The organism is Erysipelatoclostridium sp. DFI.2.3, assembly GCF_019132535.1.
In the GTDB taxonomy this organism is placed as follows: Bacteria; Bacillota_I; Bacilli_A; order Erysipelotrichales; family Erysipelotrichaceae; genus Clostridium_AQ; species Clostridium_AQ innocuum.
This window is the reverse complement of sequence record NZ_JAHOOJ010000008.1, coordinates 1-57,312: the sequence shown is the minus strand read 5'-3', so window position 1 is coordinate 57,312 and position 57,312 is coordinate 1. Positions and strand designations below refer to the sequence as shown.

The 57,312-nt window shown below is 46.4% G+C and carries 61 protein-coding genes and 1 other annotated feature (1 of these 62 only partly in view); of the genes, 5 read left to right on the top strand and 56 right to left on the bottom strand.

The genetic code is table 11. The annotated features are described in order from the left end of the window. Window positions 1–17 (bottom strand) — a binding site (T-box leader); it reaches 179 nt to the left of the window's first position. A gap of 36 nt (window positions 18–53) precedes the next feature. The 15 genes from KSZ58_RS09625 to KSZ58_RS09555 all read right to left on the bottom strand — a co-directional run bounded on the left by KSZ58_RS09625 (window position 54) and on the right by KSZ58_RS09555 (window position 14,707). Next, window positions 54–1,049 (bottom strand): LacI family DNA-binding transcriptional regulator, encoded by a 996-nt coding sequence (locus KSZ58_RS09625; protein ID WP_217752690.1) that lies wholly within the window; start codon window positions 1,047–1,049, stop codon window positions 54–56. A gap of 6 nt (window positions 1,050–1,055) precedes the next feature. Next, window positions 1,056–1,607 (bottom strand): hypothetical protein, encoded by a 552-nt coding sequence (locus KSZ58_RS09620; RefSeq protein ID WP_009269155.1) that lies wholly within the window; start codon window positions 1,605–1,607, stop codon window positions 1,056–1,058. Between the two features lie 2 nt (window positions 1,608–1,609). Continuing rightward, on the bottom strand, window positions 1,610–1,987 hold the full coding sequence (locus tag KSZ58_RS09615) for a hypothetical protein (RefSeq protein WP_008817300.1): 378 nt from the start codon (window positions 1,985–1,987) through the stop codon (window positions 1,610–1,612). 50 nt (window positions 1,988–2,037) lie between these two features. Beyond that, window positions 2,038–3,342: a UDP-N-acetylmuramate--L-alanine ligase gene (murC, locus tag KSZ58_RS09610; protein WP_009269156.1), complete on the bottom strand. Its 1,305-nt coding sequence runs from the start codon at window positions 3,340–3,342 to the stop codon at window positions 2,038–2,040. A 14-nt stretch (window positions 3,343–3,356) separates the two neighbouring features. Then, window positions 3,357–4,070 carry a hypothetical protein gene (locus KSZ58_RS09605; RefSeq protein WP_008817301.1) on the bottom strand — a complete coding sequence of 238 codons (714 nt, stop codon included), beginning with the start codon at window positions 4,068–4,070 and terminating at the stop codon, window positions 3,357–3,359. Window positions 4,071–4,087: 17 nt separating this feature from the next. Next, on the bottom strand, window positions 4,088–4,417 hold the full coding sequence (locus KSZ58_RS09600; RefSeq protein ID WP_002608955.1) for a thioredoxin family protein: 330 nt from the start codon (window positions 4,415–4,417) through the stop codon (window positions 4,088–4,090). Between the two features lie 28 nt (window positions 4,418–4,445). Further along, window positions 4,446–5,117, bottom strand: a complete 672-nt coding sequence (trmB, locus tag KSZ58_RS09595; protein WP_002608954.1) for a tRNA (guanosine(46)-N7)-methyltransferase TrmB — start codon at window positions 5,115–5,117, stop codon at window positions 4,446–4,448. Window positions 5,118–5,135: 18 nt separating this feature from the next. Beyond that, window positions 5,136–6,527: a dipeptidase PepV gene (pepV, locus tag KSZ58_RS09590; RefSeq protein WP_009269157.1), complete on the bottom strand. Its 1,392-nt coding sequence runs from the start codon at window positions 6,525–6,527 to the stop codon at window positions 5,136–5,138. A gap of 194 nt (window positions 6,528–6,721) precedes the next feature. Further along, window positions 6,722–8,899, bottom strand: a complete 2,178-nt coding sequence (gene pnp / locus KSZ58_RS09585) for a polyribonucleotide nucleotidyltransferase (protein ID WP_008817303.1) — start codon at window positions 8,897–8,899, stop codon at window positions 6,722–6,724. 88 nt (window positions 8,900–8,987) lie between these two features. Continuing rightward, the gene (gene rpsO, locus KSZ58_RS09580) at window positions 8,988–9,254 is read right to left on the bottom strand and encodes a 30S ribosomal protein S15 (RefSeq protein ID WP_002608951.1); all 267 of its coding nucleotides are present in this window, start codon (window positions 9,252–9,254) and stop codon (window positions 8,988–8,990) included. A gap of 122 nt (window positions 9,255–9,376) precedes the next feature. After that, entirely contained in the window at window positions 9,377–10,405 is a 1,029-nt protein-coding gene (locus tag KSZ58_RS09575) for a DNA glycosylase AlkZ-like family protein (protein ID WP_008817304.1), read from the bottom strand. Next, window positions 10,402–11,505, bottom strand: coding sequence for a radical SAM family heme chaperone HemW (hemW, locus tag KSZ58_RS09570; protein WP_009269158.1), 1,104 nt, complete (start codon window positions 11,503–11,505; stop codon window positions 10,402–10,404). Before hemW ends, KSZ58_RS09575 begins: the two co-directional genes overlap by 4 nt. Before the next feature lie 9 nt (window positions 11,506–11,514). Further along, entirely contained in the window at window positions 11,515–12,357 is an 843-nt protein-coding gene (locus KSZ58_RS09565) for a hypothetical protein (protein WP_009269159.1), read from the bottom strand. 90 nt (window positions 12,358–12,447) lie between these two features. Next, window positions 12,448–14,256, bottom strand: coding sequence for a translation elongation factor 4 (gene lepA, locus KSZ58_RS09560; protein ID WP_009269160.1), 1,809 nt, complete (start codon window positions 14,254–14,256; stop codon window positions 12,448–12,450). 304 nt (window positions 14,257–14,560) lie between these two features. After that, a complete protein-coding gene (locus KSZ58_RS09555; RefSeq protein WP_201259561.1) occupies window positions 14,561–14,707 on the bottom strand; it encodes a hypothetical protein in 147 nt (48 codons plus the stop codon). A gap of 153 nt (window positions 14,708–14,860) precedes the next feature. Between KSZ58_RS09555 and KSZ58_RS09550 the strand changes: the two genes are divergently transcribed. After that, on the top strand, window positions 14,861–15,073 hold the full coding sequence (locus KSZ58_RS09550; RefSeq protein WP_008817309.1) for a helix-turn-helix transcriptional regulator: 213 nt from the start codon (window positions 14,861–14,863) through the stop codon (window positions 15,071–15,073). A gap of 57 nt (window positions 15,074–15,130) precedes the next feature. On the opposite strand, the gene fmt is transcribed toward KSZ58_RS09550, so the two are convergent. The 4 genes from fmt to gpr form a co-directional block, all read right to left on the bottom strand. Beyond that, window positions 15,131–16,072: a methionyl-tRNA formyltransferase gene (gene fmt / locus KSZ58_RS09545; RefSeq protein ID WP_021420804.1), complete on the bottom strand. Its 942-nt coding sequence runs from the start codon at window positions 16,070–16,072 to the stop codon at window positions 15,131–15,133. Between the two features lie 85 nt (window positions 16,073–16,157). Beyond that, window positions 16,158–16,454, bottom strand: coding sequence for a hypothetical protein (locus KSZ58_RS09540; protein ID WP_002608944.1), 297 nt, complete (start codon window positions 16,452–16,454; stop codon window positions 16,158–16,160). A 6-nt stretch (window positions 16,455–16,460) separates the two neighbouring features. Further along, window positions 16,461–17,417, bottom strand: a complete 957-nt coding sequence (gene spoIIP, locus KSZ58_RS09535) for a stage II sporulation protein P (RefSeq protein ID WP_008817311.1) — start codon at window positions 17,415–17,417, stop codon at window positions 16,461–16,463. Window positions 17,418–17,497: 80 nt separating this feature from the next. Further along, window positions 17,498–18,373: a GPR endopeptidase gene (gene gpr, locus KSZ58_RS09530; protein ID WP_002608942.1), complete on the bottom strand. Its 876-nt coding sequence runs from the start codon at window positions 18,371–18,373 to the stop codon at window positions 17,498–17,500. 104 nt (window positions 18,374–18,477) lie between these two features. On the opposite strand from gpr, the gene rpsT reads away from it, so the two are divergent. Both rpsT and KSZ58_RS09520 read left to right on the top strand, forming a co-directional pair. Then, window positions 18,478–18,744, top strand: a complete 267-nt coding sequence (gene rpsT / locus KSZ58_RS09525) for a 30S ribosomal protein S20 (RefSeq protein ID WP_008817313.1) — start codon at window positions 18,478–18,480, stop codon at window positions 18,742–18,744. A gap of 70 nt (window positions 18,745–18,814) precedes the next feature. Then, on the top strand, window positions 18,815–19,942 hold the full coding sequence (locus KSZ58_RS09520) for a transglutaminase domain-containing protein (protein ID WP_009269161.1): 1,128 nt from the start codon (window positions 18,815–18,817) through the stop codon (window positions 19,940–19,942). Window positions 19,943–20,047: 105 nt separating this feature from the next. On the opposite strand, the gene KSZ58_RS09515 is transcribed toward KSZ58_RS09520, so the two are convergent. The 34 genes from KSZ58_RS09515 to KSZ58_RS09350 all read right to left on the bottom strand — a co-directional run bounded on the left by KSZ58_RS09515 (window position 20,048) and on the right by KSZ58_RS09350 (window position 51,808). Then, the gene (locus KSZ58_RS09515) at window positions 20,048–20,536 is read right to left on the bottom strand and encodes a hypothetical protein (RefSeq protein ID WP_008817315.1); all 489 of its coding nucleotides are present in this window, start codon (window positions 20,534–20,536) and stop codon (window positions 20,048–20,050) included. Between the two features lie 239 nt (window positions 20,537–20,775). Further along, the gene (rseP, locus tag KSZ58_RS09510) at window positions 20,776–21,834 is read right to left on the bottom strand and encodes an RIP metalloprotease RseP (RefSeq protein ID WP_008817316.1); all 1,059 of its coding nucleotides are present in this window, start codon (window positions 21,832–21,834) and stop codon (window positions 20,776–20,778) included. After that, window positions 21,831–22,997 carry a 1-deoxy-D-xylulose-5-phosphate reductoisomerase gene (gene dxr / locus KSZ58_RS09505; RefSeq protein WP_009269162.1) on the bottom strand — a complete coding sequence of 389 codons (1,167 nt, stop codon included), beginning with the start codon at window positions 22,995–22,997 and terminating at the stop codon, window positions 21,831–21,833. The genes rseP and dxr overlap by 4 nt, the downstream gene beginning before the upstream one ends. Then, the gene (locus KSZ58_RS09500; RefSeq protein ID WP_008817318.1) at window positions 22,994–23,767 is read right to left on the bottom strand and encodes a phosphatidate cytidylyltransferase; all 774 of its coding nucleotides are present in this window, start codon (window positions 23,765–23,767) and stop codon (window positions 22,994–22,996) included. The genes dxr and KSZ58_RS09500 overlap by 4 nt, the downstream gene beginning before the upstream one ends. A gap of 1 nt (window position 23,768) precedes the next feature. After that, window positions 23,769–24,473 (bottom strand): isoprenyl transferase, encoded by a 705-nt coding sequence (locus tag KSZ58_RS09495; protein ID WP_008817319.1) that lies wholly within the window; start codon window positions 24,471–24,473, stop codon window positions 23,769–23,771. Window positions 24,474–24,644: 171 nt separating this feature from the next. Beyond that, a complete protein-coding gene (gene frr / locus KSZ58_RS09490; protein WP_002608934.1) occupies window positions 24,645–25,187 on the bottom strand; it encodes a ribosome recycling factor in 543 nt (180 codons plus the stop codon). 4 nt (window positions 25,188–25,191) lie between these two features. Next, window positions 25,192–25,905 carry a UMP kinase gene (pyrH, locus tag KSZ58_RS09485; protein WP_008817320.1) on the bottom strand — a complete coding sequence of 238 codons (714 nt, stop codon included), beginning with the start codon at window positions 25,903–25,905 and terminating at the stop codon, window positions 25,192–25,194. A gap of 198 nt (window positions 25,906–26,103) precedes the next feature. After that, the gene (gene tsf, locus KSZ58_RS09480) at window positions 26,104–26,991 is read right to left on the bottom strand and encodes a translation elongation factor Ts (RefSeq protein WP_009269163.1); all 888 of its coding nucleotides are present in this window, start codon (window positions 26,989–26,991) and stop codon (window positions 26,104–26,106) included. Window positions 26,992–27,027: 36 nt separating this feature from the next. Then, window positions 27,028–27,981 carry a 30S ribosomal protein S2 gene (rpsB, locus tag KSZ58_RS09475; protein ID WP_002608931.1) on the bottom strand — a complete coding sequence of 318 codons (954 nt, stop codon included), beginning with the start codon at window positions 27,979–27,981 and terminating at the stop codon, window positions 27,028–27,030. Between the two features lie 171 nt (window positions 27,982–28,152). Continuing rightward, window positions 28,153–29,061: a tyrosine recombinase XerC gene (xerC, locus tag KSZ58_RS09470; RefSeq protein ID WP_002608929.1), complete on the bottom strand. Its 909-nt coding sequence runs from the start codon at window positions 29,059–29,061 to the stop codon at window positions 28,153–28,155. Then, window positions 29,061–30,359, bottom strand: coding sequence for a methylenetetrahydrofolate--tRNA-(uracil(54)-C(5))-methyltransferase (FADH(2)-oxidizing) TrmFO (trmFO, locus tag KSZ58_RS09465; protein ID WP_009269164.1), 1,299 nt, complete (start codon window positions 30,357–30,359; stop codon window positions 29,061–29,063). The genes xerC and trmFO overlap by 1 nt, the downstream gene beginning before the upstream one ends. Next, a complete protein-coding gene (gene topA, locus KSZ58_RS09460; protein ID WP_008817324.1) occupies window positions 30,356–32,602 on the bottom strand; it encodes a type I DNA topoisomerase in 2,247 nt (748 codons plus the stop codon). Before topA ends, trmFO begins: the two co-directional genes overlap by 4 nt. 70 nt (window positions 32,603–32,672) lie before the next feature. Continuing rightward, window positions 32,673–33,404, bottom strand: a complete 732-nt coding sequence (dprA, locus tag KSZ58_RS09455) for a DNA-processing protein DprA (protein ID WP_009269165.1) — start codon at window positions 33,402–33,404, stop codon at window positions 32,673–32,675. A gap of 114 nt (window positions 33,405–33,518) precedes the next feature. Beyond that, window positions 33,519–34,463 (bottom strand): SPFH domain-containing protein, encoded by a 945-nt coding sequence (locus tag KSZ58_RS09450; RefSeq protein ID WP_002608925.1) that lies wholly within the window; start codon window positions 34,461–34,463, stop codon window positions 33,519–33,521. A 22-nt stretch (window positions 34,464–34,485) separates the two neighbouring features. Beyond that, complete coding sequence (locus KSZ58_RS09445; RefSeq protein WP_040014012.1) at window positions 34,486–34,917, bottom strand: NfeD family protein; 432 nt, start codon at window positions 34,915–34,917, stop codon at window positions 34,486–34,488. A gap of 7 nt (window positions 34,918–34,924) precedes the next feature. After that, a complete protein-coding gene (locus KSZ58_RS09440) occupies window positions 34,925–35,302 on the bottom strand; it encodes a hypothetical protein (protein WP_002608923.1) in 378 nt (125 codons plus the stop codon). 129 nt (window positions 35,303–35,431) lie between these two features. Further along, window positions 35,432–36,055, bottom strand: a complete 624-nt coding sequence (locus KSZ58_RS09435; RefSeq protein ID WP_008817327.1) for a ribonuclease HII — start codon at window positions 36,053–36,055, stop codon at window positions 35,432–35,434. Beyond that, window positions 36,039–36,905, bottom strand: coding sequence for a ribosome biogenesis GTPase YlqF (gene ylqF / locus KSZ58_RS09430; protein WP_009269168.1), 867 nt, complete (start codon window positions 36,903–36,905; stop codon window positions 36,039–36,041). Before ylqF ends, KSZ58_RS09435 begins: the two co-directional genes overlap by 17 nt. Then, entirely contained in the window at window positions 36,895–37,488 is a 594-nt protein-coding gene (gene lepB / locus KSZ58_RS09425; RefSeq protein ID WP_008817329.1) for a signal peptidase I, read from the bottom strand. Before lepB (KSZ58_RS09425) ends, ylqF begins: the two co-directional genes overlap by 11 nt. A 3-nt stretch (window positions 37,489–37,491) precedes the next feature. Further along, window positions 37,492–38,094 carry a signal peptidase I gene (gene lepB, locus KSZ58_RS09420; protein ID WP_002608919.1) on the bottom strand — a complete coding sequence of 201 codons (603 nt, stop codon included), beginning with the start codon at window positions 38,092–38,094 and terminating at the stop codon, window positions 37,492–37,494. Between the two features lie 55 nt (window positions 38,095–38,149). Beyond that, window positions 38,150–38,497, bottom strand: a complete 348-nt coding sequence (gene rplS, locus KSZ58_RS09415) for a 50S ribosomal protein L19 (RefSeq protein WP_002608918.1) — start codon at window positions 38,495–38,497, stop codon at window positions 38,150–38,152. Between the two features lie 269 nt (window positions 38,498–38,766). Beyond that, the gene (locus KSZ58_RS09410; protein WP_008817330.1) at window positions 38,767–39,354 is read right to left on the bottom strand and encodes a hypothetical protein; all 588 of its coding nucleotides are present in this window, start codon (window positions 39,352–39,354) and stop codon (window positions 38,767–38,769) included. 352 nt (window positions 39,355–39,706) lie between these two features. After that, the gene (gene trmD / locus KSZ58_RS09405; protein ID WP_008817331.1) at window positions 39,707–40,444 is read right to left on the bottom strand and encodes a tRNA (guanosine(37)-N1)-methyltransferase TrmD; all 738 of its coding nucleotides are present in this window, start codon (window positions 40,442–40,444) and stop codon (window positions 39,707–39,709) included. After that, complete coding sequence (gene rimM / locus KSZ58_RS09400) at window positions 40,441–40,944, bottom strand: ribosome maturation factor RimM (RefSeq protein ID WP_008817332.1); 504 nt, start codon at window positions 40,942–40,944, stop codon at window positions 40,441–40,443. The genes trmD and rimM overlap by 4 nt, the downstream gene beginning before the upstream one ends. A gap of 36 nt (window positions 40,945–40,980) precedes the next feature. Beyond that, window positions 40,981–41,229, bottom strand: coding sequence for a KH domain-containing protein (locus KSZ58_RS09395; RefSeq protein ID WP_002608914.1), 249 nt, complete (start codon window positions 41,227–41,229; stop codon window positions 40,981–40,983). Between the two features lie 6 nt (window positions 41,230–41,235). Next, window positions 41,236–41,508, bottom strand: a complete 273-nt coding sequence (gene rpsP, locus KSZ58_RS09390; RefSeq protein ID WP_002608913.1) for a 30S ribosomal protein S16 — start codon at window positions 41,506–41,508, stop codon at window positions 41,236–41,238. Between the two features lie 359 nt (window positions 41,509–41,867). Beyond that, a complete protein-coding gene (locus KSZ58_RS09385) occupies window positions 41,868–44,546 on the bottom strand; it encodes an Ig-like domain-containing protein (protein ID WP_021420808.1) in 2,679 nt (892 codons plus the stop codon). A 614-nt stretch (window positions 44,547–45,160) separates the two neighbouring features. Then, complete coding sequence (locus KSZ58_RS09380) at window positions 45,161–46,030, bottom strand: GNAT family N-acetyltransferase (RefSeq protein ID WP_008817334.1); 870 nt, start codon at window positions 46,028–46,030, stop codon at window positions 45,161–45,163. A 217-nt stretch (window positions 46,031–46,247) separates the two neighbouring features. After that, entirely contained in the window at window positions 46,248–47,411 is a 1,164-nt protein-coding gene (locus KSZ58_RS09375) for a hypothetical protein (protein ID WP_008817335.1), read from the bottom strand. 132 nt (window positions 47,412–47,543) lie between these two features. After that, window positions 47,544–47,753, bottom strand: a complete 210-nt coding sequence (locus tag KSZ58_RS09370) for an RNA polymerase sigma factor (protein WP_009589038.1) — start codon at window positions 47,751–47,753, stop codon at window positions 47,544–47,546. Then, window positions 47,714–47,941, bottom strand: coding sequence for an RNA polymerase sigma factor (locus KSZ58_RS09365; RefSeq protein ID WP_008817337.1), 228 nt, complete (start codon window positions 47,939–47,941; stop codon window positions 47,714–47,716). The genes KSZ58_RS09370 and KSZ58_RS09365 overlap by 40 nt, the downstream gene beginning before the upstream one ends. Before the next feature lie 462 nt (window positions 47,942–48,403). Then, a complete protein-coding gene (locus KSZ58_RS09360) occupies window positions 48,404–49,384 on the bottom strand; it encodes a D-isomer specific 2-hydroxyacid dehydrogenase family protein (protein ID WP_008817338.1) in 981 nt (326 codons plus the stop codon). Window positions 49,385–49,539: 155 nt separating this feature from the next. Further along, window positions 49,540–50,952, bottom strand: a complete 1,413-nt coding sequence (ffh, locus tag KSZ58_RS09355; protein ID WP_008817339.1) for a signal recognition particle protein — start codon at window positions 50,950–50,952, stop codon at window positions 49,540–49,542. 37 nt (window positions 50,953–50,989) lie between these two features. Further along, the gene (locus KSZ58_RS09350; protein WP_008817340.1) at window positions 50,990–51,808 is read right to left on the bottom strand and encodes a putative RNA methyltransferase; all 819 of its coding nucleotides are present in this window, start codon (window positions 51,806–51,808) and stop codon (window positions 50,990–50,992) included. A 112-nt stretch (window positions 51,809–51,920) separates the two neighbouring features. Here KSZ58_RS09350 and KSZ58_RS09345 point away from each other — a divergent pair, with 112 nt between their 5' ends. Both KSZ58_RS09345 and KSZ58_RS09340 read left to right on the top strand, forming a co-directional pair. Beyond that, window positions 51,921–52,463 carry a nitroreductase family protein gene (locus tag KSZ58_RS09345; protein WP_009269174.1) on the top strand — a complete coding sequence of 181 codons (543 nt, stop codon included), beginning with the start codon at window positions 51,921–51,923 and terminating at the stop codon, window positions 52,461–52,463. A 45-nt stretch (window positions 52,464–52,508) separates the two neighbouring features. Beyond that, window positions 52,509–52,679 carry a hypothetical protein gene (locus KSZ58_RS09340; RefSeq protein ID WP_009589076.1) on the top strand — a complete coding sequence of 57 codons (171 nt, stop codon included), beginning with the start codon at window positions 52,509–52,511 and terminating at the stop codon, window positions 52,677–52,679. Between the two features lie 119 nt (window positions 52,680–52,798). Here the strand turns inward: KSZ58_RS09340 and thiI are convergent, their stop codons facing one another. From thiI to KSZ58_RS09325, 3 genes are read right to left on the bottom strand one after another with little or no spacing between them, the layout of a single operon-like run. Further along, window positions 52,799–54,007 carry a tRNA uracil 4-sulfurtransferase ThiI gene (gene thiI / locus KSZ58_RS09335; RefSeq protein WP_002608903.1) on the bottom strand — a complete coding sequence of 403 codons (1,209 nt, stop codon included), beginning with the start codon at window positions 54,005–54,007 and terminating at the stop codon, window positions 52,799–52,801. Next, window positions 53,988–55,118 carry a cysteine desulfurase family protein gene (locus tag KSZ58_RS09330; protein ID WP_009269175.1) on the bottom strand — a complete coding sequence of 377 codons (1,131 nt, stop codon included), beginning with the start codon at window positions 55,116–55,118 and terminating at the stop codon, window positions 53,988–53,990. The genes thiI and KSZ58_RS09330 overlap by 20 nt, the downstream gene beginning before the upstream one ends. Before the next feature lies 1 nt (window position 55,119). Then, the gene (locus KSZ58_RS09325) at window positions 55,120–56,874 is read right to left on the bottom strand and encodes a septation ring formation regulator EzrA (protein WP_008817344.1); all 1,755 of its coding nucleotides are present in this window, start codon (window positions 56,872–56,874) and stop codon (window positions 55,120–55,122) included. Between the last annotated feature and the right edge of the window lie 438 nt (window positions 56,875–57,312).

The window sequence follows — 57,312 nt, the reverse complement described above, 5'->3', positions numbered from 1 at the left end:
CTTATCAACGCTTTCCTTATTCAGGATATCTGTTATTGTAAAAATTGTCAATCCTATTTTGTAGATTTTCTCGGTGTGTAGATGTAGCTCAGCTCGATTTCCTTATCGGTAACTTCGTTTTCATCGTGCAGCATCTTTGTCAACAGACGCATTGCCACAGCTCCTAAATCATAATCCGGAATCTTAAATCCGGAAATCTGCGGACGTGCCATTGCATTGCATTTGCTGTCCAGAATACAGATCAATTCCATTTCATCCGGAATACTGATACCTGCTTCCTTTGCGGTATTCATCACGGCCATCGCCTGGGAATCACGATAGGTAATCACGACATCATGGCGGATTCCCTGCTTCATGTATTCCTTCAGGAACAGATAGGAGGAACGGTATTCCTTTGGAATCTGAATAAAGCTTTCAAATTTCATCCCCTGCTCTTCAAATGCTCTGTTTAAGCCGTCCAGCAGCTGCTTGATCATCTGCGGATTCTTGCGATCCTCCACCAGTGCGATATTTTTCTTGCCCTGCTTAATGCAGCCGCTTGCATATTCATATACAAGGTTCGCATAATCCACGTAGACGCTTCCCACGGTATCATCACTCATCTTATTACCGATGACAACGATCGGTACCTGATATCTGGTCAGCTGGTTCAATTCTTCCTTATTCAGCTTGTCATTGAAAATCACAACACCGTCCACACGGGATTTGATGATATTTTCAATGATATCGTTCATTTCCGTGATACCCTCGGTTGTGGTATGCAGCATGATGTTGTATTTATATATTTTTGCCACATCGATCAGACCATTGATGATCTGTCCGGTATAGAAATAGCTTGCCTCCGGAACAATCAGCGCAATCGTTGTGGTTTTCTGCAATGCCAGTCCCTGTGCGATTGCATTCGGCTTGTAGCCCAGCTTTTCAATGGCTTCCTGTACCTTGATACGGGTATCCTCACGCACGACCTCTGAACCGTTGATTACACGGGATACTGTTGCCAGAGATACATCGGCTTCCTTTGCTACATCATAAATCGTAATTCTTTTCATAACCTGTTATCCCTTCCGACTGTCGTCTTCATCTGTGTCCAAGACACGCTTCAATCCCTGAAATGCAGCCTCCGCCGCTTTCAGTGTTCCTTTTTTCAGCTTTCTTACGCCTTTTTTCACCTGCTCGTCATTGCGAATGGTATCCACCGTATCCGCTACAGCATGAACGGATCGGCGTACATATTCGTTCTGACGAACCTCCTGTATGCCTTCCTGTACATAGCCTGCAAGCTTATCTGCAGCCGCGGCAACCTTTTTACTGCCTGCCTGTACACCCTCCCGCTGTGAAAAGCGCTGCAGACGATCATGTGTTGACGCAAGCAGCTTCTGTGTCTCTAGTTTCAAACGTTCCATTCGCTCGTTCACTTCCATGGAATCCGCATGCTCACGCAGCCAGTCACGCATTTCCTGAAAAAGGCGCTGTAGCTGTATGGCAGCATCATCCAGAATTTTCTTTGAACGACCGTTTTCATCATCATCGTCACATTCCATGGTGATAATGGTGAACTTCGCCTTCTGTTCCAGATCTTCGACTTCTTTTTCTCGTTCGTTATCCATGATTATTCACTCACTCCATCCTCTTCATCACGATCGTCTTCCTTCTTCATACCGGCAAACACCCAGTCCTTGATGGAAGAAAAATTCTCTATGACAGCTACCAGAGTGGAACGTACCGCATGCTTGCTCGCCTCATGAACACAATCTACCGTTTCACTCAGCTCATTCAGCGTATTCAGCGGCTTGTCCAGTGTTTCTAATTGCCGGTTTGTCGTTTCCAGCGTCTTTGACATTTTCACAACGGCATCATTCGCATTTTTCAGCAGTACAATCAGATGCTTTACAAAAACAGCGAGGAAAATAAGCACAACAACACCACAGATCGGCAATGCCTTGCTGGCGACACTGCTTGTTAATTCCAATAATTGATCTAAACCCATAGAAACACCTCTTTATTTATTCTAAAACAATTTGTAAGTTTTTTCAACTTCTATTGAAAAGTTTTTACAATATTTTTTAATTTGTATATATCCTTGCTGCTCATAAACAGATATACGGCCGGACCGCGCTGTGCAAGCATTCTTGCCGCTTCCTCATCCTCATTGATGACAGTCGCCTTCTCACATTTATCCGCAAGGTCCGAAATCGTGATATCAATACCGTCTTCTCTTGCGGCATTCTCCGGAAAATGACACAGATACACTTCATCCGCCTGATTCAGCTCTTCCGCAAAGCGATCCATGAAATAATAGATACGGGAATAGCGATCCGGCTTGAACAGGGCAATTACCTTCTTCCCCGGATACTTGATGCGTGCCGCCTCGATCATATATTTCACTGCAGTGGGGTGATGTGCATAATCATCGATATATACATTATCCCCGTTTTCTTCAATTGTAAACCTGCGTTTTACACCGGGAAAGCTTTGCAGACCCTCCTGCAGCAATTCCCCGCCCAGTCCCTCCATGATACCGATAGCGATAACGCCCAGACTGTTCCACAGCAGTGGCTTACCGACAAAGGGCAGATCAAAATGCGCAAACAGCTTCTTGCGATACAGCACATCAAACTGCATGCCGTCCTCATGTTGCTTCACATGCACCGCCTGCACATCGTTGTGATCCTTTAAGCCGTAATATAAATGTTCTGTTTTCACATGCAGGGAGCGCACAGCCGCATCGTCTCCGAAGAGCACGACACCCTTTTGAATCTGATTCGCAAAGGCTTCAAATGCGTCGCAGTAGTCCTCCATGTCCTTATAATAATCGACATGATCCAGCTCGATATTGGTAATGATGGCATATTCCGGCTTATATGCCAGAAAATGACGCTGATACTCACAGGATTCCAGCACAAAATAACGGCTGTCCTTCGGCATTTCGCCGGTTCCATCACCAATCAGATAACCGGTTGGCGCCGCCAGACTCATTACGTGGGAAAGCATGCCGGTCGTTGTCGTTTTGCCATGTGTACCCGCTACGGATATCGATGTGTATTCCTTCGCAAGACTGCCGAGGAACTCATGATACCAGTAGGTTTTCACAGTATCCATAGCCAGGGCTTTTTTCACCTCCGGATTGGATTCATTAAAAGCATTTCCGATAATCACGGTATCTCCCTCATGAATATTATCAGCGGAAAATGACGTAATCGGAATATGACGCTCCTCCAGTGGCTGCTGGGTAAATATATATTTTTCAATATCGGAACCGCTGACCTCATCTCCGCGATCTGCAACGATCGTCGCAAGAGATGCCATCCCGCTCCCTTTGATTCCAATGAAATGATAATGCATAAGAAACACCTCTTTTACTCTTTATCGCTTGCATCATCAACGCTGCTGATCGGTGTAGATTCTCCAAACAGAGAAATCTGCATCAGATCATCGCCGTCCTCACCTGGTGTTTTCTCGATCATATCCTCAAGCGGAACGCTGTTGATTTCTTCCTCCAGGTCGTATTTTTCAACCTCCTGCTGTGGAAGCTCTTCCTTTTTCAGCTTTTCTTTTTCTTCGATTTTTTCCTGTGCCTTTGCCTCAAATTCCTCCAGCTCGCCGACACCGTAGTATGGTGAGATAATGGTTCCTAAAGGATTTTTTTTCTTTGAGCGCTGCGGCAGTGGGGCTGCACTTTTCTTTTTCGGCTTGCTTTCCTCTTCACTGGAACCGAAAATCGGAGATATGACTGGAGAAAACTCAAACTCCTTTTTCTCCTCGCGCTTCACAGGCTTCTTCACACGCAGCGGCTCCTCACTCAAAACGATTGCTTCCTTTTCCTTCGGCTTTTCCTCCAGATCAATGGTCACAAACTTCTTTTCTTCCTTTTTCGGCTCCTTCGCTGCGGCTGCATGCGGATTGAAATAAGACTCCATCTGCACATGCGTTTTTTCTTCCTCTACGACAGGAGAAGCCGTTGCTTTCTTTGGCTTTTCCTTGATTTCAATCGGTTCCAGTTCATCCTCTGCCAGAACCTCGGCATCCGCTTCTTCAAACAGAAGGCCTGCAAGTTTTTTAAATACTGACATACATCATCGTCCTTTCGCTATTTCTGGGCAGCCAGAAAGTCGTTGATCTCTTTTTCAGTTTTTCTCAGCTTGGAAACAAAGCGGCCGCTTTCCTTACCGTCCTTGTAGGCAACAAAGCTTGGAATCCCCATTACCATCAGTGCCTGACAGATATCGATATTTTCATCGCGGTCCACATAATAAAACGTGTAGTCGCTGAATGCCTCTACCAGCTTCGGCATAAACGGCTCAATAAAGCGGCAGTCCGGACACCAGTTCGCAGAAAATGTAAAAACGCTGACACCGCCTTTAGCGGCAGCCTCCTGAAATTCCTCCATGGAATGTATTGCAGTCATATATTCTTTCATCGTATCGCTCCTTTTTTAGTATTCTATCCTATTTCTCAGGGAAAGGTGCATCCTTTTCCTTACCGTTCTTCACAAAAACCGCCCGATAGATCGGTTGTCCCTTTTCCAGAAAACGCCGTTCGTATTCCGTTATGACATCCTCTGCATGCTCCTCGCGGCGATAGTCAACGCTGACTTCCTTCAGCCGCCAGCCCTCCTCCTGAAATTCCATGAGCGAATATTCAAACAGAGCACTGTTGTCCGTTTTCATCTGAATTTCGCCATCCGGCTTCAGAATGTGTGCATAGCGCGCAATGAAGGCATGATTGGACAAGCGCTTTTTATGGGCGCGCTTTTTCGGCCAGGGATCGGAAAAATTCAAATGGATCACATCGACCTCTCCCTGTGCAAACCAGGTGTCGATCACCTCGGCATCTCCCTGAATATACAGCATGTTGTCCGGCTGCTGTTCCAGCTGGGTATACTTGCGTACAGCCAGGGCAGCCACATTGATGTTTTTTTCAACGCCGACCCATGCAATATCCGGATACTTCTGTGCCATCTGCACCCAGTAATCCCCTTTGCCGGTCCCGATTTCCACATGCAGCTCTGCTCGCTTCAGGGTCTGCTTCCAGGCTCCGGCAAGTGCCGACGCATCGGGAACCACAACCTCCTGCTCTTTCAGAAAATCCTGGGCCCAGGGCAGTTTTCGCATTCTCATATTCGTTTACTCCTCATATTATTTCGCAAGCTGCTCTACGGCAGCGGTATAGATGGCAACCGCTCTTAACAAATCTTCCACCCGTATTGCCTCATCCTTCTGGTGGCAGCCGCCGATAAACATATCCTTTGGCTGCTCCCTATTTGGTAATTCTGGACCAAATGCTACAAAATTATCAAATTTCTTTGCATATGTTCCACCGCCGATTGTCATATTCGGCGTAAAGGTATCATGGGTGTAATCCCGATAGACACTGCTCAAGGTCTGGACCAGCTTTGAATCCGGATCCACAAACAGCGGCTTCGTGTTTTTCTTCAGCGTTACATCCAGTGCGTAATCAAGCTTCTTCGCCGTATCGGTAAAGCCCTTCATGATGCGCTTTGGATCTGCATCGTTTGGATAGCGGATGTCAATGACAATGCTTGCCTCGTTATGTTCAATGTTTACAATACCGGTATTCATGGTCAAAAAGCCCATGTAGGCACCATCTATATCGATGCCCAGCGGTTTTCCCTGCCAGTCCTTCAGCATGGTATAGGTATCGTGTGCAAATTTATCACCATAGGTACAGCCAATGAAGTTTAACAGATGCAGTGCCGCATTTACGCCGTTGTATGGCATAGCCGCATGTGCAAAGACCCCTTCCATATGCAGAACAGCACTCTCATTGTCCAGAGTTTCCACGCTTCCTTTTAAATCAAAGGCCCGTAAATAGTACAGAAAGGCATCCAGATATTCTTCCTTCCAGTCCCTAACCTGGGCACTTGCCTGTCCGATTACGATATTGCTGCGCTCTCCCGCATGCATACTTGTAATTACGGTATCACACGTTCCGCTCAGTTCCACATGCAAGCCGCCCTTTTCTCCATAGATAACCGGGAAATCCGCATCCGGTGTAAAGCCCAGGGTAGGAAGCTCACCATGCTTTGTATAGTAATTCATGCACTCCATGCCGCTTTCTTCATCACAGCCCAGAATCAGCATGACCTTGCGGTTCAGCTTGATTCCCTTATCCTTCAGCATTTTAAGCGCATAAAAGCCAGCCATGGCAGGGCCTTTATCATCCAGTGTTCCGCGTCCGAACATGTAGCCGTTCACGATGTCACCGCCAAAGGGATCTCTGCTCCAGCCTTCACCGATCGGCACAATGTCCAAATGCACCAGCACACCGACGCTTTCTTCCCCTTCCCCATATGCAATCATACCGGCATAGCCGTCGTAATCCTTTATCTGAAAGCCTTCTCTTTTCCCAAGTTCCAGCATATAATCCAGTGCTTTTCTACAGCCTGCCCCAAACGGTGCATTGGCTGTCTTTGTTTTGTCATCCCGCACAGAAGGAATGGCAATCAGACCTCTCAGGTCTTGGATAAACGCATCCTTGTACGTTTCCAATTCCGTTAACCAGTTCATTCGATTCACCTCATGCATATATTCTACCACAAAGGAATGTGAATACCTATGATTATTTTCATAAATTTTCATAAAAGTTTCGAGCGCCGCAATCCAGAAAAATTCCAACAGTTTAAAAAGGTCAAGGTATGAAAAAACCGTTCGTGATTTTAAAAGAAAAGAGGCAGTCCGTCTGGATTGCCTCCGTAATGATTTTATGCTTCTTTGTTATCCTCCGCAGCAGCTGCAGGCTTCGCATCCTCTTCCTTCTTTTCCGTTCTTGGTCTAGGAAGCAGTGCCTTGGCGCTGACATTCACACGGCCGCGGTCATCGATTTCCGTAACCTTGACACGAACGGTATCCCCGATGTTTAATACATCCTCCACCTTGTTGACACGCTCATGATTGATTTTGGAAATGTGCAGCAGTCCATCCGTCCCCGGGAACAGATTAACAAAGGCACCGAATTTTTCAATACGGACAACCTTGCCCTCATAAATATCGCCGACCTTGGCTTCCCGTACGATGTCACGGATCATATCCGCTGCATGATTGATTGCCGCACGATCCATATGGTAAATGACCACATGTCCGTCGTCCTCAATATCGATTTTAACATCATCGCTCGCCTCAATGATCTTGTTGATCATCTTGCCGTTTGGCCCGATAACCTCACGAATCTTTTCCGGGTCGATATAGAACTGCTCGATCTTCGGAGCATAGGTTCCGACATCTTCTCTCGGTTCGCTGATGGCTGCCATCATATTTTCCAGAATCTGCGCACGGGCAACCTTCGCCTGCGCCAGAGCTTCTTCAAATACTTCTCTGGTGATTCCTGTCACCTTGATATCCATCTGCAGTGCCGTGATACCCTTGCTTGTACCGGCAACCTTAAAGTCCATATCACCGAAGTGATCCTCCATACCCTGAATATCCGTCAGTACGGTATACTTTCCATTTTCCTCATCCATGATCAGACCCATGGCAATACCAGCCACCGGCGCCTTGATTGGAACACCGGCTGCCATCAAAGACATGGTTCCGGCACAGATGGATGCCTGAGAGGAGGAACCGTTGGATTCGGTTACCTCGGCAACCGTACGGATTGTGTAAGGGAAATCCTCAACACTCGGCAGTACCTGGGACAGTGCACGCTCACCCAGTGCACCATGACCGATCTCACGACGGCCGGGGCTTCCCATACGTCCTGTTTCCCCTACGGAATACGGCGGGAAGTTATAGTGATGCATGAAGCGTTTTGTTTCCACTTCCGTTAAATCATCAATGATCTGATTGTCATTCATCGGTCCCAGCGTCGTAACGCTTAACACCTGTGTTTCCCCACGGGTAAACAGCGCACTGCCGTGTGCTCTTGGCAGGATGTCAACCTGGGAATCCAGCGGACGGATTTCATCAACCTTACGACCGTCCGGACGCACTTTATCTTCAATGATCAAGCGGCGCACCTCGTCTGCCTCAATACTGTGGCAGATCTGTTTTACCTGCTTGAGCACCTTTGCCTTTGCGGCTTCGTTTTCATATTCCTTAGCATCAAAAACAGCGACAGCTTCCTCTGTCAGCTCGTCAATTTTGCCATAGCGTTCCAGCTTCTTTTCGATGGATACCGCATCACGGATTGCCTGTTCAAACTGTGCACGTACCTCGCGGTCGATGTCCTCGTCCACGGTATACAGCTTAACCTCCATCTTTTCTTTTCCAACGGCTGCTGCGATTTCCTCCTGGAAGGCAACCAGCTGCTTAATGTGCTCATGACCGAACATGATAGCACCCAGCATTGCTTCCTCGCTAACTTCCTTCGCACCGGACTCTACCATATTTACGGCATACTTTGTACCGGCAACCGTCAGGTTGATATCACTCTTCTCCAGCTGCTCCGGAGTCGGGTTGATGATGTATTCGCCATCCACGCGTCCTACCATTACACCGGCAATCGGACCGTTGAACGGGATGTCGGAAACGCACAGTGCCAGGGATGCCCCAAACATTGCGGTCATTTCCGGTGTACAGTCCTGATCTACGGATAATACCGTATTCACAACCTGTACCTCATTGCGGAAGCCGTCCGCAAACAACGGACGGATCGGACGGTCAATCATACGGGCCGTCAGCGTCGCATGCTCGCTCGGTCTTCCCTCTCTGCGTAAAAATCCACCGGGAATCTTACCAACTGAATACAGCTTTTCTTCAAATAAAACGGTCAGCGGAAAGAAATCAATGCCTTCCTTCGCCTGCTTGCTGGCTGTAGCTGTTGATAATACAACGGTGTCATCATATCTGACCAGGACAGCTCCACCTGCCTGTTTTGCCACTTCACCAGTTTCCACTGTGAGCCCACGCCCACAGAAATCTAAACGAAATACCTGTTTCGCCACGTTCTTCACCTCTATTTTTCTTATCTTTACCATGATATCATATTTTAAAAGCCAATAAAAGAAAAAAAGCTCTTTTCGAGCTTTTTTACTACTTCCGCAGTCCTAAACGAGAAATCAGTTCCTTGTAACGGTTCAGATCTTTATTCTTCAGGTATGCCAGCAGGTTTCTACGACGACCAACCATCTTCATCAGACCACGCTGAGAGTGGTAATCGTGCTTGTGCTCCTTGAAGTGCTCCGTCAGCTGGTTGATTCTGTAAGTCAATACAGCTACCTGTACCTCCGGAGAGCCTGTGTCTCCTTCGAAACGTGCATACTCTTTCATAATCGCCTGTTTTTCGCTTTTTAATAACATGTTCTTTCCTCCTGTTTTCTTATTCGTTCCATACTGAGTGAACCGCTGAGGAATATTGCGCGTAGACCAAGTATAAAACCTTTGCTATCATAGCACAGTTACTGCTTGGATGCAAGCATTTTTTAGAAATCCGCCCATATGATTCGTGCAGGCTGAAGCAGTCGTTTTGCTGCTTTTTCAACCTGCTGCCTCTGCAGAGCATCAAAGTCCTCAAACGACTGTAGCTGCAGGGTTTCCTTTTCCAGCTTCCAGCGTCCTGCAACATTTCCCTTATACAGGAAGCAGGGATATACGATTCCCTGCAGATTGAACACCCTGCGCAGATGGCGCTGCGGCAAAAACGGGTTTTCATGCTTTTCATAGCCCAGCATCAGCGGATCAAAGCCACTGAGAAACACGGCGGTGGGGATACGGGGATAGGCGTCGATTTCCTCAGGAAGCTCATACACGGCAGATCCACTGCAATCACTCATCTGTACATTATGGATCTTTTGCAATACAGCCTCCAGCTCTTTCTTTTTCCAGCCGAAGAAATAACAGGCATCCCGCAGCGTTACCGGACCATAGCCCTTCAGATACCGGTATACAAGCTCTTTGCGGCAGGCATCCAGATCGCTTCGCAGTGATATCGGAGCATAGGCAAATTCCCGTGATGCCGCATGCTGAAACATCACCTTTCCCTGAATATTCAGGACAGCAAACAGGCCGTCCCAGCTGGAGCAGGCCAGCTCACACAGCTTTTCATCCAGCCCCATCGCAACCAGCCTTGTATAAATTTCACGGCGTCCGCAGATGCCCTGCTGCAGCAGATCAAGGATCGCATTGCAGAAAAGCTGTTCCTCCTGCGGTGTATAATAGCGGGCCATATAGTACTTGCGATGCTCATAATCCTTCCACAGAGCCGAGGTGATCAGCAGGCGGTCTTCCGCATCCAGCAGATGCAGCGTTCCGCGAAAGGCGCGTGTTTTCACACTCTGCTTGACCCATTGCTTCCATGAATCATCCCTTGTTCTGAGGCGCAGTGACATTTGTGCATGCCGCAGAAACTGCGCCTGCAGCGCCAATACATCCCGTGCAGCTGTTTGTGCATCACAGCGTGAGGTCAGATGCTGATGATAGAGTATTTTTCGTTTGCGTTCCGCTTCCTTCATAACGTTTCCTCCGATAAAAAATCAACAAGTACATCATGGAGCAGCAGCATGCCCTCTTCCGTTGTACGAACATGATCGTCCTTCACTTGCAGCATGCCATTTGCGATATTCTTTTGAAGCGGTGCAGAATAGATTGTTTCAAAATCAGCCGCAAAGCGTTCCCGAAACAGAGAGAGGCTCATCCCCTTCTTCATCCTTAGCGCCATCATCAGCATCTCAAACATTTCATCCTGTCTGCTCAGCTCAATGATATCCGGACAGCTGCCCTTTTGCAGATAGGTATGCAGATTGCGGGTGTTATCATAGCGGATATGTCCGCTCTTTCCGCTGGCACCGCATCCGATTCCACAGAAATCCTCATAGTTCCAGTACATCTGATTGTGCAGGGATGCTGCGTTCGGCTTTGCGAAATTGCTGATTTCATATTGTATAAAGCCATGCTTTTTCAGATAGGACACTGCATACAGATACATATCCGTTTCCACATCCGCATCGATATTCTCTACACCGTCACGCCCGAACTGAGAATGCTCCTCGATGGTAAGGGCATACAGCGAAATATGAGATATCTGAAAATGCTGTACGATGTCCTGCAAATCGTCCTGCCACATCTCCATCGTCTGCTGTGGAAGACCATATATGAGATCAATGGATATATTATGAATACCATACTGGTGCAGCTGCCGAATCCGCTCCACCACCTCTTCTCTTGTATGCCTTCGCCCGATGATGGACAGAAGGACGGGCTGCAGAGATTGCACGCCCAGTGAAATACGGTTGACCCCATACCGCTTCAGCAGCTTCATTTTATCTTCATCCAGTGATTCCACATTCGCTTCCACCGTATATTCCTGTACCTGTGTCGTATATGGGGCGAGCAGCTTCAGCAGCTGCTCCAGCTGTCTGCTGTTTAATGCACTCGGGGTTCCACCTCCGATATACACTGTTTCTACCGAAACCTGCGCAAGCTTTTCCTGCAGCTCCCGCTCCACAGCAATCAGCCACTGGTCCGCAAGGCCCGCATGATAGCGGCACCGGGTAAAATCACAATAGGCGCAGATATCTCTGCAAAAGGGCACATGGACATAAACAGCTTTCATACAAACCTCCTAAACCGTATAATATACGTATTTTTTACCGATTTTCCGCCGCTGATAGCAGTGCTGCTTCACCAGAAGCTCCATGGCACAGCGCGCTGTTTCATTACACACGCCGGCATATTCCATAAACTGCCGTATGGTGTAATAGCGGTATGGCTGTCGATGATCGACATAGAACATCAGCTGCTGTACACTGAGCATCGGATACTGCTCCAGCAGCTCCTGTAGCTGCATCGTCTGACAGGCGGTGACATCCATTTCCGTTAATGATAGCATGGATCGTGAGATTTGCAAGCGGATATCATCCAGAAAAGCCAGAAAGCGTACACTCAGATCTCCTGCAGCTTTTCTGTTTGGCTGTTCCTCCATCGCTAAAGCAAACGGTGCATGACAGCGCTCATGTACCAGCAGGCAGTCCAGATAGGCGCTCTCTCCTGTAAACATGGATAGAAAAAAGATACGCAGCAACAGCGGCTCCTCCTCCTGCTCCAGAAATGTCACAAGTCCATGCGGCAGCGGTGTAAGCGCCAACAGCTCGCCTGCCTTATACAGCCAATGCGGATAATTTCCTGCAAGCAGGATGCTTTTTTGAACAGTCGCAGAAAAGGGGCGCTGCAATGGACAGCGATACAGCAGCTCTGTTGTCTGCTGCAGCTTCGCACACAGGGCTCTTGTCATAACGATATCCGCATGCAGATCATCAAAGCAGAAGCTGCGGCGAAGCAGTGCACGGTAATCCTCCACCTGCTTCCATACCGCATCCAGCACAACTCCTGTTAAATCAAGCCTTTGTGCCAGCTCCTCTTTGCTGACATAGACCTCCTCGGTATACTTCCTGGTTTCTTCAAACATATGTTCACCTCGCCACCAGTGTAGCATGGATTTTCAACCAGCTGGTAGCAATCGACAAAAGAAGAAAAAAACAGATCATTTCCGACCTGTTTATTTGTCATCATCATCCATGGAAAGCACGGCCATGAAGGCTTCCTGCGGCACCTCTACACTACCGACAGACTTCATGCGCTTCTTTCCCTCCTTCTGCTTCTCTAAAAGCTTTTTCTTACGGGAGATATCCCCGCCATAGCATTTCGCCAACACATTTTTACGCAGGGATTTAATATCTGCACGTGCAACGATCTTTCCATTGATCGCAGCCTGAATCGGAATTTCAAACTGCTGCTTTGGGATCAGCTTCTTCAGCTTTTCACAGATAGCACGTCCTCTTGGATAAGCAAACTCCCGATGTACAATACTGCTTAAGGCATCTACGATTTCCCCGTTTAACAGAATGTCCATCTTGGCAAGCTTATTCGTCTGATAACCGATCAGCTCATAATCCAAAGACGCATATCCCTTCGTGCAGGATTTCAGCTTATCGAAGAAATCAAACACAATTTCTCCCAGCGGCAGTTCATAGATCACATTCATACGGCCCTCATCAATATAGACCATATCCTTATAATTCCCACGCTTGCGCTGACACAGCTCCATGATCGGCCCGACATAATCATTCGGTGTCATAATGCTGGCACGTACAAACGGTTCCTCAATATGATCGATTTTCTGCACATCCGGAAGCAGGGATGGATTATCGATGGACAGTACGGAGCCGTCCGTCAGATATGCATGATAGACAACGGAAGGTGCAGTCGCAATTAGATCAATGCGGTATTCCCGCTCAATGCGTTCCTGAATAACATCCATATGCAGCAGCCCCAGAAAGCCGCAGCGAAATCCAAAGCCCAGTGCCTGTGAGGTCTCTGCTTCAAACTGCAAAGAGGCATCATTCAGCTGCAGCTTTTCCAAAGCATCCCGCAAATCGTTGTATTTACTGGAATCAATCGGATATAAACCGCAGTACACCATCGGATTCATTTCCCGATATCCATACAGCGCTTCTTTTGCGGCATGATCCGCATGGGTGATGGTATCTCCGACACGCACATCCTTAATGGATTTAATAGAGCCGCAAACCCAGCCTACCTCGCCGCATTCCAGCACATCCTTCTTGACTTCCTTCGGATTGCGAATACCTACCTCCAGCACTTCGTATTCCGCCCCGCTGGCCATAAACCGGATATGATCACCAACCCGCAGGGTTCCTTCCTTAACACGAACATAAGCAATAACACCACGGTAAGCATCATACAATGAGTCAAACACCAGTGCCTGCAGCGGTGCATGCGGATCTCCGGACGGTGCCGGCACATTGCGTACGACCGCTTCCAGCACATCCTTGATGTTCAAGCCGTTTTTCGCCGATATGAGCGGTGCATCGCTGGCATCCAGTCCGATTACATCTTCGATTTCCTTGCGCACAACATCCGGCTGTGCACTGGGAAGATCAATTTTATTGATCACCGGAATGATTTCCAAATCATTATCCAAAGCCAGATATACATTGGCCAGTGTCTGTGCCTCGATGCCCTGTGCCGCATCCACGACCAGAACGGCTCCCTCACAGGCCGCAAGCGAACGGGATACCTCATATGTAAAATCGACATGTCCCGGTGTATCTATCAGATGGAAAATATAATCCTGTCCATCCTCCGCTTTATATTTCAGCTGAACGGCATTCAGCTTGATCGTAATGCCACGCTCCCGTTCCAAATCCATGGTATCCAGCAGTTGTTCCTTCATTTCCCGCTGTTCAACAGTATCTGTAATTTCAAGAATACGATCGGCCAGAGTTGATTTCCCATGATCAATATGGGCGATGATTGAAAAGTTTCTTATGTATTTCTGATCCATATTCTCACTCCTAACGCAAGGACTATTATAACAGGAAAGTTGTGGGATGGAAAGCAAATTTAGTGTGTAGAAAGCAATTCCTCTTGACCTTTTCAGCGAGTAGTGCTAAAGTTTAGTGGAAAAGGATGAGAGAGCCTTTTTACGTTAGAATTTATCTAACAAAGAAGGACCCGCTGTAGGAGGCGGGTCCTTTCTATGTTCAGCAACCATGTAGAAAGCATAACCGTTATATGAAACATAGCCCATCCCTTCGTTTTATAGCTTTTCTAACAACAGAATACGCAATGGCGTCAATACAGTTATGTTACAACATATTTTCACGAACCGAGATATCGTCTTCTCTGCTTCGCTTTTCACAAAGTACTCCCAGAGTATCCATCAGCATCATAAAGCTCTGTTTCTGGTCGTTTGTCAATTCATCATAGAAATTCAATACTTCTATTTTATTCATATAATCTCGATTCATTTCTCTGATATTGCCTCTACACTTATCTGTCATCATTACCATCACTTTCTGCTATCACATTTATTTTATCGTGTTAACAAAGAATATACAACTGTTATTAGTGAATCATATTATCATATCTCTATCGGAGAATTGCATATGATTACTTATTATAAGCTTTGGGACTATTGTAACAGGAAAGACATAAACAAAACTGAATTGAAGGAGGGCGCAGGAATTTCCAATGCCACCATCAGTAAATTGAGCAACAATCAAATTGTCACGACGGAGACACTAGATAAGGTTTGCACCTTTTTGAAGGTTCAGCCCTTTCAGATTATGGAATGGGAAGAAAATAAAACAGCTAAATAATAGTGTGATTACCCACAAAAGAAGGCATCCCATCGGACACCTTCTTTTTCTATTTCATTAGTCCACGATATAGCCAATCAGATTTTTCCCGCTGCCGTTAAAGAAGACCTTTGCCTCCATCTTCGCTTTTCCTTCCAGCTGCAGCTCATCTGCCAGAATCAGTCCGTCGGCACAGGCAATCGCATAACCGCCGTCCACCATACCGATGATTTCTCCGCAGGCGGCACTTCCCTTTTTGCTCAGTCTGCGCACCTTATGGAATTTCAGCTTTTTGCCATTTACAAGCGCATAGGCACAGGGTGCAGGAATCAGACCACGGATATGATTATAGACGCTTTCTACATCTCTGCTGAAATCAACATGCTCCTCTTCCTTTTGAATGGTGTAGGCAAACGTTGCTTCCGCTTCGTTTTGTTCCACGAAGACAGCACTTCCGTCAATGATTTTCGGAATGCTTTCACTCAGCAGCTGTGCACCGGAAACGGCCAGCTTATCATACAAGGACCCCATCGTATCCTCATCTTCAATCGTCACATGACTTTGCGCCATGACAGCACCGGCATCCATTTTCTTCACCATGCGCATGATGGATACACCGCTTTCCGCATGCCCTTCGATGACCGCCTTATGAATCGGTGCTCCGCCTCTCAGCTTTGGCAGCAGCGATGCATGCACATTGACTGAGCCATAGGTCGGATGCTCCAGCAGCTTCGAAGGGATGAACTGCCCGTATGCACAGGTTACAATCAAATCGATATCCAGCTGCATCAGTTCCTCATAATCATCCCGTATTCGGATTGGCTGATACACAGGGATATCATGTGCCAAAGCTGCCTGCTTTACCGGCGGCATCTGCAGCACCTGCTTTCTTCCTACCTTTTTATCCGGCTGACTGACAACACCGATGATCCGATAGCCGTCACTCCACAGCCGTTCCAGCATAGACACGGCAATTTCCGGCGTGCCCATGAACAGAACTCGTATTTGTTTATTATCCAAGCTAATCACCTCAGTAGGCATTATAACATGTTGTGCGTTCGTTTGCATCTACTTTAACAAACTGTCTTCCTCTTGGGTATGACAGCTAATGCAACAGTCCATCGAATACATCGGAAAACATCTGTACACATCCCTTCATTGTGGATACAATTGCCTCACTGCTGCTCTTCGCAAGCTGGGAAGCGCGGTTTTCCTCAATATCCTTTAATGCGACCGGATCGTTCTGTGCTTTCACAACTCGATTCTGCGCAACATCCGATTCAAAGCTCTCCACCTGCTCCTGAACGAGATTTCGCGTATCATCTGACCCCTGCTGATTGATATAGGAGCCGATCGATACAAGAATACAAATCAGAATGGCATCCGCCAGAAATCGCTTCATATAAAATCACTCCTTTGTCAGTACATCATGAATACCGTCTGCGATAACATCCAGGGAGTTTGAAACCTCCTCGAAGGTGTTTACATCACCGCCAAGCTCCATCAATACAATGTTTTTGGCAACCTCCTGATTATAATAGGCCTCCCTTGTCATGACCCCCTTCATGATACCATTCTTCTTTGCATTGATCGTGTCAGTTAATGTCGTGGACAGCTTGGTTGCCGTCTTGGCATTTTTCCCAAGACCACCGACAACAAACATCCCCTTGGCATAATTCTTACCATCGATATTGATATAGCTCGCTTCCCTTGGAATGCTGTCACGATGCAGATCCAGACACATATCAAAGCCACCGTAATTCACAAGCGCTTCGTTTAGATATTTATAGGATACTACATAGGATTCATTATACGTCAGTCCATGCGTATCACGGTAACGGATGAAATCATTGGTTTCCAGAACCACCTTGATGCCGCGGTCCTCCAGCTTCTGCGCCAGAATAGCCGCAGCATCCAGCACCGTTTTGCCACCCTTATAGCTTTCATCCTGGTGGGTGTCGTAGATATATACCCGTTTTCCGGTACTCTTTACTTTTTTATCCTCGGATTTTTCTTCCGTTTTCTTGTCACTGCTTTCAGCCTTATTGTTCTTACCGTCATCCTTGCTTTGCGAGGTATCCTTTTGCTCGTCTGTCGTCTTCGGCACAACACTCGGATTATCCTGTGTCGTTTCCACCTCACTGATGTCCTCCTTGGGAATCGTCAGATTGGAATTGTAGGACAATACATTTAAGGAATCCTTCAGTGAAAGGGAGCTGTTGATCGTCTTCTGCTTATAAACAAAATTATTCAAAAGATCATCTGCATTGCGGAAGCAGTGCTTCAAACCGCTGGCAAAGGGTGTCAGATAGAGAAAGGCAATCAGTACGAATACTTTAACGAGAAGCTTACATGTAGATTTCATAGAAAAAAGCACTCCCTTCTCTACCACCATATGTGGCCGGGCGTGCTTTCATGTTAAACTATGGATGACAAAATCCGACATTACAGCTGTTCATAGTTGGGATGCAGGAAGCGATTCAGACTTTCGGAAACGATATAGACCAGATGCTTCAATTCATCATCCATGGATTTTGGCGTTACGACAAGATTCAGATAATTGCTGTCCTGTATCTTCTGCAGAATATGCTGCTTTTCCTCTCCGCTGACCTCGAGGGTTTCATGCAGGATGGCACCGATGCTGGTAACCGTTGCCACACCGATGGCGATAACGGGAATATGCAGGCTTTTCTCACAGAGTGACATCCGGTGATTTCCAACGCCGCTTCCCGGCTGAATACCGGTATTGTTGATTTGAACAACGCGGTTGATCCTGGCGATGTTACGGGTAGCCAGTGCATCTATGGCAATGACCAGATCCGGCTGATAGCTTTGCGCAACGCTTTGGACAATGGACAGCGACTCCAGACCGGTCTGTCCCATAACACCCGGCTGCAGCACCGCAACATTGCGTGTTCCCTTTAAATAGGCAGGGTCCTCATGCTCATACAGATGGGCGGTCACTAGGATTTCATTTGCCGCCTGCGGCCCCAGTGCATCCGAGGTAATGAAGCGGTTTCCCAATCCAACCACAAGAATTTTTTTCAGCGTCACATGCATGTTATCACTCATATGCTGCAGATTCTCCTGAATTGCATCAATCATATTTTCCCGGACGACATGATCATCCAGATCACGGCATTCAATGGAAACATAATCCCCCTTATGCTTGCCCAGCTCATTTTCATCACAAAGGACCTTAATATAATTGCTGCGAATGTAATCATTCTTTTTTTCGATATGCTCATAGGTTTTTGACTGGATATCTGCGGATATGATTTCATCCGCAAAATCACTACGTATCTGATATGGTTCTGCCATTTTTATACACCTCTTCCATAGTATGGTTTTTTTTCACCTTATTATTGCATTTTCATATTCTTTTTGATATAATTTATTGGCAATTGAAAACTAGGAGGTGCAACATGCCACAGATCCAATCACAGAAAAAACGTGTAAAAACCAACAACAAAAGAAACTTGGCTGTAAGTGCTCAGAAATCTGCATTGAGAACTTCCATCAAAAAAGTTCTGGCTGCTGTTGACGCAAAAGACGCAGCTGCCGCAGCTGCTGCTTACAACGAAGCAAGTACTAAATTAGATAAAGCTGTTGCGAAGGGTATTCACCACAAAAACTACGCAACAAGACAGAAATCACGTTTGGCTAAAGCAATCAACGCTATTGCTGCATAAGAAACAGGACAGAGGTTCTGTTTTTTTTCATTTCATGCTATGATAGTATAGATGGGAAAGGAAGGATTATATGAAACGCTATGGCATAATCTTGCTGACTTCCCTTATCTTGTTCGGCTGCAGTGCCACGCAGAAGGCGGAAGAGAAAGAGCAGAAGGATCCTGCTGTTGAATTGAAGCAGACATCCATTCAAAACAGCAAGGCAATCAATGAGGATACCTGCTACAAATACCAGCGCTCCCTGCTGCATGAAAATCTGCAGGATGATTATGACCGGCTGTACGGCGCTCTGCTGCATCATGAATCCTCTGTACTGCTGGATTGCAGTATGCCCTATGTCATGAAGCTCTTTGATGCCGTTACCTTCGATCATCCCGAGCTGTTCTGGTCGAACTACGAATACAATTACAAAGAATCCGATGATAAGGAAAGTGTAACACTGTATCCCTCCTATGCATACGATCAGGAGGAAACAGCAAACCTGCAAAAGCAGGTGGATGCCGTCGCTGAGGAGATATTACAGAAAGCGGAAGCAAAGCAGACTGATTACGAAAGAGTGAAGCTTCTGTATGACTGGATCATTGATCGCAGTGATTATGTAAACAAGGAAGAAAACAATCAGAATATGCTCAGTGTATTTCTGGATAAAAAGGCAGTCTGTGCCGGGTATTCCAAAAGCTTCAAATATCTGCTGGATCAGCTGCATATCCCCAATGCGATTATTTTGGTACAGGTCATTGAAAACCCGGAGGAATATCATGTCATCAATATGGTGCAGATGGATAAGCAGTGGTATTATCTGGACCCCACCTTTGGTGATATCAAGATTGAGAAAAGCTATAACAATTACCGCTACGCCTATTTTGCAATGACCAGTGCGGAGGTAGAAAACATCTATGCCCCACAGCAGGAAATCAAGCAGACTGCTGCATATAAGGACAGCTTCTTTTATCAAAGAGATGCGTATCTGAAGGGCTATGATGAAAATCAGATCATCGCGATCATTGCCTCCAATATCAACAATCCCGATCCCTGCCTGGCCATCAAGTGTGACAGCAGGCAGACATATGAGCAGGTCAAGCAGCTGCTGCGCTCCCAGCATATCTTTGACCTCTTCCAGAGTGCAGGCTATAATCCGCAGGAATTTGAGTATTACAGTCTGGATGAGAATTACTGCTTCTTTCTGAATTACTGGTAAAGAAAAAGATTTCGAATGTGACCGAGGATAGCCGGACAGCATTTGAAATCTTTTTTTATCCCTTACTCATTCCACATACAGCAGCAAGCCGCATGAATACCAAGGTTATTTTATTCTCCTTATTTTGATTAGAAAATCCTGATCGGCATCCTCTTTGCGGTTTTTACGAGCGATGGTATTCAGTACCTTTACGACCTTTTCAGCTTTTACAATTTCTTTATGGTATTGTAAAGAGCCCTTTTGTACTGTTTCTTTAGATACATACCCATATGTGAAAGTACCATCTGTGAAAAACAGCTTTACACGTACCTGCACCTTTTCTGAACCTGATGAAAAGGCATTTCCTGGCCCGATTCTGCCTATATTAGCAAACGCATTTTCTAATGGTGTTCCAACATATTCCAATGACTTTCTTGCTTTTTTTATAGCATCATAGGAATATATACCCCCATCCCCCAGTATGAAGGTAAAGCGTCTTGTGTGCTTGTCAAACAAAGCGATATTATCATAATTTCTCGTATATGCAAAGGAATCCATTTCACTTCCCCTTTCACTCTCTGCCCTAACCGGAGCCGCCCAACAGGCACCATCCATGTTAAACACCGCCTACGCTTTCCCCTGCTTGCCTTTCTGTTATCAATACACGATGATCCCCGTCATTCTTCATGCCAATCAGGGTGGACAGACTGCACTTCCATAATCAGGAAAAGCTCTGTGGTATCTATCTATACTATAAATCAATACTGCAACGTCTGCAAGACTTTGATTGCAAAGCCGAAAAAGAAGATAAAAGGAAGCAGAATTTTAACTGCTTCCTTTTACAATACGATATGTTAAAACAGACGCGATATATCATTCCAGGTTGCCAGAACCATAATACCGACAATCATCAGCAGACCGGCCATCATGATGGCACTTTGTATACGCTCGTTTAGCTTACGCCCGATGAGGGTTTCAATCAAAACGATAAAGATACGTCCGCCGTCCAGAATCGGTATCGGCAGCAGGTTGAAAATGCCGACGTTGACAGAAAGCAGTCCAATCAGTGCAATCGTTGACAGCAGACCGGTCTGCGTGATCTGGGCCGTTACCTGGTAAATTCCGACAGGCCCGCTCAGATTTTTCAAGCCGACACCCTGTACCAGCTTTCCAAGGGATTCAAAAATAGTCGTTACCGAATCCACCATTTTTTCTGTACCGTAGGGTATGGATTCCAGCAGTGAAATCTCTTTGATTTCATTCTGCTGAAGAACTCCGAGGATATACTTGCTTTCATCCTTGACATACGTTGGTGTGAAATGCAGCGTTACCTGCTTCCCATCCCGCAATACGGTAAATTCCGTATCACCATTATAATACTGGATAAATTCTACAACATCGTTAAAGGTCTTCGGCTCCAGAACCTCATTACCGTTCTTCACACGGATGATTTCATCCCCGGCCTTCATTCCACCCTTCTCTGCTGCGGAATTCTCCTGTACAGAGGCAACCAGTGCCTTTCCCGGGACACTGACAGCACCCTGATACGCGGTAATGCCGATAAACAGCACCCACGCCAGCAGGACATTCATGATAGCTCCTGCCGCCATAACAACAATCTGCTTCCACGGCTTGATGCCGTTTAATGTGCGCTCATATGGAATATCCAGTTCCTCTGCCTCATCATCATCCTCTTCTCCGGCCATTGCCACAAAGCCGCCAATCGGAAGAGCACGGATGGACCATGCAGTTTCACCGACCTGCTTCTGATAAACAACAGGGCCCATACCGATGGAGAATTCCTTGCAGTAGACACCGAAACGCTTGGCAGCAATCAGATGTCCCAGCTCATGAACGATAATGATAACACTCAGAATCAGAATAAAATAAATAATATTTACTATATTGCTCATACCGTACACATTCCTCCTTTCCACGCCCTGTGCACGAATTCCCGTGCCCAGGCATCACTCTCTATAACCTCTTCCAGAGAAGGATGCGCGATGTATGCTGCAGCTTCCACTGCCTTTATAATATAGCGCTCGATATCCAGAAAACCGATTTTCCCATCGAGGAACAACGCAACGGCCTCCTCATCCGCACCATTCATAACTGCGCCCAGGTTTCCTTCTTTTCTGCCAACCGCAAAGGCCAGCTTCAGCAGAGGATAGCGCTCCTCGCTGGCAGGCGTAAAATGAAGTGCAAAGGTCCGCTGAAAGTCAAACGGTTCGGCATTTTTCATTTCCAGACGGGAGGGATACGATAATGCATACTGAATTGGCAGGCGCATGTCTGCTGTTCCCAGCTGTGCCATGATCGCATGGTCACGATACTGCACCATAGAATGGATAATACTCTCGCGATGGATCACCACATCGATTGCATCGTAAGGAATATCAAACAGATAATGTGCTTCGATCACCTCAAAGCCCTTGTTCATCATGGTAGCGGAATCAATGGTAATGCGTCCGCCCATGTCCCAGTTGGGATGCTGCAGGGCCTCCTTTACGGTGACATCCGCAAGCTCAGCACGGCTGCGGTCACGGAAGCTTCCCCCGCTTGCCGTAATAATCAGCTTATCTACCTCTTTCAGCGCATTCCCCTGCAGGCACTGGAAGATTGCGGAATGCTCGGAGTCAATGGGATACAGCGCAACCGGATGCTCTTTTAGGGCACGCTTTACCAGCGGACCCCCGGCAACCAGACTTTCCTTGTTGGCAAGGGCTACCGTCTTGTCATGATCAATGGCTGTCAGTGTCGGTACAAGTCCGCGAAAGCCGACGACAGCATTCACCAGAACATCGTAATCCGGATTTGCGGCAAGCTGCTTCAGTCCGGCATCGCCAAAGCAGAAGGAATGGCTGGGATAGTGTTTCTGCATATCCTCCATATCCGCTTCCTCCGCCACGCAGACTTGACGCACCTTTGGCAGGGCATCCAATATCTCTGCCAGCTTTTTCATATTATAGCCGACACTTAATCCTATGATTTCAAATTCAGAACTATGATGCTTTACCACATCCAGAGTCTGGGAGCCGATACTTCCGCTGGCACCAAGCAGCATTATTTTTTTCATAACATCAACACCACCAGTATCAGATCAAAACAAATAAAATTAAAGACAAGAGAATCCACCCGATCCAGCACACCGCCATGTCCAGGCAGCAGATCGGAAAAATCCTTAATACCGAAGTTGCGCTTAATAGCGCTGAACGCAAGATCACCAATCTGTCCGGTCACCGTCAGAATTGCGGAAGCAATTATCATCTGAAGCGGCGTCATCGTATCGATCATAAACCAGGCAAAGGCAAAGGATAACAGAGCGCCGAAAAGCCACCCGCCAATGGAGCCCTCCCATGTCTTTTTTGGAGAAATACGTACATTCAGCTTATGCTTCCCTAAAAACCGTCCGCAGAAATACGCAGCGGTATCACACGCATAGGTGGCGATGATGATAAACCACACATACATGCGATTGGTTCCGTAAATATGCAGAAAGCAGCGTGCGATTGCAAAGAAGAACATCACATAGGCAATACACAGGAAGCCATCCTTGGCATGAAAGCGATCTGTGAATACCGGTATGGATAAAAAGATAAGTGCTGAGACACCAAGCAAGGCAACATGCAGCCGTTCATCGCTTAAAACCAGTACAAAGACTGCCACAATCGCAAGTGTCTTGATTCCCAGAGGCCATTTTGCATCCTGTTCCTTTAGATTCAGCAGCTCAATGCCGCCTGCAACAATAATAAACGCAATCAGCAGATCAATCAGCCAGCCGCCGTATACCAGTGGCGGGACTACGCAGAGGATGATCAGCAGCGCTGTAATAATCCTGGTCTTCATATTACAGACCTCCAAATCTGCGGTTTCTGTGATTAAATTCATCGATGGCTCTATTCAGCTCCTCCTGTGAGAAATCCGGCCAGGCCACCGGTGTGAATATAAGCTCCGCATAGGCCAGCTGCCAAAGCAGAAAATTGCTGATACGCAGCTCTCCACTCGTGCGGATCATCAAATCCAGCTCCGGCATATCCGCTGTCATCATATAGCTGCCAAAAGCATCCTCGTCGATTTCCGTGCTCGCCTTCCCCTGCTGTACATCCTGTGCATATCTCTGCGCGGCCAATGTGATTTCACGGCGGGAACCGTAATTGACAGCCAGACAGAGAATCAGCCCCGTGTTCTCCTGCGTCTGCTCAACGGCTGTGGTAATGACACGGCGTGTCTCATCCGGGAAGCGTTCGATTTCCCCGAGAAAGGTTACCTTGATATTATTCTTTTTCAGCTCTGCAAGATAGCGGTTAAAAAAAAGCTTCGGAAGCTTGCACAGATAATCAACCTCATCCTGCGGACGTTTCCAGTTCTCCGTGGAAAACGCATAGCAGGTCAGTGCTTTCACTCCCATCGTATTGCATGCGATGGCGATTTTTCTTATATTTTCCGCGCCCTGCTTATGTCCGGCAGTTCTCGGCAGACCTCGTTTCTTAGCCCAGCGTCCATTTCCATCCATGATGATGGCAATGTGCTGCGGTATGATTCTTGTATCCATAAGGATTCATCCTCCTACAATCATTATCGCGTGTTCATCAGAACAGAATTATTATACCATACTTTCCATGAACTACCATACTTTTACAGCTATACAGCTGAATTTGATTCCCTTTTTTTACATATGGCACAAGAAAAGAGATGCTGCTTGCCAGACATCTCCTGTATGTGTTTAAACCTTCATGATTTCCTTTGCTTTTGTATCCACAGCAGAATCAATGGACTTTCCGATTTTATCCGTCAGCTTCTGGATTTTCTCCTGTGCATCCTTCTTCAGATCCTCTGTCAGCTCTTTATCCTTCTTCACTGCATCATTTGCATCACGACGGATATTACGGATAGCGATTTTTGCTTCCTCTCCCATTTTATGAGCGGATTTCGCCAGCTCCTTACGGCGTTCCTCTGTCAGCGCTGGAACATTCAGACGAATAACTTCTCCATCACTCTGTGGAACCAGACCGGTATCGCTTGTCTGAATCGCACGTTCAATGTCCTTCAGCGTGCCGCGGTCATACGGCTTGATGACAAGCTGTCGTCCCTCAACAACCTTAACGGATGCCACCTGATTGATCGGTGTCGGGCTTCCATAATATTCAAACTGCACATGGTCAAGCAGAGATGCGTGTGCTATACCGGTACGAATCGTTTTCAGATCCTCCTCCAGTACGGCTACAGCCTTCTTCATTTTTTCTTCCGCATGATTTAAGATTTCCATAGTATTACTTCCTTTCCTTTGTGATAACGGTTCCCGTAATATCCCCCTGTACAGCCTTCAGGATATTGCCGTGCTCATTCATATTGAACACCACCAGATCGATGTCATTGTCCATGCACATGCTGGTAGCTGTCGTATCCATGACAGCCAGCCCCTCCTGAATCAGGTCCATATACGTAAGCGTGTCATATTTTACTGCATCCGGATTGGTCTTCGGATCCGCGTTGTATACACCGTCCACGCCGTTTTTTGCCATCAGAATCACATCGGCTCCGATTTCGCTCGCACGAAGAGCTGCTGTGGTATCCGTTGAGAAATATGGATTTCCTGTTCCGGCACCGAAAATTACAACACGGCTTTTTTCCAGATGACGGTTTGCACGACGCACAATAAACGGTTCAGCAACCTTCTGCATTTCAATCGCTGTCTGTACACGGGTAGGAACACCTTCCTGCTCCAGCGCACTCTGTACTGCCAGTGCATTGATTACAGTTGCCAGCATCCCCATATAGTCTGCCTGCACACGTTCGATGCCCATGGTTTCCGCCATCTTGCCGCGGATGAAATTTCCCCCGCCGACAACGATTGCCAGATCCACACCAAGCTCATGCACCTGTTTCAGTTCCTTTGCCAGTGAAGCAAGAATTTTGGGATCAAAGGAATTCCCCGGAGAGGACAATGCTTCTCCGCTTAATTTCAGCAATACTCGTTTGTACATAATTACGTCCACCTTTATCATTTTTCGTATGTATGGATTATGAAATCCTTCCGTTCTTATTATAAAGAAAAAGCTTTCAAAAAGGAAGAGGAATGTGCTGTTTTTTTCCATTTTATAAATGTTGTCACAAGCACACCCGTCTGCTTCTCTGTATTGGTTTACGTTGCCTTTCCTTAAAAAAAGGACACAAAGAGTGTCCTATTTACCAAATGCCTGGCTCATTACTTCTTCAGCAAAGTTATCTTCACGTTTTTCGATTCCTTCACCTACTGCGTAACGAATAAAGCTTGCGACAGTAGAAGCATGTTCCTTCAGATACTGTCCTACCTTCTGGTCAGGATTCAGGAAAAATTCCTGTTCAACCAGACAAGCGTCCTTCAGGTTCTTGGAAACCTTTCCTTCGATGATTCCGGCAAGAACCTTTTCCGGTTTGCTGGCCAGCTTCTCATCGTTTTTCACGATTTCAGTCTGTACCTTACGCTCGTGTTCAACAACCTCAACCGGCATGTCATCACGAGAGACATACTGCGGATTCATACTTGCAATCTGCATTGCCATATCCTTAGCGACTTTTTCATCCGCACCCTTTAATACAGCCAGTGCAGAAATCTTTCCGCCCATGTGCATGTAGGAAGCAAATACTTCATCGTCCGCCTTTTCAACTACAGCCATACGACGCAGAGAGATTTTTTCTCCGATCGTGGCTGTCGCAGTTGTTACCAGATCCGCAATGGTTTCACCGTTCACCGTGCAAGCCAGTGCAGCATCCAGATCCGCAGGCTTGTTGGCAATCAGTGCATTCTTAACTGTTTCCAGCAGCTCCAGGAACTGTTCGTTCTTTGCAACGAAGTCCGTTTCAGAGTTTACCTCGAAAATAACTCCGGTGTTGCCTTCCACACCAACGCGTGTCAGACCTTCTGCAGCGATACGGTCGTTCTTCTTGGCAGCCTTTGCAATACCCTTTTCACGCAGCCAGTCGATAGACTTTGCGATGTCGCCATCACACTCTGTCAGAGCCTTTTTGCAGTCCATCATTCCTGCGCCTGTTTTTTCACGTAATTCTTTTACTAATGCAGCAGTGATCATGATCTTTCCTCCATTTATATTCTTATGTTTTTCTGATTATTCAGCAGTCTTAGGTGCTTCACTTCTTGCGGAATCGTTATTCGCCGGTCTGCTGTCTGCAGCAGGTCGTACGTTTTCACGTCTCTGGTAAGGAGCCTTTGCATTGCGTCCGTTACGGTTACGGTCATAAGGACGACGGTTACGACGTTCCTCGTTTCTCTGACGACGACGTCTTTCGTTTTCTGCAATCTGCTCTTCCACATTGATGATAACATCCTTCATCGTTACATCGTTTTCGTTCTCATCGATATTGTGAGCAACGCTTAACAGACCACCCTTAGCCTCTACAATAGCGTCTGCCATCAGCGTTGTAATCAGTTTTACGGAACGGATTGCATCATCGTTGGAAGCAATCGGGTAATCGACTGTTTCAGGATCACAGTTTGTATCCACCATTGCAAATACAGGGATTCCCAGCTTCTTAGCCTCTGCAACAGCATTGTGTTCTTCTTTTGGATCAATAACGAAGATTGCGTTTGGCAGCTTCTTCATTTCCTTGATTCCGCCCAGGAAGTTTTCCAGACGAGCCTTCTGCTTCTTCACCTGTGCGATTTCTTTCTTAGGGTACAGGTCCAGTGTACCGTTTGCTTCCATCTCTTCGATTTCAACAAGACGTTTTACACGTTTCTGAATCGTACGGTAGTTTGTTAACAGACCACCCAGCCATCTCTGATTTACAAAGAAGCTTCCGGAGCGAAGTGCTTCCTCAACAACCACAGCCTGTGCCTGTTTCTTCGTACCTACGAACAGTACCTTTCCGCCTTTTTCAGCGATATCTTTCATTGCCGCATATGCAGTGTCCAGCTGTTCCAGAGTTTTCTCCAGATTGATGATGTAAACACCGTTTCTGCTTGCATAGATGTTTGGTTTCATTTTTGGGTTCCATCTGCGAGTCTGATGACCGAAATGTACACCAGATTCCAATAATTTTCTCATTGTTACTACTGACATGATATATCCTCACTTTCCGTTACGCCTCCATCACTTCCACGCGGCAGCAACTTGTCATTGACGCATACACTGCGTCTCGAAGCACGGGCTGCCGAATCCATGATGTGTGTAGTGTGCGTGTTCGCACCGTTGTTTATTATATCACATTCATTGTTCTTTTCAATAGTTTTTTTACTTTTCTTGTGCACGCGGGTGTGCATGCGTGTAGGCCTTCTTCAGCCGCTCCTGTGTCACATGGACATATACCTGCGTTGTCGATAGCGATGCATGTCCCAGCAGCTCCTGTACCACACGCAGGTCGGCACCGTTATCCAAAAGATGCGTCGCAAAGGAATGCCGGAACATATGCGGATGCACATGCACGGAAAGCGAGCAGGTATCAGCGGCCAGCTGCATGCGGTACTGTATGCCGCGCGTGGTCAGCCCCTTCCCCCGCTGATTGATGAACACGATATCGTGTTCCTCCTTCATCCATTGCGGACGCACCTCCTGAAGATAGTGCTCCAGCAACTCTCCTGCCAGCGCATAAAAGGGAACAATGCGCTGCTTGTTTCCCTTACCGTGTATGGTGAGGATGCGATCGTGCAGATCGATATCGTACAACCGAAGGGATGCCGCTTCACTGACCCGCAGACCGCAGGCATACATCAGCTCAAACATCGCACGATCCCGCAATCCGTCCGGCGTATCCAGATCAAAGCTGCTCAAAAAGGTATCCATTTCATCATAAAACAGAAATTCTGGTATCCGTTTGGCGCGCTTCGGTGTCTTAAAATACAGAAACGGATTCTGCGTGATTCCCACATATTCATTCAGATAGCGGTAAAAGGAACGAAGGGAGGACAGCTTGCGGGCGATCGTGGAGTTTTTCATTTCTCCGCTGACCCCGGGCTTCTCACGCAAAGAGGCGATATAGTTCATGACGATGATGCGATCTGCATCCTGCAGCTCCTCAATTCCCTCTTCCTGTAAAAAAGAGATAAACTCGCGAATATCTCTTTGGTAAGCGGCACGCGTATGCACACTGCCGCTGTTGAGGGAATCCATATATTGAAGAAACCGCGCAAGCAGCTCCTCCATCAGTCAAACTCCTTTTTGTATGTATCGATTACGGATAGCGCCTGATTGGCAAATGCCTCCTTGCGTTCCTTCTTCTTTACCTTTTCCAACAGACGCATAATTCCGAAGTTGGCATTCATCGGCTGAAAATAGCGCTCACTGGCATGGGTGATGTAGTGCGCCATCGATCCAATGACACACGTATCCGGCAGCTCCACGACTGCTTTCTCACGCATGAGGTTGGCCATATTCATTCCAGCCAGAAGTCCGCTGGCCGCACTTTCGACATAGCCCTCCACGCCGCACAGCTGTCCGGCAAAGAACAGATCATCCCGCTGGACATGCTGATAGGTGGGGCGCAGAACCTTCGGTGCACACAGATAGGAATTGCGGTGCATGACACCATAGCGCACAATGGAAACATTCTCTAAGCCGGGAATCATGGACAGCAGACGCTTCTGCTCTCCCCATTTTAAATGCGTCTGAAAGCCGACGATATTATACAGACTTGCCACGGCATTATCCTGACGCAGCTGGACAACCGCATACGGTGTCGTTCCATCCGGACGCTCCAGCCCAACCGGCTTCATCGGTCCAAACAGCAGTGTCTGCCGGCCGCGGCGTGCCATTTCCTCAAACGGCATACAGCCTTCAAAGTAGGTTTCATCCTCAAACTCGTGCAGCTGTGCGGTTTCCGCATGAATCAGCTCCTCGTAAAAGGCATCAAATTCCTCCCTGCTCATCGCACAGTTGATATAGGCAGCCTCTCCCTTATCATAACGGGATTTAATATATGCCTTAGAGAAATCAATGCTGTCCTTTTCAATGATCGGGGCGGCCGCATCATAGAAATGGAAATAATCCGCATGGGTGTATTCCTGTATGGCTTTGCTTAATGCATCGCTTGTCAGCGGACCGCTGGCAATGATGCAGGGACCATCGGGAATCTGTGTTACCTCTTCCTGTACGACCTCAATCAGCGGATGCTGTTTCAGCTGTTCTGTAATACGCCGGGAAAAGGCCTGACGATCCACTGCCAGCGCACTGCCGGCCGGAACCCGTGTGGCCTTCGCACTCTCCATGATGATGGAATCCAGATGCCGCATTTCCTCTTTCAAAATCCCAACCGCATTGTTCAGGGAATCCGAGCGAAGGGAATTGGAGCACACAAGCTCCGCAAAGTTTTCACTGTGGTGTGCCGGTGAGGACGTTTTCGGCCGCATTTCCACAAGCCGTACCGGAATCTTGCGCTTTACCAGCTGCCACGCCGCCTCACAGCCTGCCAGACCGGCTCCGACAACGGTTACCTTATCCATCATGATTCACTGCCTTCTGCCTCTGCTTCCACAGCCTTCTTCACGGATTTCTTCACTGCCTTTTTCACAACCTTCTTGGTCGTTTTTTTGGCGGCTGCCTTTTTCTTCGGTGCTGCCTTATCGTCCCCTTCCGCCTTTTCCTTCTTCGGTTCCTTTTTGATATAGCGGCATTTCGGATAATTGCTGCAGCCGATAAAGGTCGTACCGAAACGGGATTTTCTTCTTACCAGCTCATGACCGCAGTCCGGACACATTTCTCCGGTAGGCTCCGGTTCTTCCTTCGTCTTGTTGCTTTTGATATATTTACATTCCGGGTAATTGCTGCAGGCAAGGAAGGAGCCGTAGCGTCCTTTTTTCGTCACCATCTTGCTTCCGCATTTCGGGCAGACCTCCTCCACAGCATTTTCATCCTCATCCTCACCTTTGGTATAGCGGCATTCCGGAAAGTTGATGCAGGAGATAAATTTACCGAAACGCCCGATGCGATACACCAGATCGTTCCCGCAGTCCGGACATTTTTCTCCGGTGCGCTCCAGCTCCTTCTTTTCCATATTCTCATATGCATTCTGCAGCAGCGGTTCAAATTCATTATAGAAGGTACGAACCTCTTCAATATTGTTTCGCTCTCCTGCCGCAATCTCGTCCAGGTGATGCTCCATATTCGCTGTATAGGATACGTTGATGATGCCGCTGAAGAATTCCTGCAGCTTGGTGTCGGTCAGCTCGCCCTGTTCACTGGGGATGAAGACCTTCGTCTTACTGCCCTCACTTGGGCGCTCCAAAGAGACATAGCCGCGGGCCTGCAGTGTATCAATGATGATTGCATAGGTGGACGGACGTCCGATTCCCTTTTCCTCCAGATCCTTGATCAGGCGGGCCTCACTGTAGCGAAGCGGCGGCTCGGTGAAGTGCTGCTTACCTTCCAGCTCAACATCCTTGAGCGTTTCCTGTTCTTCCATGATTGGCAGCATTTCATCCTTAACGGTTTCATAATCGCTGTAGATTTTCAGATAACCGTCAAAGGTCAAAATGGAGCCGTTGGCACTGAACTCACAGCCATCGGATACGATCTGTACATTGACCACATTGCTTTTGCTTGGCGCCATCAAGGATGCCAGCGTTCTGGCATAAATCAGCTTGTACAGCTTATACTGATCATTTGTCAGATATTCCTTGACTCTTGCCGGCGTATTCAGAATACTCGTCGGACGAATGGCCTCATGCGCATCCTGTGCATTTTCACTGTTTTTCTGACGGGCACGTCCCTTGTAGTCCTTCCCGTAGGTTTCTTCGATATAGCTTTCCGCGTCCTTGACAAACTGATCACTCAGTCGTGTGGAATCGGTACGCATATAGGAAATAAGACCCTCGCTGACTCCTCCCGCAAGCGGAAGTCCCTCATACAGCTTCTGTGCAATCTGCATGGTTTTCTTTGCTCCAAAGCCCAGCTTGGTGCTTGCCTCCTGCTGCAGGGTGGAGGTGATGAACGGCATTCTCGCTTCTTTCTTACGAACCTTCTTTTCAATGCTGCTGACAATGAAGTCATGACAGCAGCGCTCGATGACCGCATTGACCTCCTCCTGCGTTTTCAGGTCAGCCTTCTTGCCGTCAATCTTGTTTAAGGATGCGCTGAACGTCTTTCCATCCTTTTCAATATTGGCAGCCAGTGTCCAGTATTCCTCACTCTTAAACGCGCGGATTTCATTTTCCCGTTCAACGATCAGGCGCAGTGCCACCGACTGCACACGGCCTGCGGATTTGCTTTTTATTTTACTCTGTAACAGCTTGGACAGCTTAAAGCCGATGATGCGGTCCAGCATACGCCGTGCCTCCTGGGATTTCACCAGGTCCTGATCAATCGTACGCGGATGCTCAAACGCCTCCACCACTGCATGCTTTGTGATTTCGTTGAAGATGATACGGTTTTCTTCTTCCATATTCAAATCCAGCACATTTGCCAGATGCCAGGCAATCGCCTCTCCCTCACGGTCGGGGTCACTTGCCAGATATACATGATCGCTTTTTTTCGCGAGGTCCTTCAGCTCCTTAACGACTGCGCGTTTGTCACTGCTGACCTTGTAGGTCGGCTCGAAATCATTCTCAACATCGATTCCCAGACCACCCTTGCCACTTGTCGCAAGATCACGTATATGTCCTTTGGATGAAACAACATGATAGTCGCCACCCAGGTATTTTTCTATGGTTTTGGATTTGGAAGGGGATTCCACAATAACCAGATTTTTCATGTTATGCCTCCTAGCAATTAAATATACGTCTCCTATTATTCGCACAAATTCCTGTTTTGTCAAACATTTTTTAAAAAATAAGACGCAGATCGTCCTCATCCACAAGGATATTTGCCCCCTGTGAGATCAATAGATTGCAGCCGGTTCCAGCCTCATCCAGATAAGCGTGAGGCACACAGTAAACAGGAATATCCAGCTCCAGCGCCTCATTTACCGTCAGCAGCGAACCACTTCTTCGACGAGCCTCCACAACGATAACGGCCTCACTCAATGCGGCGATAATCCGATTTCGCCATGGAAAGTGGTACGCATAGGGCTTTGTTCCGTTTGGATACTCACTGATAATCAGCTGCTTTTTTCGCATAACAGCATACAGGGACGCATGCTCCTTTGGATATACGACATCCAGACCACAGCCAATTACTGCAATCGTATGCTGATCCAGTGCACTGCGATGCGCCTGTCCATCAATTCCCCTAGCAAGACCGGACACGATGACGAAGCGCTCCTTCATACAATCGGTAATACGCGCACAGTTTCTTAGCCCCGCAGCACTCGCCTGCCGACTGCCGACAATACCGCAGCCCGGTTTCTGAAGCAGTGTCATGTCACCCTCATAAAACAATATCCACGGCGGACAGGCAAGCCTTCGCAGCTTGTCGGGATAGGCCTGATCAGCAATCGTCACATAGCTTCCCTCATACGCCATCCGCGTCCAGGGCTCCTGCCTGTCCAGCGCAAGCTTCATCTTTTTCCAGTCGCCTTCATAGCGCAGTGCATAGCACAATAGTTGTTCTCTCATAATATCACCTCATATGTATATACGAAATGAACATCAAAAACTCCTAAAAAAAACAGGAATTTTTTCCTGCTTTTCATGAAAAACATCTGTGCTAAGGTACTCCGCGTGTTTCACTCAGCCCTTTTTCGGCTTAATGACTTCTTCCAGCGCATCCTTCGCTGCATCATCTACCAGAATTTCTCTGGCACTTGTCAGGAAGGAAGCCATATTCTGCATTTCGCTTGGCACAACAATCTTGGTCGCTTTGCCATCCGCCATTTTCTCATAGGTTTCCAGACTCTTCAGACTCAGATATTCCTTCGTCGGGTTGGCATTTTTAATCATCTCAATACCACGGGCCTGTGCTTCATAAATACGCTCCATTGCACGTGCCTGTCCTTCCGCTTCCGCAATCATTGCTTCCTTCTTTGCATTAGCACGCAGCACCATCGCTTCCTTTTCACCCTCGGCAGTCAGGATATTGCTTCGTTTTTCACCCTCTGCACGAAGGATGGATTCACGTCGTTCACGCTCTGCACGCATCTGCTTTTCCATCGCTTCCTGAATGTCGCGCGGCGGGATGATATTTTTAACCTCTACACGGTTCACCTTAATGCCCCATGGATCTGTTGCTTCATCCAGAATCGCACGCATCTTCGTATTGATAATATCACGGGAGGTCAGCGTTTCATCCAGCTCCAGATCACCGATGATATTACGCAGTGTGGTCGCTGTTAAATTTTCAATCGCGGTGATCGGTCCTACAACACCATACGTATACAGCTTTGGATCGGTAATCTGAAAATATACAACCGTGTCAATCTGCATGGTTACATTATCCTTGGTGATAACCGGCTGCGGAGCAAAATCCTTCACAACCTCCTTCAATGTCACCTTATTCGAAACACGATCCACAAAAGGAACCAGAATATGAATTCCTGTGTTCCAAGTTGTATGATAGGCACCCAGTCGTTCAACGACATATGCCTTTGCCTGCGGCACGATACGGATGAGGTAGGCAAACAGCCCAACCAGAATCAGCGCAACTACAACAAGCAGTATAATCTGAAATACACTCATCATCATTACCTTCTTTCTTTTTCTATCTTTCGCTTACTCTTTTTACAAGTAACTTAGCACCTTCAATAGCGACAACCTTGACCTTTGCACCTTCCTCGATGGAATCATCATCCACAGGAACCGCATGCCACATTGTCCCATTCACCTTGACCTCGCCCCATTCATCCTTTGTCACAAGACTGGTTACCTGCGCAATCTCACCGATAAAGCGATCGGCATTGGTAGGCACCGTATTCCCACGCAGATAACGTGAGGCTATCGGACGCACAATCAGCATACTGACAAGTGAAACAACAACAAAGCATACAATCTGCACCCACAGCGGAAGATTGATCAAAGCCGTCAGCGCTCCGATTACACCTCCCACGGCAAACCATATGGAAATCAATGCAGTAGGTGTCGCCAGTTCAACCAGAACCGCGCCTACGCTAATGGCAATCCAGATCAGTACCATAATCCATTCACCCCTTATCTGCAGCCAGCTCATGGAGATCTGCAATCAGCATATTCTCCGTTTCATCATAGGCCGCGTTGATTTTCAGTCCGTTGATCGGCTGATTGATCATACCGGAAATCTCCTCAATGATCATTTTGTTGCTGATTCTTGCATATCCTTTTCCAACAGACACCTTATGCAGCTGATCCATGGATACCAGATGCAGATCAATTTCCCGTTTTGTAACGGGACGTATTCCCAATTTCAGGCTATCCTTATCCAGTCCGATCATGGCCCAGCGCACATCCTCAAAATAAGAGGCAGCGCTGCTGTTCAAGGTAATGTTATTCGGATACAGTGTCAATACAAGCGTATATACATTGCCTTTTACCCATGTAAACATCCTGCCACCGCCTTTCCTGTTCCTTATCCATAGTATAGTACGGTTTCTCTTATTTTGCAACACATTTTTATACACTTCTTATTTTTCTTATTATTTTTTACAAAATTTAAAAAAAGCAGCCTTCACTGCTTAAATATCCAGCACCAGCTGCCGCATGGCAGCTACCGGACCATAGCTTTCCCGATACAGCCCTGTAATCACACCATAGGTATGCAGTGCCTCTATATGAGCCTTTGTCGGATAGCCCTTGTGACGCGCAAAGCCGTATTGGGGATACTGCCGGTCATACGCTTCCATCATACAATCCCGTGTAACCTTGGCCAAAATGCTTGCGGCTGCAATACTGACGCTTTTCTGATCTCCCTTAACAAGGGAAATCACATCCCGCTCATTATGAGGAAGCGGCATGGCATCCGTTAAAACACCGTCCGCATGTGCAAACATATCGCTTATATCCTGCATCGCCCTCTGGGTCGCACGATAAATATTCAATTCATCGATAATCTTCGGCTCGATGATACGTATATGATATTCCAGCGCCTGCGCAACCACCTCATGGAAAAGGGCTCTTCGCTTCTTATCGCTCAGCTTCTTGGAGTCGTAAATTTCCGGATGGGAATACCCTGGTGGAAAGGCAACGGCCGCAACGACAAGAGGTCCGGCAATGGGACCTCTGCCTGCTTCATCGATGCCTACAATGCAGCGCTTTCCCTGCTGCCACCATACCTGTTCATACTCATTCGCTGTCTGCATACGGCATCTCCCACGTAATTCTTCCCAGCTTGTCATCCCGCAGCTCCCGCAGGAAGGTTTCAATGGTACGCTTCTCATCCATTTCACCCTTGCGCATAAAGCCGCGCTTTTCTGCAATTCGCTCCAGCATGATATAGGGATCCTCGCACACGGCAATGTCATAGCGCTGCTGCAGCGCCTCTTTGTGGTTCGCAATCAGATACCGCATCGCCCAGGCCGCAATTTCCTCCAGCGGGAGGATTTCATCACGTATCGCTCCCGTGATAGCCAGCAGAACACCGACGGTTTCATCCTCAAATTTCGACCACAGCACCCCCGGAGTATCGAGCAGCTCCAGATTCTGGTTCACCTTCGACCACTGCAGTGCCCTTGTCACACCCGGACGATCTCCGGTGACAGCCACCTTTTTTTTGGATATCCGGTTAATAAAAGTGGATTTACCGACATTCGGCACTCCGACAACCATTGCACGAATGGCACGGGGACGGATGCCTCTTCGCTTCATGCGTTCGATTTTCGCCTGCATGAGCAGACGGCTTTCCTCCACGATTCTCGCTATGATATTCTCCTTCAGAATATCCAGCGCCACAACGCGTGTGGTTTCATTCTGCAACGCACTGCACCACAGCTTTGTCGCCGCAGCATCCGCCTTATCCTTTTTGGAAAGTACGATCAGCCGCGGCTTGTTCTGACACAGCTCCTCAATCATCGGATTCTTGCTGGCACTTGGAATACGGGCATCCCGCAGCTCGATCACCATGTCCACCATGTTCAGCTTCTCCTGCATTTCCCGCTTCGCCTTGGTCATATGACCAGGGAACCATTGAATGCGTATTTTATCATCCGCCATTGCCTACATACCTCGCTTTCGAAAACGGCTGGTAAACAAACACCCCTCTGGCGATGATCTGTTCCCGCTGAAACGGCCCTACAGCATCATTTCTTGAATCCAGAGATTCATTACGGTTATCACCAACCAGCAGATATTCATTCTTCCCCAGCTTTTTTGATATATAATCCTGTGTGAAATAAAGCTTATTCGCACTTTTTTTCACCTGTTCCACATACTTCTTATCCAGAAACGGTTCCTCCATCGCCTTTCCATCCACGTACAGAACATCCTCACGGTAGCTGATCGTTTCTCCAGGCAACCCGATGACACGCTTGACCCACAAATCATCACTTCGATATTCTCTGGCAACAACCACATCAAAGCGCTTAATTTCACCGACATAGTTTGCTGCCATATTGATGATTACCGACTCACCTTCCACCAGCGTGGGATACATGGAGGTGCCTCTGACTTCCTCCTTGCGTGCTACAAAGACCAGAATGACCATTGCCGCCACTACAGTGATCAGAATCAGTCGGGCAAAGTCGAGGATAGTATATACAATGTCCAGATTGCTTCTGGTTCTTTTGTTTTTGTTCATATCTTATTCCGCCACTCTCATTTTATTAAACGGCAGCACAATGAAAAAATCCACTGCCTTGATATCCCCGCGCTTGAAGGCCCCCATTTCGCGGGAGTCCTTGCTTGCATAGCGATTGTCCCCCATCAGATAATATTCGTCCTCTCCCAGCTGCACCTCATCAAAATCCTCTGTGAATTTATAATTTTCCGTCAACCGGATACTATCCGCATAATCATTGTCAAGATAAGGCTCCTGAATAGCTGTATCATTGATGTATACCGTATCCCCACTGGCGCGGATCCGCTCACCGGGCAGACCGATGACACGCTTCACCCAATAGGTATGCGTCTTCTTCTTGTCATAGACAATCACGATATCACCGCGCTTGATTTCCTGAAAATGACCGGAAAACGCATTGCCAAATCCGAATTCACCCGTTTTCAGCGTCGGATACATACTGCCTCCCTGTACACGCAGCGGCCGCACAAGATAATTGGCTGTTAGATACACCAGCACAAAACAGACAAGGAATATTTTCAGTAATGAAAACAGGTTGGAAAAAATCACGCCTGCCAGTGATTCGTGTTCTTCCAGTCTGTGTCTGTCCTTCTCCTGCTTCTGCATCGTACACCCTCCAGCCTAAAATAAAAAGTCGAGCAAGACCCGACTTTTTTCCAGCTTAACGAACTTCTTTAATACGAGAAGCCTTACCAGAACGTCCGCGTAAGTAGAATAATTTGTTTCTTCTAACCTTACCGTTACGTACAACTTCGATTTTTTCAACAATTGGAGAGTGAATCGGGAATGTTCTTTCTACACCGATCTGGTTAGAGATTTTACGAACAGTGAATACTTCGTTGATTCCTCCACCCTGCTTTGCGATAACCAATCCTTCAAATACCTGAATACGGGATTTGTCACCCTCTTTGATCTTAACGTGTACTCGAACGGTACTACCTGATTTAAAGAATGGGACATCTTTCTTCAATTGTGATTTTGTTACTTCATTTACTAACTGCATGTTCATAATAATGGCGCTCCTTTTCTATTCATCATAACGTAGAGGCTCTTGAATCATACTGTTCAGCGGAACCGCGTGCCATAAAGGCTTATATATGATATCACAGATCTGGGATATTTGTAAATACTTTTTCAGCCATTTTTTTACAGCGGTAAAGAAGAAGTCGTTTTCAGAAAGGTCGGGTCCTTTCTGCTATTATCATACCATTTTCACCAACTAAAAAAAAGGAGAATGCCGAATTTTACAAAGAAAATCCGAACTGCTCTCCTCCATTTTCAGCCTGCGCTATCCAGCGTTTCCAAATAGGCGAGCATTTGCGAAATATCCTCTGCAATCATCGTCCGTTTACTGCGTTCAATCTGCAGATTTTTTCCGGTCATAATATAGGAAGGAAACAAACGGATATCTCCATCCATCCAGATGCTGCTGCGCAGTCTGTAGGTGGAACCGGCAGGAATGCGCGCTGTATGATTACGCCTGGCAATCATGGTATGCACGCGTATCGCAACATCCCCCATCAGCATAATCACACGCAGATTTTCAAACAGCTTCAGCTCTTCCTCCAGAATGACAGAGCTTTCCTGCAGCTGCTGTTTGGTAAAGCCTTCCCTTGGTTTTGGCAGCTTGCAGGCATTGGTTACGTAAATCCCCCGCGCAAGCAGATGAGCAGGTTCTGAATCCGAAAAAAACGAGCGCAATGATACAGCATATTCACCATCCGTATTCCCATAAAAATCATCTTCATTCCTTAATGGTGCACATTCATTCACCATTACCACACGTATGTGTTCAGGCAGTATCTCTATGTCATTCATAGCCAGCGCCGTATGGGAATACTGTTCCAGATAGCTCTTCATATTCATTTTGAATCTCTCCTTTTCCCAAAAGTATAGCACACCTTCATCGACAGCGTATTGTCATATTCCAAAAAAGGCTAATACAGACCGTATAGGACTGATGGCCTTCATTATGTATTTCTAACCAGTCTTATACTTATCTCCGACATATTTTACCATTGAGATACAAATCCCAGACAAGCTGTCATGATTATTACTTATCAATATAGTGTATGATAATACAGCACGTATCGATCTGTTTCAGTAACTAGCAGTGTTTATTTAAACAGACGCCTTATCTGATACCAATCGTTTTACACGTACTTATACTGCAGCAGATAGAACCAAGTAGTATTGTAAAAAGGCAAAGGACTTCCTTTTATCCTTCACCTTGTTCCTTCTCAGCTTTAATTTCATCCAGCAGCTTCCGTTCTTCTTTTGTAAACTCACGATTTTTCAATAAATCCGGACGTTTCTCCATCGTCTTCTTCAACGATTCCTTTAGCCGCCATTTACGGATATTGGCATGATGACCACTCAGTAAAACATCGGGTACCCGCATTCCCTCATATTCGATGGGACGGGTAAATTGCGGATACTCCAGCAGACCGTTTTCAAAAGAATCATCGCTGTGACTTTCTTCTTTAATAACGTGATCCAGCAGTCGTATGACTGCATCGGAAATCACCAGCGCAGCACCTTCTCCTCCGGTCAATACAAAATCCCCAAGAGATACCTCCATATCCACAAAGGAACGAATGCGCTCGTCAAAGCCCTCATAGTGTCCGCAAAGAATGATCAGATGCTTGATTTCGGAGGCAAAGCGGTGAGCCAGCTTTTGATCAAAGCGATTCCCCTGCGGTGTCATCATAATGACAAAGGAATCCTCACTGCGCACCGATTTCAGACAGTCAACGATTGGCTGGCAGGAAAGCACCATCCCCTGTCCGCCGCCGCACGGTGTATCGTCCACATGATTGTGGCGGTCTAACGTAAACGCCCGAAAATCCACCGTTTCAAATTCCACAAGCCGCTGCTCCAGTGCCCGCTTGATTATGGATGTGGAACGAAAGCTGTCAAAAAACTCAGGAAACAGTGTCAGAACTGTTATCTTCATACAAGCCCCTCCATCAGCTCCACCTTCATCACCTTGTTTTTACGATCAAACTCCTTGACAAAGGCTCTGACAAAAGGAATCAGAATATCCTTATCTTTCGTTTTGACACGCAGGATTGCATTGGCTCCGGTTTCTATGATTTCGCTAACTGTCCCCAGTTGTACACCCTCCATATCATAGACCACGGCATCCTGTAATTCGTGAAAGTACGCTTCAAATTCATCCAGCTCCTGCAGCTCCTCTTCCCGTATGGTCAGCATGCTGCCCTTCCAGCCTTCCACCTGATTGATATCATCATAGCCTTCAAATTTGACAAGCAGCTGTCCCTTGCTTTCCCGTACATGCTGTACCTTCAGGTCAAACTGTCCCTGTGCCAGCTGCAGATGCACAACTGCCCCCTTTTGAAATCGCAGCTGCGGAAAATCCGTAAGCACCTTGACCTTCATTTCACCGCGAAGACCATGTGTATTCACAAGCATACCGATATTGATTTCTTTCATATGTCCTACCTCCAAAAAAAGGATGCGAAAGGCATCCTAATATGATTCAAACTTAATGGTAACTCTTTTATCCTCTTTCCTTGATGCCACAGACATCATCTGACGAATAGAAGAAGCCATCATGCCACGACGTCCGATCAGGCGGGCAACATCATCGCTGTTGGCATATACGTACAACAGAATTTCATTATCCTCCAGTGTCGGCATCATTTTGACAGATACATTGGTCTTATCCTCAACCATCGGTGTTACAAGATCCAACAATACTTTTTCGTAATCGATCATACTCTTTTACTTAGCGTTTTTTTCTTCGTGCAGACGTTTCATAATTCCTTCTTTAGAAAGAATGTTACGAACAGTATCAGAAGGCTGTGCTCCTTCTTTCAGCCACTTTGTAGCCAGTTCTTCGTTCAGCACTACGCTTGCAGGATTTGTTGTTGGATTATAAGTACCGATGATTTCGATAAAACGTCCATCTCTAGGTGCGCGGGAATCCGCAGCGACAATTCTGTAGAAAGGTTTTCTCTTGGAACCCATTCTCTTTAATCTTAATTTTACAGCCATATAATTTCCTCCTATTGGTTATTTTCTTAGCATTACCTTGATAAGTATACCATAGATTATCCGTCTGTCAAGGTTTTTTACTTGACACCCTTGTTTTTTTTTGTGACTATGTTATATTCTTTGAATTTTCTCTGTCAAGATAATTGATAAAAGCGTAGAAATTAGCAGCAGGGACATTCTCTCAACGTTATCAGCAGTCTCTGATGATCCTTTTCTGATTGCTGAATATTTAATGAACGGCATCTGCATACAGACACTGCTGCCATGCAGTGGCAGCTTTAAAGACACTAAGGATGCATCACTTCTCCTGTAAACAGACAACAAGCAGCATGTGCATCAGTTGTCTAATCATCAATTTATTACTCCGCACCCTTTTTGTGCTTTTTTCGAAGGACAACTGCCATAAGAAGTACGGCAAGCGCAACCGCTGACAGCCATAAGGCTTCATTTTGCATATCGGCGGTGCTGACAGCAGCAACTTTCTTTTTTACCGGTTTCTCTGTTTTTTCATGTGTAGAGGATGGTTGCTTCGCGTCTGTAACCGGATGCTCTGGTTGAGTGTTCGGCTGCTTGGGTTCCTCGGGCTGCTCATGTGGCTGCTTCGGCTTTTCTATTGGTTCATTGCCCGCATCCACCTTCTTTTCTGCAACCAGTGCATATAATGAAAACTGATCGGTGGAAAAGGTCATAGTTCCATCCGCATTGGTATGCAATGGGATTTTGGTGATGTTACCGTTATGCAGCCGCACCATATAATAGCTTGTATCCTGTTGTGCTGTTCCCTTAGACAATACAACAGCATAGGAAATCGGCTGTTTCAGCTGCTTAATTTCTCCCAATAAGGCTCCATCATCGCTCACAAGGTGGAAGCTGAAGTCAAAATATTGCAGGGCGGAATGCTGAGCGTCCGTTATATTTGAAAGATACTCCTGTATTATACGCAGATCCGCTGCATCAATTTCCTCTTCTCCAAGCACCTCTGCATTTGCTGTCAGCTGGATAGCTTTTCCTTCATTCATTGCCTGTAAAACGGCAGTTCTAGTTGTTTCATCAAGGACATCCGAAGCAATTTCTCTTCCTTCCGCTATTTCAGAAAGGATATTATCAACTGTACTTTCAATGATATCCTGTGATTTTTCATCCATAATACCTGCTTGACTTGTGCTGGACGGCCTTGATGGATCTAGCGGCTCAATATTCGCTTCCTTGACTTCATAGACAGACACATCACAGGTCGCAGTCACATGATCGATGGTGGCAGTAATGGTACTGGTTCCATTTGCAACTGCTGAAATACTGCCATCCGCATGCACAACAGCAACATCTTCATTCGAGGATGTCCATATGATTTTCTGTGAATCCGCATCTGCAGGAAGTATCTCCGCTTGCAGCGTATGCGTATCCCCCTTTTTCATCAGCAAGTTTTTCTGCATATTGATTTTCTGTACCGGATTCGGCTTTTCAACGGTTACTGTTATGGTTTTCTGTGCATACAGCTTCGTACCGAATCCATACATGGTCACTGTGACCTCTGCATTTCCTTTTTTATCCTTACTGCTCAAGCAGCCGTTGCTGTCAACCTCTACAATACTCTCATCACTGGAGGTCCATTCAATCTTATTATAGTAAATAGATTCCCCTTCCGGCAGCACACTGATTTGCAGCTGCTTCAGCGAGCCGGGCTCCATTACAACGTTATCCACATCAATATCAATGACCTTACCCTCCGCTTCCTGTGTATAAATCACACCTGATTTGGGGTCCGTGATTTTTCCGCTAATCTTTGCCGTCCCACTCTTCTTCGCTACATAATAAGCTGCATCCTGACGTTGTTCGACAGCAATAATACGTTCATCAGCGCTGCTCCACTGTACGGCAGGCTTATCAAAATCCTGGTCCAGCATCACTATGGTTGCGCTCAGCATTTTCTCTTTGTCCGTTCCGCTGTTGTAAAGCGTGGAAATAGAAAACCGAAAGTCTCCAATGCTTTGCTGTGTTACATTCATATGCTCATCACAAACAGATTTTACAGTGACATTTGCATACGTACCTCCAGAAATCACCTTGTATGGATACACCTCGTTCCAGTAATTCGCCGAAAGATCAATCGCGCCTTTTTTTAAATTACAGCGTGTCGCAAAGCCTGCAGAGCCTGGCAATTCTTTTTCTCTTGCAATATAATTGTGATTCACTTGTACCGGTACTGTCTCCGGGGTACTTCCCTTGGGAAGGTAAATCCCATCTCCCTGGCTTCCCTGTGCACCTGTCCCGGCGATTCCATCCTTATTCCAATTTAAAATATGATTTTCTGTTATTGAAAGCAGTTCTTTCACTGTCATGCTTCCCAGCTGAATTGCAGTGTGATTGACATTTCCTATATAATTTCCGGATATATACATCGCACGAACTGGAAGCGTTGAATATACACCGTTTGCCGCATAGCCTTCTTCCCCGATATTATCTATATAGTTGTTTTTTAATTCCACAGTATCGATATACTCATCAGAACCACAATTGATATGTATCGCAGAAATGCTCTTATCTGTGATATTTGTTATCACATTATTCACAATTCTTATTGACCCGCTCGATTTGATTGGAGTACCCCATCCAACGATATTGATTCCCTTGCCATGCAGTGTCAATCCATTGATTTCCAAGGAGTCATCCTCTAAAAGACCGTTTACCTCTATACCACCGGTCAGGATGGTTTCCTCGCTGCTTCTGACACCACCGTTGCTATAGGCACTGACATCAGCACTTGCCCCTTTCAGTATAATCGTCCGAGAAGAAGTATTTGATATTTTCAGCGGCTCGCTATAAGTCCCTGCAGGAATTTGTATTATAGCGTCTTCTCCGGCAGCAACAGCATCTATCGCAGCTTGAATAGTATCATAGTTTTCTTTAGAAGCTAGTTTTAACAATACGATTTTCTTATCAGCCGCATGAATATATCCCAAATCCTGAACCGAAAGAAACAGAAAGGCTGACAGCATTACTGTCATTGCCAGCTTTACAGCATGAACACATCTTTTCATTACAGTACCTCCCTTTTATTTCACAAGGTATACTGTATGAGACATTCCAATATCTGTACTTTTTTTAATAAAACAGCTGTACAGACATCAAATTACAGCTATTATTCTATGGTTTTATGGATGTCTTCAATTGTATACATTATTAAATATTAAATTTATATACTACCCTGCTTTTAACGATTTTGCAATCGTTTACATCAATTTCTGTTTGAAACCTTATGTCCGGCTAGTCTTTATCGTGGTGTTCTCAAAGAAACGCCGTACCAGATACGCGGTTTCTTTCCTGTATGATGTAAAAAGCTTCAGCTCTGGCAAGTGCCACACAGGATAGAAAAAGCATAATCTTTTCTATTCAGACCTAAGAGAAAAAAACAACAGGTGATTTTTACTTGATAATAAAGAAAACAGAGGAATCCACTTAACAGAAGATTGGATTCCCCTTTTTTTATGAACATTTCAGTCCGCAAGAAATCAGATTTTCTCCCTGACATTCCTTAACGAATCACCCTACAAACAGTTATCCCAGTCCCTCGCTGTAGGCGTCTCTTCTAAATCCTTCTGTATAAAATGATGAACTGCCTGTTCCCTGTCCTTTCAGATTTCCATTGACTTAGCTACTGCTTTTCCAACAGAAACATACACATCCTACAATCGAGCATAAAGCCGCATTGTATCAGATTTTTTCGAATAGCGATATTATGAACATCAATATCCCCTATCAGCTTATGAATATCGTGATGCCAGGCCATGTCCATTGCCTTTTGCAGCAGCACGCTGCCAAGCCGCTTTCCCTGATAATCGGCATGTACCCCAATACATCCGATTCCTCCAACATCATCCAGCAGACGATTTACACTGATAAAGCCTGCAGGTTGCCCTTCAACAAGCAGAATCTGAAATAAAATGTCGCTTTCTTCATCATCCAGCAGCTCCTCCATCTGCTTTTGGACTGCCGGATACAGCCCCATACTGGTATGTTCTCTTTGCAAAAGCAAATCCGGTGTAGTTCTGCTTGCGCTCACCATCAGCTCCAGCAGATTTTCCTTCGTCATCTGCTTTGCCGATACGAACTCATAGGAATGCAAATCCCGTTCAGCAGTCATCACTGTGTAGCTTTCCCTTTTGATTTCTATAGGAAACCAGCGCTTCAGCGCCCGATATACGAGTGTATAATTGATTTTGTCCGAATACAGGTCGATGCGCCATTCTCTGCTTCGATCCAGATGGCCAATAACATCCCTTACAAACTGATCAGCCTCCGTCTGCTCGATCGCCTCCAGTGTCAGATTGCCAATGTAGGAATGCTCATCATAAATAACTGCTCTGGCAACCACCTGCTCCTTACGAATCATCACATAGCATTGCTGCAGAGACAGCTCCTGTCTGCTTAACCCCCGTTTCAGGGAACGATTCTGTTCCTTGCTGCTTGCCGGCATCGCTGTCATAGATGCTGCGTACTGCTCTTTACAAATTTCTGTTTTCATTCTTTTGTCCTTTCCTTTCATAAATTTGCTGCATAGGAAAGAAAAAAGCATCCCAAGGGATGCCCAGAACATGCGCTAGCTATCAACACGGCAGTCTGTATCTTTCCTCAGTTTATACGTTTTGAATGTATTCATACAAACCACCTGCCTTTCTTATTATATACGGTACCTTTAAGGTATAACAGTACTATAGCATACTATCCTATACTTTTCCAGATTATTTGTGAAATTCGATCAAATATGTCTGATTGAGCAAAAGCGTGTGATCATCCAGCGGATACGCAAAGAGGACAGCTGTCTCACCATTCAATATCTTTGCATCCAAATGAACCCATCGCTGCTGCGATACAATATAGATATCCAATGCACTGCTCAGCGTACTCTCACTGATATAAAACCCATCATACGGATACAAAATACAGTCTTCTGCCCGCATGTTCTTCGGTAATGGAATCGAATGCTTTTCCTGTGTACGGATATTTAGCAGCTCTATGGAAGAGTCTCTTGCACGATACAAATAATCACTGACAAAGGGAACAGCGCACTGGTAGTCACTGTACTCTGTCCAGGTATTCTTACGGTAATTATACACAATCGGGTAATTCGCTTCGGTCGTAGCATCCACTGCATAGCTTTTTGTTGTAATGATGTGCGTATCGCCAGCCATACGCAGCTCATTTCCCAGCAGATAGCCAGGCAGCCGTTTTGTATCCAGCCTACGACGGGTATTTTCCACCCTGTCCAGTAGCACCCATTGTGCTTCTGTTTTCTCCTTCGCCCATCCCTGTGCCAATGCATACGTGCGATATAGCAGAAACCGCCCGGAGGCACTGCTTTGTACGGTGTTGGCATAGATATGCATTCCAGATTCCGCTTCTGCATGGTAGGATAAATCTCCAATGGATTGCACGTCTGCTGTTTCCGGATTTACCAGATAGGCATTTTGAAAGGTATCCTGCACATATTCGATCACCAGCATTCCGTCCGCCAGTACACGGAATGACGAATCCGGTATTCCAGTGCCCTCCTCCCCTTTTAGATACAGAGGGAGGCACTCGTTTTTCAGATGAACATATTGTAATTGTACGGTCACGGTGCTGTTTTCCACTGGCAGCTGCAGCTCTAAGCTTTTCTTTGGAACAGCGTCTTCTACGATTCGTCCTTTTTCATATACGGTCAACGTATCTTCCCCCGCAATTTTTTCTTCCGGCAGTTTTACATAATAGCGGCAGTCGGCATCCAGATAGGTGATTCCATTGAGGGCTTGTACAGAAACAGGGTCTTCCTTTACCTGCACCTTCTCCTGTCCATTGCTAAACAGTGATAAAAGCCAATCGCGTACCGTATCACTGCACGCATATGCAGTACCTAAGGAAAGCAATGCCAGCAGAAATAAAACAGCAATTCGCCATATATAGACGCTTTTTTTCTTTCGGAGGACTCCGCCTGATCCATCACCTGTTCTTTCCAGCTTTGCGGGCAGTGTATATCATCAAAGCCCCTGAATTTTTTCTCACGCATCCTCTTCACCTCCCAAAAGACTGCGCAGCTCCTGTTTCCCGCGCCGCATCCAGGACTTCACAGTATTCTCGCGTGCGTTCATGAGTCTACTGATTTCCCGTATGGAATAGCCCTCATAATAATATAAATACAAAGCATTGCGATGGTTGGGTACCAGCTCCATCAGCTCATACAGCTCATTGCGTTCCTGTACATCCTCCACCTGAGCAAAGGCTTCACATGCTGAGGATCGTGAAATTCCATCGTCTGTGTATATAGCTTCAAAAAGACATTTTGAAAGATATCCTTTGCATCCTGCTCATTTCCCATCCGCAAATATGCAAGACGGGTCACAGTATCCGCAAAGGCTTCCATAACTTCTTCAAATGTCATATCCGCATAAGTTCTCATGCCGCACTTCCCTCCTAACAAGGAATTTTATCCCCTCTATTATAAACACGATTATATGAGCAAAAAAGTTGCAGTGAAAAACAATTAGCACCTGTAGGACATAATCAGCCTACCGCTTGTATGCAGTCATGCTTATGTAAAGACCTATACAGCTGCTTCAGCTTTTCACAAATAGCTAAAACAGGCTATTTGCAGGCTGCTGCAAAGGGAAAGCATGCACTCCACACCAAGGATAAGTTATAGCTGCAAGGAGGAGAATCATGCATTATGTTCACTTTCTTTGTTGTAACCGTGATCAAAAAACTAGACCAAGGCTTTGATTCTGGAAATCATCCTAATCATGTGAAACAAAAAGGATCAATATAAGCTTGACCCTTTTCATCATATATATCGATCGACTCCTAAGCTGAAAAAAAGCGCGAAAGCCTCTCATCAGGTTTTGCAGTCTGATTATTCATCACTCTACTGAATAAGCCATGGATTTTCCTCGCCGTGCATAAACAGATAGCAGCTCTTCATCGAATGTGTCACCATATCCCGATAGGAATCATCGGTTAAGAAAGCGAGATGCGGTGTTAGCAGTACATTGGGAAAGGAGTTTAATACAGCCATATCATGCTGCTTCAGTATCTTCCCTTTCCTTCGATTGTAATAGATACCGGTTTCTCCCTCGACGACATCCAGCGCAGCTGCACCGACCTTTCCTGATTCTATCGCAGCAATCAACGCCGTATTATCGATCAGAGGACCGCGTGCTGTATTCACGATGATTACACCAGGCTTCATCCGGGCAAAAGCCGCTTCATTGAGCAAATGGTAGGTGGCATCGTTTAACGGTACATGCAGCGTGATAATGTCGCTGTTTTGATACAGGGTATTCAAATCCACATAGGTCACATATTGCTCCATTTCCTTTCGCGGATGTGGATTATAGGCAAGTATTCGGCACCCAAAGCCGGCAATATGACGAATGAGTGTCTGTCCGATGGCTCCCGTCCCAATCACTCCGAGTGTTTTTCCCTTCAGATTGCTGCCCAATACCGCATCAAAGGAATAATCCTGACTGACCGCACTCTGCAAAATCAGCTTCATTTTGCGCAGCGCCATCAGAATCAGCATAATCGTATAGTCCGCCACACTCTCACTCGCATAGGTTGCATTTCCAATATGAATACCGATTTTTCTGGCATAAGCAAGGTCAATGTGATCATAGCCGACAGTACGTGTTGACAGAAAGCGGACACCTACCTCCTGCAATTTCTGCAGCAATGCAGCATCGATCGGTGTTGATAGCACACTGATGCATTCATAGCCCTGACAAAGTTGTGCATTTTCCAGTGTCGGTCGCTGTGCACAGGTATCGATTTCCAGCTGCATCGCTTTTGCACAGGCACTGAAATAAGCAGCTTCCTCTTTTCGATAGCCATATACAAATACCTTCATAAACACCCTCCTCACAAAATACGTATTGCATTCATCAAATCTTGGTTAATATCACTGATTGTAATCTCCTTTTGAAATCAGAATCGTAAGCACCCTTTGGGACCAACAGTTAACTACGCCTTCCTTTTAATAAAAACAAGGCAGTGTATGCCTTGTTATCGTTTTCCTCGTTTTCCGCCCTGACGCATCATCTTATTCATGCTGCGCATGTTTTTCATTGCCCCCATGGCTCCCATACCGCCCATGTTCGGCATTTTACCGGACTTGGTCATAGCACCCATCTGCTTCATGACCTGCTTCATTTTCTCATATTCATTCAACAGTCGGTTTACATCCGCTACCGTTGTACCACTACCTTTGGCAATACGATTCTTTCTGGATGCACGAAGGATATTGGGATTCTCCCGCTCCTCCATCGTCATACTCTGAATGATTGCGGTGCTTTTCTTCATTTTGTTGCCGGCTTTGGCTTCGTCGATCTGCCCTGCCAGCTGGTTCATCCCCGGAATCAGCTTCATCATACCGCCCAGAGACCCCATTTTTTCAAGCTGCTGGAACTGCACAAGCATGTCTGTCAGAGTAAACTGTCCGCTCATCATGCGATTCGCAGATTTCGTGCTCGCTTCGATATCCATTTTATCCTGTGCCTGCTCGACCAGAGACATGATATCTCCCATGCCCAGAATACGATCGGCCATACGATCCGGATGGAACACATCCAAGTCGTCAATTTTTTCACCCAGACCGACAAACTTTACCGGAACCTGTGTGATGGAGCGCACAGACAGAATACCACCGCCTCTGGAATCACCATCCAGCTTCGTCAATACGAGACCGGTAACCTCCAGCTGTTCATGGAAGCTGCCTGCAACATTCACAATATCCTGTCCGGTCATTGCATCGACGGTCAGCAAAATATCATCCGGATGTACAAAAGCCTTGATATCGGACAGCTCCTGCATCAGCTCTTCATCAATATGCAGACGCCCGGCAGTATCAAAGAGCACGGTATCATAGCCGTTTTCCTTGGCATAATCCATTGCCTGCTTCGCTGTTTCCAGCGCCTTGGTCTCCACACCAAGTGAAAAGACCTCAACGCCAATGCTTTCCCCCAGTGTTTTCAGCTGTTCAATCGCTGCAGGACGAATAACATCACAGGCTACCAGCAACGGCTTGCGGCTCTGCTTTTTCTTCATTACGTTGGCGATCTTTGCGGATGCCGTTGTTTTACCGGTACCCTGCAGACCCACCATCATGACAGTTGTTATTCCACTGCTTTTATAATTTACCGGAGCATCCTCGCTTCCCAGCAGCGCTACGATTTCGTCATGAACGATTTTTACAACCATCTGCCCCGGATTCAGAGAGGTCATGACCTCCGTTCCCAGTGCCTGTTCCTTTACGCGGGCAATGAAATCCTTAACGACGCCGTAATTAACATCGGCCTCCAGCAACGACATACGCACCTCGCGCAGCATGTCGTTCATATTTTTTTCGCTCAGCTTTCCCTTTCCGGTTATATTTTTAAACGCCTTTCCCAGACGTTCACTTAGTGATTCAAATGCCATACCTGTTTACCGCCTTTCTCCTAATACCTGTATCACATTATAGCATAGCCTGCTCTTGTTTGTTAAGCATGTTTTCATCTTTGCGATAGATTTCGATTTGAAACTGAATTTTCGTTTTCAGCTCATCCAGCTCCTGCAAGCGCATAGCCGCATCCTTTGGTGTTTTCCAGTAATAGGGCGTCATATGAAACAGTGCCTGAATATCAGCTGCATCCCGAATACAGATAGCAGCTTCCACCGTCTGCGTTTTTTCCAGAATGAAGCCCTCCTGCTGCAGCGTTTCCGACGGATTTTCATAGGGCACATCATACAGGATTTCCTTGAGCCCCATCAGATGCTGCGGACCGGGACCGACCTTGATGAAGATACCACCCGGCTGTAAGACACGCAGAAATTCCTCTGCCTGAAACGGCGCAAACACAGAAAGCACCATATCGGAACAGGCATCACACAGGGGCATATGGAAAACACTCGCCACCGCATATACCGCACCGCTTCTGGCCTTGCACGCTTCATCGACTGCATACTTGGATAAGTCAAAGCCAAGCAGTGTATCCGTTTCCTGTTTCACTCTGTTCGTATAATACCCCTCTCCACAGCCTGCATCTATGACGACTGACGGATGATAGCCCCGTACCAGTTCAACCAGTGCAGCCTGCAGCGGTGCATAATATCCATGGGATAAAAATCGTGTGCGTGCCTTTACCATTTCCCGATCATCCCCGCTGAGTGCTTTATGATGCAGCGCCAGATTGACATATCCACGCTTTGCAATGTCATAGGAATGGTTATTCTGACAGCGCCAAACGCGTTCCTCCCTGACCAGTTTATTTCCGCATTTCGGACATAACAGCATATACCTACCTCATTTCCTATCTAAGTATACCACAGGCAAAATAGGAAAAGTTTGCTTAATTACGGAAATTTAAGGAAAATTGTAGTAAAATAAATACAAAGAGGTGATTTTAATGGAATTTAATGAAGTTGCAGTCACAAGAAAAAGCATCCGTAAATATGCCGCAAGACCGGTGGCAAAGGAGGATATCGAAGCAATGCTTCGCTGTGCCATGGAGGCACCGAGCTGGAAGAATTCCCAGACAGCACGGTATCATGTCATTACATCTTCGACCATGCTGCAGGCTATGAAGCAGGAAGGTCTGGCTCCCTTTAATGCAGAGAACACAAAGGATGCTCCGGTACTCATTGTCACAAGCTTTGTAAAGGATGTGGCCGGCTTTGATAAGGACGGTACCCCGAGCAATGAGCTCGGAAATCTGTGGGGTGCCTATGATCTGGGCCTGCATAATGAAAATCTTTTATTAAAGGCAAGGGATCTTGGGCTTGATACCCTTGTGATGGGCATCCGTGATGCAAAAGCCATACAAAGACTTCTCAACATCCCAGAGACGGAAATTATTGTCAGCGTCATCAGTGTCGGCTACAAGGCCATGGACCCTGAGAAGCCAAAGCGTAAGAAGCTGGACGATATCGTAACGTATTACGAAACATAAAAAAAACCACTCCTGTTTTCCAATCGGAAGAGGAGCGGTTTTTTTGTGCCAGCCTTAACGATTCTGATTCTGGTTGTTGTTGCGCTGGTTCTGGTTGTTTCTCTGGGAGTTGCTCTGGTTGTTGTTATTGAAGTTGTTTTTGAAATCCTGAGAAGAATGCTCTTTGTCGTATTCATTCTGATGATTTCTCTTTTCAGCTTCAACGTCAGCACCTAATTCAATACCCATTTCGTACTGATATAAGTCCTGCTCAACCTGTTTTTCGTTGTACTGTTTTCTTCTTTCCATTTTTCTCACCTCACATTGTTAGTATGGGTGAGTGTTTTCAATTTATACTAAAAAATATCCTCATCAAGCTTCGCTTTCGGGTATACATCCACATGCTCTGTCTTCTCGATGCATTCCTGCAGCAAAGACTCATAATCAAAGCGCGCCTCCAGCCGTTCTGAGCGCTGAATCGTCGGTTTGGTTACCGGGTTTTTCGGCGTAAATATCGTACAGCAGTCCTCAAAGGGCTGTATGGAGATATCATAGGTGTCAATGGCACGGGAAACATTGATGATTTCCACCTTGTCCATGCAGGCAACCGGACGAATAACCGGTGTTGTCGTTACACAGTTAATGGTCTGCATACTTTCCAGCGTCTGACTCGCTACCTGTCCGATGCTTTCCCCATTGACAATGGCAAGACAGTGCTGCTGCTCGCAAAGCCGCTGTGCAATGCGATACATCATACGGCGCATTATCGTAATGGCATAGCTTTCATCACAGTTTTTATAGATGGCAAGCTGTAAGTCTGTGAAAGGCACCACATGGACACGAATATGTCCCTGATACGGGGCAAGCTGACGGGCAAGCTCAAGTACCTTGTCCTGTGCTGCCTGACTGGTGTATGGCGGTGATGCATAATGAACGCATTCGATCGCAACGCCGCGCTTCATGGTCAGATAGGATGCGACCGGGGAATCAATTCCACCGGACAGCATGACCAGCGCCTTCCCGCCGACACCGACCGGATAACCGCCTGCCCCGGCAATTCTGCCGGTCATAATATAGGTATCCTCCTGATGCACCTCGATCTGGATGCGTAACTGCGGCTCCCGCACATTTACCTTCAGTTCAGTGTTCCGCAGAATTTCTCCGGCAACAGCACGATTGATTTCATCGGAAATCATCGGAAACAGCTTGTGACTTCTGCGTGCTTCGATTTTAAAGGTCCGTGCATCGCTTTCCTTCGCCACCTGCAGTGCCGTTTGCTTCATCGCCTCAATATCGGAATCCACGCGGATTGCGAAGGAAAAGGAGGAAATACCGAATACCTTCTGCAGATGCTCGCTGACAGCGTGCGGATCTTCTCCGTTCAGCATGATGTACAGTCTGTCATGGGTACGCTCATAGCTCAGTCTGTCATAATCCCGAAGCGCATTTTTCACATTTGTTAATAAGCGCTTGATGAAATCCTTTTTATTCTTTCCCTTCGTGGACAGCTCTCCGAAGCGGACAAGAATATGGTTATATACAATGTTATTTTGTTCGATAGTCATGATTGATCTCCTTTAAAGCCTGTAAAAAGGCATCGACTTCCTCTCTGGTAGTCAGATGCGACAGGGATATGCGTATTGCATGGGTTGCACGCTGCTCCCCCAACCCCATAGCAAGCAGAACTGCGGAAACCGCTTTACTGTGTGATGAACACGTGCTTTGGGCAGAAACAGCAAAGCCTTTGGCATTCAGTGCATTGAGCATAATTTCACTGCCAATGCGCAGATTGGATATATTGAGGATAAACGGGCTGCCTTCCTCCGGGGAATTGATCACGATATCCTCCATTGCGGACAGCGCTTTACGAAGGTAGCTGTTCAGCTTTTGCACATGGGCATAGGCATCCTCACGCTGTTCCATGGCAAGGCGCAGCGTTTTCGCAAACACAATATTTGTCGGTGCATTGCTGGTGCCGGCTCGTAGTCCGTTTTCCTGCTGACCGCCGCTGATAAGCGGGACCAGCTCTACATTTCTTTTCTTATATAGGATAGCGCTGCCCTTCAGTCCGTAGATTTTATGGGCGGAAAAGGTTGCCAGATCAACACAGGAAAGATCGACCTCCAGCTTTCCCAGCGCCTGTACACCATCCATGTGAAAGAGTGCCCTGGAATTGGCGTGCACGTACTGGGCACATTCACGAATCGCATTCACTGCCCCGGTTTCATTATTCACCATCATCATGGATACCAGAACAGTATCCTTTCGTAATGCTTGCTTCAAATCTTCTACTTCCACGCAACCCTTCGCATTCACGGGAAGATAGGTCACCTCATATCCAAAAACCTCCTGCAGCTGTTCCATGGCATTATGAATGCTAGAATGCTCCACGCAGGTGGTAATCAGATGCTTGCCGCGATTGGCATATTTCCAGGCTGCCCCCTTGATTGCCGCATTGTTGGATTCGCTGGCACAGGAGGTAAACAGAATCTCATCCTTATAAACGTGCAAAAGCTGTGCAATCTGTGCACGGCTTTGTTCCATCAATTTACCGGTTTCCCTTCCCAGCTCATGCAGAGAATCACTGTTGCCGTAATGCTTCTCCAAAAGCCTGGTATAGGTTTTTAAAATTTCCGGGCAAATCGGCGTGGTGGAGGCATAATCCAGATAAATCATGCTACTCCCCCGCATTCAGGATACTTGGATCCTTCTTGTTGATCAGTTTTTCATAAGCTCCCGGATGCATTTTCTCAATGCACTGGATGCCGATTTTCAATGCCTTGGTATACTGCCCGTTTCGAAAGCACAGCTCTGCTCTTGTCAGCTCACTGTCGATATCCGGAAAGGAGGAGCGATACCGGTTTCCAAACACAATCGTATTTTCCACCATAATTGCCATTCCCACCAGATTATTCACACTGTTATATAATGTATAAATATAATCAATCGCACTGCGCAGCTCGGCGTTCAGGCGTTTGACATCCAGCGGAGAATTATCCAGAATCACCTGAATGTCCTTGATCATGATTTCCCCTTTATGCAGGTCATCCTCATATTTTTGTGAAACACTCGGCAGCCGGTGCTTGGACATTTTCACACGAATTTCATTCACAATCAGCTGCAGCTTGATCAGCTGTTTCTTTGCCCGCTCCTCATCACTGCAGGCATTGTCGAGCTTCTGCTTCATTTCACCAACCTCATTGGTGAAGGCAGCCGCACTCTGCTCCAGCTCCTTATATGCAATCAGTATTGTGGAGTATGGCACCTTGTTTTGTGCGATGACCGCTTCCAGCTTGCGCTGCATGTCGTTTAATACGGAAAGGCGCTCATGCACCTCCTGCAGCCGTTGGGTCCAGTTTTCAAAGCCAAACCGTTCATATACGCGGTTATACAGCTCCTCGATAGCTTCCACATCCATATTGATGCTGCGAATCGTATCAAAGAGGATGTCGACATTGTCGCTGACCTCATCGAAGGCAGCCTCTTCCCTGCTCAGCTGTTCGGCAAGCTGGGAAATGCGTTTTTCACAATCGTTGAGATCCTCATGAACGTCCTTCGGATTTCCATTGCGAAGCTTATTCAAATCATTTTTCAGCATATCGCTGATGATATCCAGATTCTTGCGAACCTCCAGATGCTCGGTATACACACCCTTGTTTTTCGCCTGTGCATACTGATAACCGACTTCATCGATTGCTCGCGGAAGAACACCTCTGGCACGTTCATACATGGAAGGCAGGACATCCACCAGCTCCTTTAAATGAGCGACAGATTCCCGTATTTCCTTCTGCTGATCAGCAGCCTTGTTGAATTCGGACGCAAACATCCATTCCTCAAAGGCTGAAAACATCTTTTCAATAGCTGCGATCTCCATTTCCAGATATTCATAGCTCTGGGAGAAGGAAGCACGGTTCTCATTGATATTGCGCTTGATGATACGAAAATCATCCTTCAGCTTATTGATATGTACACGCTGCTCGTTTTCCTGCTCCAAAATGCTGTCCAGTGCCTGATTGACATCCTTTGCGACACCCTCCAGCTCTGCCATCTGTTCCCGCAGCTTCTCCATGCGCCGCTTTGCAGCCTTGGCTTTATGAACATAGATCAGATCATCCGCCTCGGCCAGGGTAACGCTGCATTCCTTCAGCTGCTCCTGAATATTGTCAAAATCCGTACGGCAGCTTTCCACACGCTGACTCATTTCCTCATTGACCCGTGACAGTGCCACAGCCTTGTTCAATTTAAAAGCAAGTGGAATTCCCTTCAGCGAGTTGTAGCTCAGCTCCAGTTCATCCAATTGCTTTCTTGCCTGCTTCTGACGCAGGACCATCATGATGATCGTAAGTATGACGATGGCGACCAGCGCAATCACTATATAGATTAAAACATCAAGGGAAACAACATTTTTGACATTGTTGATAAAATTCTCCATACAGACACCTCTTCCATTCGAATTCACTAGGTATATTGTATCATAATTTATACGATTAAGAAATCAGAAATTATGCTTATTCTAGAAGAAATGATGCGTGTCTTATTTTTCTTTCACACAATGCCGCATCACACATTTATCACTCCTCATGGAAAGGATAGCATTTATAGATAAACAACGCATGTTTCTCTGTCCGTCGAGCTTTTAGAAATCAAAGCTTCAAGGTATTATCTTTAACAGGTTTGTATATGCAGGGATGACGAGCATTCCACAATATGCTAACGATAGGACTATCTGAAAAATTGAGTCATAAAGCTGAAGTGAAAAGTTAAATTCCACTTTCAAAAGGCGAATAAAAAATGTGGAACTTTCTTCTACAAAAGTCTATACAGAGCATAAATATAGCGTTAGAAAGGGTTTCAAATAGGTAGAAGTAAG

Excerpts from the sequence above, each read along its gene's own strand:
- KSZ58_RS09625 (WP_217752690.1), bottom strand. The coding sequence starts at position 1,049 with ATGAAAAGAATTACGATTTATGATGTAGCAAAGGAAGCCGATGTATCT.
- KSZ58_RS09620 (WP_009269155.1), bottom strand. The coding sequence starts at position 1,607 with ATGGATAACGAACGAGAAAAAGAAGTCGAAGATCTGGAACAGAAGGCG.
- KSZ58_RS09615 (WP_008817300.1), bottom strand. The coding sequence starts at position 1,987 with ATGGGTTTAGATCAATTATTGGAATTAACAAGCAGTGTCGCCAGCAAG.
- murC (WP_009269156.1), bottom strand. The coding sequence starts at position 3,342 with ATGCATTATCATTTCATTGGAATCAAAGGGAGCGGGATGGCATCTCTT.
- KSZ58_RS09605 (WP_008817301.1), bottom strand. The coding sequence starts at position 4,070 with ATGTCAGTATTTAAAAAACTTGCAGGCCTTCTGTTTGAAGAAGCGGAT.
- KSZ58_RS09600 (WP_002608955.1), bottom strand. The coding sequence starts at position 4,417 with ATGAAAGAATATATGACTGCAATACATTCCATGGAGGAATTTCAGGAG.
- trmB (WP_002608954.1), bottom strand. The coding sequence starts at position 5,117 with ATGAGAATGCGAAAACTGCCCTGGGCCCAGGATTTTCTGAAAGAGCAG.
- pepV (WP_009269157.1), bottom strand. The coding sequence starts at position 6,527 with ATGAACTGGTTAACGGAATTGGAAACGTACAAGGATGCGTTTATCCAA.
- rpsO (WP_002608951.1), bottom strand. The coding sequence starts at position 9,254 with ATGTTATTAAAAAGCGAAAAACAGGCGATTATGAAAGAGTATGCACGT.
- KSZ58_RS09575 (WP_008817304.1), bottom strand. The coding sequence starts at position 10,405 with ATGAAGGAAGCGGAACGCAAACGAAAAATACTCTATCATCAGCATCTG.
- hemW (WP_009269158.1), bottom strand. The coding sequence starts at position 11,505 with ATGAAAGCTGTTTATGTCCATGTGCCCTTTTGCAGAGATATCTGCGCC.
- KSZ58_RS09565 (WP_009269159.1), bottom strand. The coding sequence starts at position 12,357 with ATGTTTGAAGAAACCAGGAAGTATACCGAGGAGGTCTATGTCAGCAAA.
- lepA (WP_009269160.1), bottom strand. The coding sequence starts at position 14,256 with ATGGATCAGAAATACATAAGAAACTTTTCAATCATCGCCCATATTGAT.
- KSZ58_RS09555 (WP_201259561.1), bottom strand. The coding sequence starts at position 14,707 with ATGAATAAAATAGAAGTATTGAATTTCTATGATGAATTGACAAACGAC.
- KSZ58_RS09550 (WP_008817309.1), top strand. The coding sequence starts at position 14,861 with ATGATTACTTATTATAAGCTTTGGGACTATTGTAACAGGAAAGACATA.
- KSZ58_RS09540 (WP_002608944.1), bottom strand. The coding sequence starts at position 16,454 with ATGAAGCGATTTCTGGCGGATGCCATTCTGATTTGTATTCTTGTATCG.
- spoIIP (WP_008817311.1), bottom strand. The coding sequence starts at position 17,417 with ATGAAATCTACATGTAAGCTTCTCGTTAAAGTATTCGTACTGATTGCC.
- gpr (WP_002608942.1), bottom strand. The coding sequence starts at position 18,373 with ATGGCAGAACCATATCAGATACGTAGTGATTTTGCGGATGAAATCATA.
- rpsT (WP_008817313.1), top strand. The coding sequence starts at position 18,478 with ATGCCACAGATCCAATCACAGAAAAAACGTGTAAAAACCAACAACAAA.
- KSZ58_RS09520 (WP_009269161.1), top strand. The coding sequence starts at position 18,815 with ATGAAACGCTATGGCATAATCTTGCTGACTTCCCTTATCTTGTTCGGC.
- KSZ58_RS09515 (WP_008817315.1), bottom strand. The coding sequence starts at position 20,536 with ATGGATGGTGCCTGTTGGGCGGCTCCGGTTAGGGCAGAGAGTGAAAGG.
- rseP (WP_008817316.1), bottom strand. The coding sequence starts at position 21,834 with ATGAGCAATATAGTAAATATTATTTATTTTATTCTGATTCTGAGTGTT.
- dxr (WP_009269162.1), bottom strand. The coding sequence starts at position 22,997 with ATGAAAAAAATAATGCTGCTTGGTGCCAGCGGAAGTATCGGCTCCCAG.
- KSZ58_RS09500 (WP_008817318.1), bottom strand. The coding sequence starts at position 23,767 with ATGAAGACCAGGATTATTACAGCGCTGCTGATCATCCTCTGCGTAGTC.
- KSZ58_RS09495 (WP_008817319.1), bottom strand. The coding sequence starts at position 24,473 with ATGGATACAAGAATCATACCGCAGCACATTGCCATCATCATGGATGGA.
- frr (WP_002608934.1), bottom strand. The coding sequence starts at position 25,187 with ATGGAAATCTTAAATCATGCGGAAGAAAAAATGAAGAAGGCTGTAGCC.
- pyrH (WP_008817320.1), bottom strand. The coding sequence starts at position 25,905 with ATGTACAAACGAGTATTGCTGAAATTAAGCGGAGAAGCATTGTCCTCT.
- tsf (WP_009269163.1), bottom strand. The coding sequence starts at position 26,991 with ATGATCACTGCTGCATTAGTAAAAGAATTACGTGAAAAAACAGGCGCA.
- rpsB (WP_002608931.1), bottom strand. The coding sequence starts at position 27,981 with ATGTCAGTAGTAACAATGAGAAAATTATTGGAATCTGGTGTACATTTC.
- xerC (WP_002608929.1), bottom strand. The coding sequence starts at position 29,061 with ATGGAGGAGCTGCTTGCGCGGTTTCTTCAATATATGGATTCCCTCAAC.
- trmFO (WP_009269164.1), bottom strand. The coding sequence starts at position 30,359 with ATGATGGATAAGGTAACCGTTGTCGGAGCCGGTCTGGCAGGCTGTGAG.
- topA (WP_008817324.1), bottom strand. The coding sequence starts at position 32,602 with ATGAAAAATCTGGTTATTGTGGAATCCCCTTCCAAATCCAAAACCATA.
- dprA (WP_009269165.1), bottom strand. The coding sequence starts at position 33,404 with ATGAGAGAACAACTATTGTGCTATGCACTGCGCTATGAAGGCGACTGG.
- KSZ58_RS09450 (WP_002608925.1), bottom strand. The coding sequence starts at position 34,463 with ATGAGTGTATTTCAGATTATACTGCTTGTTGTAGTTGCGCTGATTCTG.
- KSZ58_RS09445 (WP_040014012.1), bottom strand. The coding sequence starts at position 34,917 with ATGGTACTGATCTGGATTGCCATTAGCGTAGGCGCGGTTCTGGTTGAA.
- KSZ58_RS09440 (WP_002608923.1), bottom strand. The coding sequence starts at position 35,302 with ATGTTTACATGGGTAAAAGGCAATGTATATACGCTTGTATTGACACTG.
- KSZ58_RS09435 (WP_008817327.1), bottom strand. The coding sequence starts at position 36,055 with ATGCAGACAGCGAATGAGTATGAACAGGTATGGTGGCAGCAGGGAAAG.
- ylqF (WP_009269168.1), bottom strand. The coding sequence starts at position 36,905 with ATGGCGGATGATAAAATACGCATTCAATGGTTCCCTGGTCATATGACC.
- lepB (WP_008817329.1), bottom strand. The coding sequence starts at position 37,488 with ATGAACAAAAACAAAAGAACCAGAAGCAATCTGGACATTGTATATACT.
- lepB (WP_002608919.1), bottom strand. The coding sequence starts at position 38,094 with ATGCAGAAGCAGGAGAAGGACAGACACAGACTGGAAGAACACGAATCA.
- rplS (WP_002608918.1), bottom strand. The coding sequence starts at position 38,497 with ATGAACATGCAGTTAGTAAATGAAGTAACAAAATCACAATTGAAGAAA.
- KSZ58_RS09410 (WP_008817330.1), bottom strand. The coding sequence starts at position 39,354 with ATGAATATGAAGAGCTATCTGGAACAGTATTCCCATACGGCGCTGGCT.
- trmD (WP_008817331.1), bottom strand. The coding sequence starts at position 40,444 with ATGAAGATAACAGTTCTGACACTGTTTCCTGAGTTTTTTGACAGCTTT.
- rimM (WP_008817332.1), bottom strand. The coding sequence starts at position 40,944 with ATGAAAGAAATCAATATCGGTATGCTTGTGAATACACATGGTCTTCGC.
- KSZ58_RS09395 (WP_002608914.1), bottom strand. The coding sequence starts at position 41,229 with ATGATCGATTACGAAAAAGTATTGTTGGATCTTGTAACACCGATGGTT.
- rpsP (WP_002608913.1), bottom strand. The coding sequence starts at position 41,508 with ATGGCTGTAAAATTAAGATTAAAGAGAATGGGTTCCAAGAGAAAACCT.
- KSZ58_RS09385 (WP_021420808.1), bottom strand. The coding sequence starts at position 44,546 with ATGAAAAGATGTGTTCATGCTGTAAAGCTGGCAATGACAGTAATGCTG.
- KSZ58_RS09380 (WP_008817334.1), bottom strand. The coding sequence starts at position 46,030 with ATGAAAACAGAAATTTGTAAAGAGCAGTACGCAGCATCTATGACAGCG.
- KSZ58_RS09365 (WP_008817337.1), bottom strand. The coding sequence starts at position 47,941 with ATGAGAACTTATGCGGATATGACATTTGAAGAAGTTATGGAAGCCTTT.
- KSZ58_RS09360 (WP_008817338.1), bottom strand. The coding sequence starts at position 49,384 with ATGAAGGTATTTGTATATGGCTATCGAAAAGAGGAAGCTGCTTATTTC.
- ffh (WP_008817339.1), bottom strand. The coding sequence starts at position 50,952 with ATGGCATTTGAATCACTAAGTGAACGTCTGGGAAAGGCGTTTAAAAAT.
- KSZ58_RS09350 (WP_008817340.1), bottom strand. The coding sequence starts at position 51,808 with ATGCTGTTATGTCCGAAATGCGGAAATAAACTGGTCAGGGAGGAACGC.
- KSZ58_RS09345 (WP_009269174.1), top strand. The coding sequence starts at position 51,921 with ATGGAATTTAATGAAGTTGCAGTCACAAGAAAAAGCATCCGTAAATAT.
- thiI (WP_002608903.1), bottom strand. The coding sequence starts at position 54,007 with ATGACTATCGAACAAAATAACATTGTATATAACCATATTCTTGTCCGC.
- KSZ58_RS09330 (WP_009269175.1), bottom strand. The coding sequence starts at position 55,118 with ATGATTTATCTGGATTATGCCTCCACCACGCCGATTTGCCCGGAAATT.
- KSZ58_RS09325 (WP_008817344.1), bottom strand. The coding sequence starts at position 56,874 with ATGGAGAATTTTATCAACAATGTCAAAAATGTTGTTTCCCTTGATGTT.